General features: G+C 35.3%; 55 protein-coding genes and 2 riboswitches (1 of these 57 running past the window's edge). Of the genes, 23 read left to right on the forward strand and 32 right to left on the reverse strand.

Annotation, left to right across the window (positions count from 1 at the left end; translation table 11 throughout):
• Positions 1 to 362: 362 nt before the first annotated feature.
• Complete coding sequence (safA, locus tag DES36_RS05520) at positions 363 to 980, forward strand: SafA/ExsA family spore coat assembly protein (RefSeq protein WP_113920230.1); 618 nt, start codon at positions 363 to 365, stop codon at positions 978 to 980.
• Between the two features lie 123 nt (positions 981 to 1,103).
• On the opposite strand, the gene DES36_RS05525 is transcribed toward safA, so the two are convergent.
• The 6 genes from DES36_RS05525 to metA all read right to left on the reverse strand — a co-directional run bounded on the left by DES36_RS05525 (position 1,104) and on the right by metA (position 7,996).
• Entirely contained in the window at positions 1,104 to 2,237 is a 1,134-nt protein-coding gene (locus tag DES36_RS05525) for a GerAB/ArcD/ProY family transporter (protein WP_113920231.1), read from the reverse strand.
• Between the two features lie 74 nt (positions 2,238 to 2,311).
• Positions 2,312 to 2,503 carry a hypothetical protein gene (locus DES36_RS05530; RefSeq protein ID WP_113920232.1) on the reverse strand — a complete coding sequence of 64 codons (192 nt, stop codon included), beginning with the start codon at positions 2,501 to 2,503 and terminating at the stop codon, positions 2,312 to 2,314.
• Positions 2,504 to 3,739: a Ger(x)C family spore germination protein gene (locus DES36_RS05535; protein ID WP_113920233.1), complete on the reverse strand. Its 1,236-nt coding sequence runs from the start codon at positions 3,737 to 3,739 to the stop codon at positions 2,504 to 2,506.
• A 13-nt stretch (positions 3,740 to 3,752) separates the two neighbouring features.
• Entirely contained in the window at positions 3,753 to 5,252 is a 1,500-nt protein-coding gene (locus DES36_RS05540) for a spore germination protein (protein WP_113920234.1), read from the reverse strand.
• A 422-nt stretch (positions 5,253 to 5,674) separates the two neighbouring features.
• A complete protein-coding gene (locus DES36_RS05545; protein WP_113920235.1) occupies positions 5,675 to 6,958 on the reverse strand; it encodes an O-acetylhomoserine aminocarboxypropyltransferase/cysteine synthase family protein in 1,284 nt (427 codons plus the stop codon).
• Positions 6,959 to 7,075: 117 nt separating this feature from the next.
• Positions 7,076 to 7,996 carry a homoserine O-acetyltransferase MetA gene (gene metA / locus DES36_RS05550; RefSeq protein WP_113920236.1) on the reverse strand — a complete coding sequence of 307 codons (921 nt, stop codon included), beginning with the start codon at positions 7,994 to 7,996 and terminating at the stop codon, positions 7,076 to 7,078.
• A 159-nt stretch (positions 7,997 to 8,155) separates the two neighbouring features.
• Here metA and grxC point away from each other — a divergent pair, with 159 nt between their 5' ends.
• From grxC to DES36_RS05615, 13 genes are all read left to right on the forward strand, one after another.
• On the forward strand, positions 8,156 to 8,401 hold the full coding sequence (gene grxC / locus DES36_RS05555) for a glutaredoxin 3 (protein ID WP_113920237.1): 246 nt from the start codon (positions 8,156 to 8,158) through the stop codon (positions 8,399 to 8,401).
• A gap of 96 nt (positions 8,402 to 8,497) precedes the next feature.
• Positions 8,498 to 8,917: a Fur family transcriptional regulator gene (locus DES36_RS05560; protein WP_113920238.1), complete on the forward strand. Its 420-nt coding sequence runs from the start codon at positions 8,498 to 8,500 to the stop codon at positions 8,915 to 8,917.
• 48 nt (positions 8,918 to 8,965) lie between these two features.
• Positions 8,966 to 9,511: a rubrerythrin gene (gene rbr / locus DES36_RS05565; RefSeq protein ID WP_113920239.1), complete on the forward strand. Its 546-nt coding sequence runs from the start codon at positions 8,966 to 8,968 to the stop codon at positions 9,509 to 9,511.
• A 404-nt stretch (positions 9,512 to 9,915) separates the two neighbouring features.
• Positions 9,916 to 10,341, forward strand: a complete 426-nt coding sequence (locus DES36_RS05570) for a DUF3842 family protein (RefSeq protein ID WP_113920240.1) — start codon at positions 9,916 to 9,918, stop codon at positions 10,339 to 10,341.
• Positions 10,334 to 10,522, forward strand: a complete 189-nt coding sequence (locus tag DES36_RS05575) for a CooT family nickel-binding protein (protein WP_113920241.1) — start codon at positions 10,334 to 10,336, stop codon at positions 10,520 to 10,522. Before DES36_RS05570 ends, DES36_RS05575 begins: the two co-directional genes overlap by 8 nt.
• A 66-nt stretch (positions 10,523 to 10,588) precedes the next feature.
• A riboswitch (FMN riboswitch) is annotated at positions 10,589 to 10,704 on the forward strand.
• A 273-nt stretch (positions 10,705 to 10,977) separates the two neighbouring features.
• Positions 10,978 to 12,072 carry a bifunctional diaminohydroxyphosphoribosylaminopyrimidine deaminase/5-amino-6-(5-phosphoribosylamino)uracil reductase RibD gene (gene ribD / locus DES36_RS05580; protein ID WP_113920382.1) on the forward strand — a complete coding sequence of 365 codons (1,095 nt, stop codon included), beginning with the start codon at positions 10,978 to 10,980 and terminating at the stop codon, positions 12,070 to 12,072.
• Positions 12,073 to 12,077: 5 nt separating this feature from the next.
• Positions 12,078 to 12,716 (forward strand): riboflavin synthase, encoded by a 639-nt coding sequence (locus tag DES36_RS05585; protein ID WP_113920242.1) that lies wholly within the window; start codon positions 12,078 to 12,080, stop codon positions 12,714 to 12,716.
• 225 nt (positions 12,717 to 12,941) lie between these two features.
• Positions 12,942 to 14,141, forward strand: a complete 1,200-nt coding sequence (locus DES36_RS05590; RefSeq protein WP_113920243.1) for a bifunctional 3,4-dihydroxy-2-butanone-4-phosphate synthase/GTP cyclohydrolase II — start codon at positions 12,942 to 12,944, stop codon at positions 14,139 to 14,141.
• A 17-nt stretch (positions 14,142 to 14,158) separates the two neighbouring features.
• Entirely contained in the window at positions 14,159 to 14,632 is a 474-nt protein-coding gene (gene ribH / locus DES36_RS05595) for a 6,7-dimethyl-8-ribityllumazine synthase (RefSeq protein WP_113920244.1), read from the forward strand.
• Between the two features lie 163 nt (positions 14,633 to 14,795).
• Positions 14,796 to 15,839 (forward strand): endolytic transglycosylase MltG, encoded by a 1,044-nt coding sequence (gene mltG / locus DES36_RS05600; protein ID WP_170128192.1) that lies wholly within the window; start codon positions 14,796 to 14,798, stop codon positions 15,837 to 15,839.
• 139 nt (positions 15,840 to 15,978) lie between these two features.
• Positions 15,979 to 16,692 (forward strand): ATP-binding protein, encoded by a 714-nt coding sequence (locus tag DES36_RS05605; protein WP_113920246.1) that lies wholly within the window; start codon positions 15,979 to 15,981, stop codon positions 16,690 to 16,692.
• A 370-nt stretch (positions 16,693 to 17,062) separates the two neighbouring features.
• Positions 17,063 to 19,291 carry an ATP-binding protein gene (locus tag DES36_RS05610; RefSeq protein ID WP_113920247.1) on the forward strand — a complete coding sequence of 743 codons (2,229 nt, stop codon included), beginning with the start codon at positions 17,063 to 17,065 and terminating at the stop codon, positions 19,289 to 19,291.
• A 245-nt stretch (positions 19,292 to 19,536) separates the two neighbouring features.
• On the forward strand, positions 19,537 to 19,968 hold the full coding sequence (locus tag DES36_RS05615; RefSeq protein WP_113920248.1) for a Fur family transcriptional regulator: 432 nt from the start codon (positions 19,537 to 19,539) through the stop codon (positions 19,966 to 19,968).
• A 287-nt stretch (positions 19,969 to 20,255) separates the two neighbouring features.
• Here DES36_RS05615 and DES36_RS05620 read toward each other — a convergent pair whose 3' ends face one another.
• The 3 genes from DES36_RS05620 to DES36_RS05630 all read right to left on the reverse strand — a co-directional run bounded on the left by DES36_RS05620 (position 20,256) and on the right by DES36_RS05630 (position 22,945).
• Positions 20,256 to 20,489 (reverse strand): alpha/beta-type small acid-soluble spore protein, encoded by a 234-nt coding sequence (locus DES36_RS05620; RefSeq protein WP_113920249.1) that lies wholly within the window; start codon positions 20,487 to 20,489, stop codon positions 20,256 to 20,258.
• Positions 20,490 to 20,849: 360 nt separating this feature from the next.
• Positions 20,850 to 21,992, reverse strand: a complete 1,143-nt coding sequence (locus tag DES36_RS05625; protein ID WP_113920250.1) for an O-antigen ligase family protein — start codon at positions 21,990 to 21,992, stop codon at positions 20,850 to 20,852.
• 374 nt (positions 21,993 to 22,366) lie between these two features.
• Positions 22,367 to 22,945, reverse strand: a complete 579-nt coding sequence (locus tag DES36_RS05630; protein ID WP_170128194.1) for a DUF3793 family protein — start codon at positions 22,943 to 22,945, stop codon at positions 22,367 to 22,369.
• A gap of 124 nt (positions 22,946 to 23,069) precedes the next feature.
• Between DES36_RS05630 and DES36_RS05635 the strand changes: the two genes are divergently transcribed.
• Positions 23,070 to 23,495 (forward strand): putative ABC transporter permease, encoded by a 426-nt coding sequence (locus tag DES36_RS05635; protein WP_113920252.1) that lies wholly within the window; start codon positions 23,070 to 23,072, stop codon positions 23,493 to 23,495.
• Positions 23,496 to 23,712: 217 nt separating this feature from the next.
• Here the strand turns inward: DES36_RS05635 and DES36_RS05640 are convergent, their stop codons facing one another.
• The 3 genes from DES36_RS05640 to moaA form a co-directional block, all read right to left on the reverse strand.
• Positions 23,713 to 24,156 carry an MOSC domain-containing protein gene (locus DES36_RS05640; RefSeq protein ID WP_113920253.1) on the reverse strand — a complete coding sequence of 148 codons (444 nt, stop codon included), beginning with the start codon at positions 24,154 to 24,156 and terminating at the stop codon, positions 23,713 to 23,715.
• Positions 24,157 to 24,357: 201 nt separating this feature from the next.
• Positions 24,358 to 24,834: a cyclic pyranopterin monophosphate synthase MoaC gene (moaC, locus tag DES36_RS05645; protein ID WP_170128206.1), complete on the reverse strand. Its 477-nt coding sequence runs from the start codon at positions 24,832 to 24,834 to the stop codon at positions 24,358 to 24,360.
• Positions 24,831 to 25,793: a GTP 3',8-cyclase MoaA gene (moaA, locus tag DES36_RS05650; protein ID WP_113920255.1), complete on the reverse strand. Its 963-nt coding sequence runs from the start codon at positions 25,791 to 25,793 to the stop codon at positions 24,831 to 24,833. The genes moaC and moaA overlap by 4 nt, the downstream gene beginning before the upstream one ends.
• A 182-nt stretch (positions 25,794 to 25,975) precedes the next feature.
• A riboswitch (molybdenum cofactor riboswitch) is annotated at positions 25,976 to 26,124 on the reverse strand.
• A gap of 140 nt (positions 26,125 to 26,264) precedes the next feature.
• Here moaA and DES36_RS05655 point away from each other — a divergent pair.
• Positions 26,265 to 26,756 (forward strand): MogA/MoaB family molybdenum cofactor biosynthesis protein, encoded by a 492-nt coding sequence (locus tag DES36_RS05655; RefSeq protein WP_113920256.1) that lies wholly within the window; start codon positions 26,265 to 26,267, stop codon positions 26,754 to 26,756.
• Between the two features lie 247 nt (positions 26,757 to 27,003).
• Here DES36_RS05655 and DES36_RS05660 read toward each other — a convergent pair whose 3' ends face one another.
• The 10 genes from DES36_RS05660 to DES36_RS05705 all read right to left on the reverse strand — a co-directional run bounded on the left by DES36_RS05660 (position 27,004) and on the right by DES36_RS05705 (position 38,072).
• Positions 27,004 to 27,801, reverse strand: a complete 798-nt coding sequence (locus tag DES36_RS05660) for a DUF975 family protein (RefSeq protein WP_113920257.1) — start codon at positions 27,799 to 27,801, stop codon at positions 27,004 to 27,006.
• A 256-nt stretch (positions 27,802 to 28,057) separates the two neighbouring features.
• On the reverse strand, positions 28,058 to 30,118 hold the full coding sequence (locus tag DES36_RS05665) for a sensor histidine kinase (protein WP_113920258.1): 2,061 nt from the start codon (positions 30,116 to 30,118) through the stop codon (positions 28,058 to 28,060).
• Entirely contained in the window at positions 30,093 to 30,788 is a 696-nt protein-coding gene (locus DES36_RS05670; protein ID WP_113920259.1) for a response regulator transcription factor, read from the reverse strand. The genes DES36_RS05665 and DES36_RS05670 overlap by 26 nt, the downstream gene beginning before the upstream one ends.
• 154 nt (positions 30,789 to 30,942) lie before the next feature.
• The gene (locus DES36_RS05675) at positions 30,943 to 32,295 is read right to left on the reverse strand and encodes a sensor histidine kinase (protein ID WP_170128195.1); all 1,353 of its coding nucleotides are present in this window, start codon (positions 32,293 to 32,295) and stop codon (positions 30,943 to 30,945) included.
• Positions 32,285 to 32,977 carry a response regulator transcription factor gene (locus tag DES36_RS05680; protein ID WP_113920261.1) on the reverse strand — a complete coding sequence of 231 codons (693 nt, stop codon included), beginning with the start codon at positions 32,975 to 32,977 and terminating at the stop codon, positions 32,285 to 32,287. Before DES36_RS05680 ends, DES36_RS05675 begins: the two co-directional genes overlap by 11 nt.
• Before the next feature lie 219 nt (positions 32,978 to 33,196).
• Positions 33,197 to 33,409 carry a hypothetical protein gene (locus DES36_RS05685; protein WP_113920262.1) on the reverse strand — a complete coding sequence of 71 codons (213 nt, stop codon included), beginning with the start codon at positions 33,407 to 33,409 and terminating at the stop codon, positions 33,197 to 33,199.
• Positions 33,410 to 33,419: 10 nt separating this feature from the next.
• The gene (locus DES36_RS05690; protein WP_146953612.1) at positions 33,420 to 33,710 is read right to left on the reverse strand and encodes an SHOCT domain-containing protein; all 291 of its coding nucleotides are present in this window, start codon (positions 33,708 to 33,710) and stop codon (positions 33,420 to 33,422) included.
• A 374-nt stretch (positions 33,711 to 34,084) separates the two neighbouring features.
• Positions 34,085 to 35,380, reverse strand: a complete 1,296-nt coding sequence (locus DES36_RS05695) for a glutamate-5-semialdehyde dehydrogenase (protein ID WP_113920264.1) — start codon at positions 35,378 to 35,380, stop codon at positions 34,085 to 34,087.
• Between the two features lie 173 nt (positions 35,381 to 35,553).
• The gene (locus tag DES36_RS05700; protein ID WP_113920265.1) at positions 35,554 to 36,663 is read right to left on the reverse strand and encodes a Ger(x)C family spore germination protein; all 1,110 of its coding nucleotides are present in this window, start codon (positions 36,661 to 36,663) and stop codon (positions 35,554 to 35,556) included.
• On the reverse strand, positions 36,660 to 38,072 hold the full coding sequence (locus DES36_RS05705; protein ID WP_113920266.1) for a spore germination protein: 1,413 nt from the start codon (positions 38,070 to 38,072) through the stop codon (positions 36,660 to 36,662). The genes DES36_RS05700 and DES36_RS05705 overlap by 4 nt, the downstream gene beginning before the upstream one ends.
• 174 nt (positions 38,073 to 38,246) lie before the next feature.
• On the opposite strand from DES36_RS05705, the gene DES36_RS05710 reads away from it, so the two are divergent.
• Positions 38,247 to 39,353 (forward strand): endospore germination permease, encoded by a 1,107-nt coding sequence (locus DES36_RS05710; RefSeq protein WP_113920267.1) that lies wholly within the window; start codon positions 38,247 to 38,249, stop codon positions 39,351 to 39,353.
• Between the two features lie 52 nt (positions 39,354 to 39,405).
• Positions 39,406 to 41,580, forward strand: coding sequence for a DNA topoisomerase III (locus DES36_RS05715; protein WP_113920268.1), 2,175 nt, complete (start codon positions 39,406 to 39,408; stop codon positions 41,578 to 41,580).
• 257 nt (positions 41,581 to 41,837) lie between these two features.
• Here DES36_RS05715 and DES36_RS05720 read toward each other — a convergent pair whose 3' ends face one another.
• The 7 genes from DES36_RS05720 to DES36_RS05745 all read right to left on the reverse strand — a co-directional run bounded on the left by DES36_RS05720 (position 41,838) and on the right by DES36_RS05745 (position 48,312).
• A complete protein-coding gene (locus DES36_RS05720) occupies positions 41,838 to 43,187 on the reverse strand; it encodes a CCA tRNA nucleotidyltransferase (RefSeq protein WP_113920269.1) in 1,350 nt (449 codons plus the stop codon).
• A gap of 302 nt (positions 43,188 to 43,489) precedes the next feature.
• Complete coding sequence (locus DES36_RS15285) at positions 43,490 to 43,624, reverse strand: hypothetical protein (protein WP_278278694.1); 135 nt, start codon at positions 43,622 to 43,624, stop codon at positions 43,490 to 43,492.
• Positions 43,625 to 43,789: 165 nt separating this feature from the next.
• Complete coding sequence (gene mscL / locus DES36_RS05725; protein WP_113920270.1) at positions 43,790 to 44,227, reverse strand: large conductance mechanosensitive channel protein MscL; 438 nt, start codon at positions 44,225 to 44,227, stop codon at positions 43,790 to 43,792.
• A 399-nt stretch (positions 44,228 to 44,626) separates the two neighbouring features.
• A complete protein-coding gene (gene gshAB / locus DES36_RS05730) occupies positions 44,627 to 45,616 on the reverse strand; it encodes a bifunctional glutamate--cysteine ligase GshA/glutathione synthetase GshB (RefSeq protein WP_113920271.1) in 990 nt (329 codons plus the stop codon).
• Between the two features lie 318 nt (positions 45,617 to 45,934).
• Entirely contained in the window at positions 45,935 to 46,132 is a 198-nt protein-coding gene (locus tag DES36_RS05735) for a cold shock domain-containing protein (RefSeq protein WP_113920272.1), read from the reverse strand.
• A 255-nt stretch (positions 46,133 to 46,387) separates the two neighbouring features.
• Entirely contained in the window at positions 46,388 to 46,885 is a 498-nt protein-coding gene (locus DES36_RS05740; RefSeq protein ID WP_113920273.1) for an FMN-binding protein, read from the reverse strand.
• Between the two features lie 86 nt (positions 46,886 to 46,971).
• A complete protein-coding gene (locus tag DES36_RS05745) occupies positions 46,972 to 48,312 on the reverse strand; it encodes an APC family permease (protein ID WP_242981708.1) in 1,341 nt (446 codons plus the stop codon).
• A gap of 254 nt (positions 48,313 to 48,566) precedes the next feature.
• Between DES36_RS05745 and DES36_RS05750 the strand changes: the two genes are divergently transcribed.
• The 4 genes from DES36_RS05750 to DES36_RS05765 all read left to right on the forward strand — a co-directional run bounded on the left by DES36_RS05750 (position 48,567) and on the right by DES36_RS05765 (position 53,477).
• Positions 48,567 to 50,051 carry a catalase gene (locus tag DES36_RS05750; protein ID WP_113920384.1) on the forward strand — a complete coding sequence of 495 codons (1,485 nt, stop codon included), beginning with the start codon at positions 48,567 to 48,569 and terminating at the stop codon, positions 50,049 to 50,051.
• 330 nt (positions 50,052 to 50,381) lie between these two features.
• Positions 50,382 to 51,185: a pyrroline-5-carboxylate reductase gene (gene proC, locus DES36_RS05755; RefSeq protein WP_113920274.1), complete on the forward strand. Its 804-nt coding sequence runs from the start codon at positions 50,382 to 50,384 to the stop codon at positions 51,183 to 51,185.
• A gap of 142 nt (positions 51,186 to 51,327) precedes the next feature.
• A complete protein-coding gene (locus tag DES36_RS05760) occupies positions 51,328 to 52,815 on the forward strand; it encodes a DUF1538 domain-containing protein (RefSeq protein ID WP_113920385.1) in 1,488 nt (495 codons plus the stop codon).
• Entirely contained in the window at positions 52,815 to 53,477 is a 663-nt protein-coding gene (locus tag DES36_RS05765) for a P-II family nitrogen regulator (protein ID WP_242981709.1), read from the forward strand. Before DES36_RS05760 ends, DES36_RS05765 begins: the two co-directional genes overlap by 1 nt.
• A 164-nt stretch (positions 53,478 to 53,641) precedes the next feature.
• On the opposite strand, the gene DES36_RS05770 is transcribed toward DES36_RS05765, so the two are convergent.
• Together DES36_RS05770 and DES36_RS05775 are read right to left on the reverse strand one after the other, a co-directional pair.
• Entirely contained in the window at positions 53,642 to 54,202 is a 561-nt protein-coding gene (locus DES36_RS05770; protein WP_113920276.1) for a Fe-S-containing hydro-lyase, read from the reverse strand.
• 218 nt (positions 54,203 to 54,420) lie between these two features.
• Entirely contained in the window at positions 54,421 to 55,263 is an 843-nt protein-coding gene (locus DES36_RS05775; protein ID WP_113920277.1) for a fumarate hydratase, read from the reverse strand.
• Positions 55,264 to 55,566: 303 nt separating this feature from the next.
• On the opposite strand from DES36_RS05775, the gene ftsH reads away from it, so the two are divergent.
• Positions 55,567 to 57,402 carry an ATP-dependent zinc metalloprotease FtsH gene (gene ftsH / locus DES36_RS05780; RefSeq protein WP_113920278.1) on the forward strand — a complete coding sequence of 612 codons (1,836 nt, stop codon included), beginning with the start codon at positions 55,567 to 55,569 and terminating at the stop codon, positions 57,400 to 57,402.
• A gap of 221 nt (positions 57,403 to 57,623) precedes the next feature.
• On the opposite strand, the gene DES36_RS05785 is transcribed toward ftsH, so the two are convergent.
• On the reverse strand, positions 57,624 to 57,671 hold the 3' portion of the coding sequence (locus DES36_RS05785) for a uroporphyrinogen decarboxylase family protein (protein ID WP_113920279.1). Its footprint extends 840 nt past the window's final position; only the last 48 of its 888 coding nucleotides appear in the window; its start codon lies off the right edge, out of view — the gene reads right to left on this strand; the stop codon is at positions 57,624 to 57,626.

The raw sequence follows: 57,671 nt of genomic DNA on the forward strand, positions 1-57,671 counted from the left end.
AAACAACCTAAAATGCTGTGCATAACACTTTATTTTTAGGTGAAAGTATTATGTTGCAATGGATTTATGCCATTTATGATGTGCGAAGTTTGAGTTATAACCTCATATCAAATCTTTGAATGCCAGTATTTTAGGCATTCTTTTTTTGTAACAGTAAGCTCCTACTTTAGATCCTAGCTCCTGCCAGTCATCCTGAGCGTAAGAGAAGGATCTTGATCCAAAAGGAATACCCCAATACTAGCGACTAAAGTGCTGAAGGCTCTTTCCTTCCACAACTTGGTTTTGTTTCCAAAATGTAATCATTGTGTTACAGAAATTTTACAAGTATAATAAATTTCACAAAGACTAAGGAGGTTGACGAAATGAAAAAATTATCTACTTTCGTTCTAACACTAATGTTGCTATTTACGTTTATGCCAGCTGCTAATGCAGCAAATAATGATACCTATACTGTAAAAGTTGGGGATACTATGTGGAAAATTGCACTTAGATATAAGGTAGGGGTACCTGAGATTATCAATGCCAATTCTCAGATTAAAAATCCAAATATGATTTACCCAGGACAAAAAGTAAATATTCCTCTTGAAGGACAAGCCAGCTCTATTGAAATGCAAGTTGCAGAATTGACAAATCAAGAGAGGGCAAAACAGGGTCTTAAACCTCTTACTTTTAACTGGGAATTGGGCAGAGTGGCTAGAGATAAATCGGAAGACATGATTGCAAAAAATTATTTTAGCCACACATCCCCTACATATGGCTCTCCATTTGATATGATGAAAGCTTACGGCATTAGCTATCGAACTGCAGGTGAAAATATCGCCAGTGGACAAAGAACTGCTCAAGCTGTAGTTACTGCATGGATGAATTCTGAAGGACATCGTAAAAATATTTTAAATCCTAATTTCACTGAAATAGGCGTAGGTTATGCAACGAAATCAAACGGAACTCCTTACTGGACACAAATGTTCATTGGAAGATAAAAAAGCTATCAGCGATGGGACACCAGCATTTAGCATATTACATTCCTTTCGGGTCATTTGACTATCAGAGGTAGCACTTGAATAAATAATATAAGTTACAAAGTATAATGCAAAAAAACAGGCTTATGCCTGTTTTTTTGCATTATTGCTCTTCATTAGAGCTTTTACTGCTCTTGTACGTATTTTGTATATCCATGATATTAATATAGGAATAAAAACAAATAAAACAATGAAAACATATGTTGCAATATTATTTGAAAAATTTCCCAATTCATAAGAGTTTTCTGCTAGCCCTATAGCAGAATAATAACATAAAACTGTAAAAACATAAGTATAAATACTAGCATCTTTTATATTAAAAATATATTTAATCAATTTTAAACAAATTAAAATCAAAAAGGAAATTAGAGCCACATCTGAAAAAATCCAAAGAAAAGCTAAAATTGCATCAAAGCCCTGCAACGAATTGAGCAATTGAATTTGTTCTACTACTAATAAATAGGGAAAGCTAGAACGAGATAGGATGGTGCTGCCTGCTATTCCATATAATGTAGCTAAAATGATAGTAGTAGTCACTGCTATATAGGCAATAGCCGTCAAACCTCGCTTTTTAAAATACCTCAGCCCTATAATATCATCACTATAAATAAAGATAGGCGTAATATAGGACCAACAGGACAGTGCGATAGCGCTACCCTTTATCATTGGGATTACATCTAAGTAAGTGATAGGAAGTAAATTTTCAACATTCACCATAGGAAGCATGAGCGTAGTTAACAAGGCGGATCCTACGATTGTTATCCCAGCCAAAACAATATACACTCTAGATGCAATTATTAAACCTGGTTTTACAAGAAATAAAGCTATAACAAATAGTAGAATAACTATAAACAGCTCTTCTACTACATTAGGGTATAATACTGCTGATATTCTATGGGAATAAGATCTTAAATTTAAACCTATGCTAATAGTAAGCCAAGTTAAATATACAAAGGCTATGATTTTAGCCAAAATTTTTCCTATAATCTTTTCATAAATTTCTAATAGCGATAAACCAGGATGTTGAACGAGCAAAGTATTTAATTTTAATATGAAATATATATATATAACACCCGCTACTATAGGGCTAAGCCAACCAGCTTGTTTTGCCGCATTTGATGTAAAAGATCCAAATGTTCTTACAGTTGGCGAAAATACGATTACTATAAAACCGATTAAAGCAGTGTTTACGCCAATTTTTCCTTTTTTAATTTCCATCTATTATTCCCCTCTTTTCATATGACAGGCTTATTCTAGATTATGCTCATATTACATATTCTGTATGATTCATCTTATGGCTTGGATATATTAGATATAAACTCCATTAGAGATATTTGTTTTGTACTTTGATCATATAAACCTAATCCTAAAACGATTAAATGCAAAATGATATAAATCACAAATTCTCTTTTATGCTCCTTTATAGAGAAATCTTTTAAATCCACAAAAGCAATGATGATAAGCACTAAAATTAATTTCCACATTTACTTTTCCTCTTTCATAATAGAGTCATTAAGTATAGCCCCTCTATTAATATTAGGCTCTACAATTATATTGATTTCTGTGTTTGGATAAAGTTCTTCCCATTGATCTTTGTACTTCTTTCTCCATTTTATAGGGTGTTTGAGATTGAATTTATTTCCTATACCCAAAATATCAATCTCATATTTTTGAGTAGTTTCTATAACTTCTTTCACTTCTTTTTCTACTACTTTTTTTAATTGATTATTGAGCTTATCAATTCTCTCGTCATCAACCTTTATACCTTGTTGATCTATTTCTGTAATACTTGTCTGTACTTTTATTACAATATCCGTTTTAAGATGATCGCCTTCAATCTTAGGTTCTATTTTGGAACTACCACCAATAATCTCCAAATTGTACTTTGTGCCTTGATTTTCAAGAACAATTACTCCTGAACGAATTTCATTCGTAATCCAGTTTAACCCCCTTGCTTGTTCATGAGAGATATGCTGTACTACTTTACCATCTTTTATCAATGCATATCCAGGTATATGCATAACGACATCACCCTTAGAGGGGCCTTCTGTTTGGATTTTATCGTATTGTCCTTTTTCTACTTTTTCACTGCCCTGCTCCATTTCAAGGTTTATATTTTCTTCTTCTAATATAATATAAGGCAAGTAACCGTCTCCACTTTCTATAGACATATTATAATATTCTAGTAAATTAATGGAGCGATAGTACGAATTTAGTCCTGCATTGTTCATGATATTGTCTAGGCTTTCTGATATGTTAATATTTTGTTCATATAGGCGATTAATGACCTCTTTACTAGAGTAACCTTTTACAATAATTGGTACAACCGTAACCCTGGGCTCATTGTCCCTAATAAAAAAATCTAAATATTTATTAATATCATCTCTTGCTGCCTCTTCTCCAATTAAGAGATATTTAGTATGCCCCCAAAAAATGTCATTTTCAGCATACATACCAATCATTCTATTCGCTTCAAATACTGTCTCTCCTGAAGCACTCATTATATTATTAGGCTTTTCTGCCTGCTCTTCTGTAGTAGGTGATACCGTAGTAATTTGATAAGGTTTTTCTAGACTATGATTTTTATCCAGCCCTCCTAGAATAATAGGGTATAAATTTTCAATTTCCGTTCTCCCTATGATGGATTCATCAAATTCGGTAGAGAGAAACAGAATTGTCAGTATTATAAGTGATATTAAAATTGCACTTTGGTTCTTCATTTTTCTCTCCTAATTACTTTATTCTTTGAACATAGTCTGGACTTTCTTTTTTATCTAAACGTGGCCTAATAAAGGTGTCTTTAAAGCCTTTAAATCTATTCGTATCTAAAAACGGAGACATGTATGGGACACCTAATACTTCAATAGAACATAAAGTAGCAATCATAAGGACTAATCCTATGGCAAGACCAAATATTCCAATAAAAGTAGAAAACATTAATAGCACTAATTCCCACATCCATAATGCATTGGCAAAATCTCGATTAGGAATGGCATAGTTTGAAATGGCAGTTATTGCCACAACTACTACTGCTGCAGGACTAACAAACTTTGCCCCTATAGCTGCATCTCCTACTACAAGCGCTCCTACCAAAGAAATCATACTTCCTATACTGCTGTATATACGAGTACCTGCCTCGATTAAGACTTGAAAGGCTAAAACTAGAATCAACACTTCAAAAAATATAGGAAAAGGAACACCTTCACGTGAGGTAATAATGGATACGGTTAATCTTGAAGGCAATAACTGTTGGTGAAATGTAGTGACAGCTATAAAGAATCCAGGTAGTACCAATGAAATGCTAGCAAGAAAATATCTGATTTTTCTAATAGATGATGTAAAAAATTGATTGATCGTATAATCATCTGTAGTTTGAAACATATCTATTAAAGCTATAGGCATAATCATAGAAAAAGGTATACCGTCAATAAGCAAACCAATTTTTCCATCTGCTATTGAAATGCAAAACTTATCAGGTTTTTCTGTGTAGTCTACCTGTGGAAAAGTAGTATGCTTTTCATCAATAATGCTTTCTTCAATGATGCCTGCAAATAACACTTCTTCTGCATCAACCTTCTTTAAACGTTCTTTTAGTTCTTTCAACATGATCTTATTGACCATATTTTCCATATATACAACAGACACCATAGTATTGCTCATAGACCCAATAGTCATATCTTCTATTCGCAAATTAGAAGACTTGATTTTTCTACGAATTGTTGCCGTGTTTACTCGTATGGTCTCTACAAAAGTGTCTTTAGAGCCTCGTATCGAAGTCTCTTCTGTAGGTGTGGTAATAGACCTCATTTGGAAGCCCTTCGTGTCAAATCCGATGGCCTTGTTTAACCCATCAAAAATCAACACAGTATTTGCACTCAGTACTGCATCAACAAGGGTACCCATTTCTGTAAAGGACTTTTGATCTGTAAAGTATATTAATCCTTGTTCAATGTATTCAAACAAAGTATTTTCATCTTCTACAGTAGCTAATCTCACGTCATTTACCAATGGTTTTAAAATATAATCGCTAATATACTGGTGATTGATCAAACCATCAATACAAGCCATATGAACTTTGACATTGTGTTTGCTGTTAACTGTAATCTCTCTTGTAACATAATCTGCACTATCTCCTAGCACTTTCTTTACGTTTTCACTATTTAATTCTAAATTCTCCACCCATTTGTCTATAAATGAGTTCTTTATAGGTGGTTCTTGTATTTTTTTCTTCATATTAAGCTCCTATTATTCCCATGACATTATCTAGTATTGTGTTCGTAGGAGGGGCGAATTATTCATGCGGATGAAAAAAATTGTCGGTTGTACGGGAAAAACTTGAGAGCGAAAGGCGGAAAGCAGAAAGCTGAAAAATACACTCGCCTATAGGCGGGATAATGTAAGATCCTTCGCTTCGCTCGAGGATGACTCCTGCAGGAGTTCGGGACAAATGTACCTACGCACACAAAAAGACGCGCAAAGCTGTTCTCCTGGTCATTTTTTATCAAGTCTTTTGTATTATTCATTATTCATTGTTCCATGTTCATCGTTCACTGCGACGTAAGTCGCATATTTGACCACCTGACCACCTTTTTCAACACGTAAAAAAGTGAAGCAACAAAAATCGCTCCACTTTTCTTCATTTAAATAGTATTCAATTATACTTGCTCAAACGCTTGTTCTAAATCGTATATTAAATCTTCTGGATCTTCAATTCCTATGGACAATCGAATCATGTCTGGTGATACTCCTGCAGATATGAGCTCTTCTTCCGAAAGTTGTGAATGGGTAGTGCTTGCCGGGTGAATCACTAGGGATTTTGCATCTGCTACATTGGCAAGAAGTGAGAAAATCTCTAGGCTATTGATGAATTTTTTACCTGCTTCAATGCCACCTTTGATTCCAAAGGTAAAGATCGACCCACTGCCCTTTGGCAAGTATTTCTTAGCAAGCTCATGGTATTTATTATCCTCTAAGTCTGGATAATTTACCCAGGATACCTTAGGATGATTTATTAAAAATGCTACGATTTTCTTTGTATTTGAAAGATGTTTTTCTACTCGAAGAGAAAGGGTCTCTAAACCTTGTATTAACATAAAAGAGTTAAATGGGCTTAGAACTGCACCAGTATCTCTTAAAAGTTGAACTCTAATTCTCATAATATAAGCCATGGCACCTAAATCTTGAGCATATCTCAGTCCATGATAGCTTTCATCAGGTTCTGTCAGCATGGGAAATTTGTCACTAGCAGCCCAGTCGAATTTGCCACTGTCTACAATGATTCCTCCCATTGTAGAACCATGTCCACCTATGAATTTTGTTGCAGAGTGGACTACGATGTCTGCACCATGTTCTATTGGTCTAATTAAATAAGGCGTCCCAAAGGTATTGTCTACGATTAAAGGAATGTTATTTTCATGGGCAATCTTTGCTACCTTCTCTATATCAATTAAATTAATGCCAGGATTTCCTATGGTTTCAATATAAAGTGCTTTTGTATTTTCATTGATTGCATTTCTAAAGTTTTCTGGGTCATCAGGGCTTACAAATGTAGTCTTTATACCTAGTCTAGGTAGTGTAGCATTAAATAGATTAAAAGTACCACCATATAAGGTGCTAGCTGCTACGATTTCATCACCTGTGCCTGCAATATTTAAGATGGCATAAGTGATGGCAGCAGAACCTGATCCCACAGCTAAGGCTCCAACACCACCTTCAAGAGCTGCCATTCTCTTTTCTAAAACATCTGTAGTTGGATTCATAAGCCTTGTATAAATATTTCCGGATTCCTTTAATGCAAATAAATTTGCTGCATGATCTGCATCGTGAAACACGTATGAAGTCGTTTGATAAATTGGAACTGCTCTAGAGCCTGTAGTAGGGTCTGGAACTTGTCCAGCATGAACTTGTAGTGTATCAAATTTTAATTCTCTCTTTGACATGAATGACACTCCTTTATAAATAATACGGATATTTTTGCTGAAAGCGGAAAGCTGACAGCTGAAACTTAGGTCGCCTGGGGGGAACCCACTTTAAAAGTTCCGCTGTCCGCATTCTGCTTACCTTCCAAGACTCTCTAAATCATATGGTGTTTCTTGATATACATAGTAATTTAACCAATTCGAAAACAATAAATTGGCGTGGGATCTCCATCTTACAATGGGTTCCTTTTGAGGATTATCCTCTGGATAGTAATTTTGTGGTACATTAATATTTAAACCCTTCTCTATATCTCGATCATATTCAGCCTTTAGTGTTAAGGGATCGTATTCCGAATGTCCCATGACAAAGACAAATTTATGGTCTTTGGATTTAATGATGTAAAGCCCTGCTTGATCAGATATCGACACAATATCTAAATCCCCTACTTCTTCTACCTCTTCTTCCTTTACATAAGTAAATCTAGAATGTGGAGCGTAAAACTCATCGTCAAAACCTCTAAGAAGCATGGTGTTTTTCTTAGTGACCCTGTGTTTATACACGCCAAATACTTTCTCTTCTACAGGGTATTTTTTTATTCCATAATGATAGTATAATCCTGCCTGAGCTCCCCAACATATATGCATGGTAGAATAAACATTTGTCTTACTCCACTCCATGATTTCCGTCAGTTCATCCCAATAATCGACCTCTTCAAAGCTCATTGTTTCAACAGGTGCTCCCGTAATCACTAGTCCATCAAATTTTTGATTTCTAATTTCATCAAAGGTCTGATAGAAGTTAATCAAGTGGTCTTCTGGAGTATTTTTCGCCTTATGGCTTTTGGGATGTATGAGCACAGCTTCCACTTGTATAGGTGTGTTACTTAAAAGCCTCATTAATTGTGCCTCTGTAACAATTTTTGTCGGCATTAAATTGAGTATGACAATTTTTAAAGGTCGGATATCTTGAGATATGGCTCTCGTCTCATGCATGACAAAGATGCTCTCTTTAGCTAATATGCCCTCAGCTGGCAAACCATCTGGTATTTTAATAGGCACTGTGTCCACATCCTCTCGTAAAATGTTTGGTGATTGTAGATAATTGTTTGTATTATAGCATTTTAAATAGAATTTTTAAATAGTTTTAATATATTGATTAATTAAAGGAAAAAATGAGAATATATAGATATGTACAAAAATAATAATTGGAGGTCACTCATGGCAAAAGTACAATTATATACATGGAGTTATTGTCCTTACTGTAAAAGGGCAAAAGAGATATTAGATGATAAAAATATTCCTTATTCTGAAACCATAATAGATGGCGATGGCCAAAAGAAACGAGAACTATACCAAAAAACTGGGCAGAACACTGTCCCCTATATCTTTATTGATGAAAATTTTATTGGAGGTTGTTCACATCTTGAAGAGTTAAATAAATCAGAAAAACTAAATAAATTATAGCTTGACAAATCCCCATAATTACATTAACATATAAATTGTAATCATTACAAATATGAATTAATTACATGTTTGTAGGGGGTGAAAGGTATCAATTCTATGGACTTAAAAAATTACTTAGGTTCTAAAAATATAAAACCTTCATATCCTCGTATCAGAATCTACGAGTATCTTTCTAAACATCACACTCATCCTACTGTAGATGAAATTTACCTATCTCTTTTACAGGAAATGCCTACTCTATCAAAGACTACGATCTATAATACTTTGAAGATTTTTATAGAAAAGGGCCTGGTAAAATTAGTCACTATCGAAGATAATGAAACGAGATATGATGTAGATACAAACAATCATGGTCATTTTAAATGTGAAAATTGTAGAAAGATTTATGATTTTCCTGTAAACTTAGAATACGATCTTAGAGATGAGTTAAATGGTTTTCAAATCAAAGAAAGAAGTATTTATTTTAAAGGTATTTGTGGAGCTTGTAATAATGAACTTGATAAAGTAAAAGAATAGAATCACTTTATCAAGTTACTTATAAAAAACAATTCAGGAGGTTTTTTAATGAAAGAGTATAATTTAAAGGGAACAAAAACAGAACAAAATTTAAGAGATGCCTTCTCTGGTGAAGCGCAAGCCTATACTAAATACAGCTATTTTGCTAGTGCTGCAAAAAAAGAAGGCTATGAACAAATCATGGGCATTTTTGAAGAGACCGCTAAAAATGAAAAAGAGCACGCAAAATTATGGTTTAAATATTTAAAAGGTATTGGTACAACTGCAGAAAACTTAGTTAGCGCAGCAGAAGGTGAACACTACGAGTGGACTGATATGTACGAAAGAATGGCAAAAGAAGCTAGAGAAGAAGGCTTTGATGAAATCGCTGATAAAATGGAAGGCGTTTTAAAAATCGAAAAAGAACATGAAGAAAGATACAAAGCTCTCTTGGATAGAGTAGAATCGGCAACCGTATTTATTGGCGACGAAGAATATACAGTATGGAAGTGTAGAAATTGCGGACACATCCATATTGGAAAAGAAGCACCAGAAATTTGCCCTGTATGTGATCACGCAAGAGCACATTTTGAAAGAAGATTAATCAACTACTAAAAAACAGGCTTACGCCTGTTTTTTTGGTTAGTCGGTTGGTTCGTTGGACGGTTGGGAGGGAAAACGCCTAAGCTGAAAGCTCAAGGCTGAATGCGGAAAGCTATAAGTTCGAATGTTAGAAAACCCAGATGGTTAGTTGGTTTGTTCGTTAGGAAAGGCAATACTCGCCTTCAGCGAGCTATGCTTTTGCTTACCACCTTACCACCTTACCACCTTACCACCTTAATTTTTCTATTGACTGATATTCTCTTAACGTGCTATATTATAAGTAGCGAATCATGAAGATTCTACTAAATTACAAAGAAGAAACAGACTCATGAAGGGACTGGCTAGTTGCTGTGCCCAAAAATGAGTTTTTTTATTTTATGGCAACTTTTGCCACTGTGGAAGGGAGAACAATTAGCATGAAAATTGCTGTTATAGACGGACAAGGTGGCGGTATTGGACGAGTAATCATCGACAAAATGCGCAACACCCTACCCCGGGACATTCATATCATCGCATTAGGAACCAATTCTCTGGCTACTGCTGCTATGTTAAAAGCAGGGGCAAACGAAGGAGCGACTGGAGAAAATCCTATTGTAGTTAATGTTTGTGAAGTTGATATAGTGGTTGGCAGTATCGCTATTTTAGCAGCTGACGGATTAACGGGAGAAGTAACAGATAAAATGGCTAATGCCATCGCTCGAAGCAAAGCAGCTAAAGTATTCATTCCGTTAAATAAATATAATATCCATGTAGCCGGCGTAGTAAACGAGCCATTGCCACATTATATTGAAGATGCTATAAAAATCATAAAAGAAATATTAGGAGGATCTAAAAATGTGTGAAGCAAATGTGTATTTATTAGAAGACGATGGTGTAAAAACTCTACTTTTAGAATCTGTTGATCGAATTATTCCTCAAGGAGAGAATCTCTACCTTGAAAATATATTTGGTGAACGAAAGACCATTAAAGCACAAATTGCTGAAATGGCACTTGTTGATCATAAAATCATTCTCAAACCATAATAAGCGCGAAGCGCATAATTCCTATTGACATAAATTTATCCATATGTTATATTGTACTCAACTTAATAAATACTTCAGGGCAGGGTGCAATTCCCGACCGGCGGTAAAGTCCGCGAACCTATTTAGGTTGACTTGGTGAGATTCCAAGACCGACAGTAAAGTCTGGATGGAAGAAGTAGTAAACACGGCGTACACAATAGATGTCTTTTATTTGTGATTACTAGCTATTTTAAGCTCTGGAATATTTATTCCAGAGCTTTTTTGCGTGAACCAGTGAGCCAGGCGACTGCCAAGATGCAGAATGAGTGAAAACGTCCTTAACAAGCAACAATAAGGATATCTCAAAATTACATGAAAAACCCAAAAATGTATAAGCTATCTAAAGCAGTGTTACTTTTTTATCTCAAATGTAATTTTTATACATATTTTAAATTATTTTGAAGAAGGTGATTTCAATAGATACTGTGTATATGCAACGAGCACTTGAATTATCTAAGAAGGGTATAGGCTATACAAACCCGAACCCCCTAGTTGGTGCTGTAATCGTAAAAGAAGGGCGAATTATAGGAGAAGGTTATCATAAGTATCTTGGGGGACCACATGCTGAAATTGATGCTTTTCAAAATGCTATAGAGGATGTATCAGGCTCTACTATGTACGTGACTCTAGAACCTTGTTCTCATTATGGACGCACTCCCCCTTGTGCTGAGACCATTGTAAAAAACAAAATATCCAAAGTAGTCGTGGCCACAACAGATCCCAATCCTTTAGTAGCAGGAAGGGGAATTCAAGTGTTAAGAGAACATGGCATAGAAGTTATTACAGATATACTAAAAGATGAAGCCATGAAGATCAATGAAATATTTATTAAGTATATAAGCACAAAAAAGCCTTTTTGCATTATGAAGACAGCAATGACTTTAGACGGAAAAATTGCCACAGCAAGTGGCCAATCAAAATGGATTACAGGAGAAGCTTCTAGAACCGTCGTTCATCAACTTCGCCATCGGGTATCTGGTATTATGGTGGGCATTGGAACCATTTTAAAAGACGACCCCTCTCTGACCACTCGGTTAGATGCAATAGAAGGAATGGACCCTATACGAGTTATCGTTGACAGCAAGGCTCGCATACCGTTAAATGCAAAGGTTCTTAATCTTAAGTCTAATGCTAAGACCATCATTGTTACTACAGAGCTTGCAGATTCTAAAAAACTAAAGGCATTAAAAGAGAAAAACGCCAAAATTATCATTACTCCCCTAAAGAACGATAGAGTGGATCTGCCTTATTTAATGAAGCAACTAGGAGAAATGGGTATGGACAGCATCTTATTAGAAGGTGGGTCTGAATTGAATTTTAGCGCTATAGAGTCCTCTATCGTAGATAAGGTAATTGCTTTTGTAGCACCTAAAATTGTGGGCGGCAAACTTTCAAAAACACCTGTAGGTGGCCTAGGGATAGAGCATTTATCTGAAGCTTATGTTTTAGATGATTTAAAGGTATCCATAGTAAGCGAAGACATTATGATAGAAGGATATCCTAGGAGGTAATATACATGTTTACAGGATTAGTAGAAGAAATTGGCATCGTTAAAAACATACAAAAAACAAGTCAATCAGCCAGGATTACTATAGAGGCTAGTATTGTTTTAGAAGACGTAAAACTAGGCGATAGCATTTGTACAAATGGAGTGTGCTTGACCGTAACAAATCTTCAGAACAATCGTTTTTCCGTAGATGTAATGCCAGAAACCGTTCGCGCTAGCAGCCTGAAATCTCTACGCTCTGGCAGTAGCGTAAATTTAGAAAGGGCTTTAAAGGCTAGCGACCGTCTTGGAGGTCATATTGTCTCTGGTCATATTGATGGCGTAGGCATTATTCAACATTTTAAAGAAGAAGAAAACGCTACGTGGATTACCATTGCAACGCAGCAAAGCATTCTTAAATACATCGTAGAAAGAGGGTCTATCGCTATTGATGGTACAAGTTTAACCGTTGCATATGTAGACGATAGAGTATTTAAAGTGTCCATCATCCCCCATACAAAAGAAAAGACTATCCTTCTAAGGAAAAGAATAGGTGATGAAGTAAATCTTGAATGTGATGTAATAGGAAAATACGTGGAAAAGCTTACAAGATACAGCAACGATAGCACTATAAATATGGATTTCCTAGCAAGCAATGGATTTATTTGATGCCGGCAATTAGCGACCAGCCACCAGCATTCAGCTATCAGCACTTTAGGGCTAAGCTTCGCGGGTCCAAAAATCCTTCACTGGCGCTCAGGATGACAATGCAGGAGTTTGGGTCATTGCTCTGGCTCGGAGACGAGTTTCCGCTTTCAGCTTTCCGCCATGTACTTCAATAAGCAAGAAAAGACTAGATAATAAAAACAAAGAAGAAAAAAGGAGTTGTATAGATTGTACAAATTTAACACTATTGAAGAATCATTAGAAGATATCAAAGAGGGTAAAGTCATCGTAATCGTCGACGACGAAGGTCGAGAAAATGAAGGGGATTTATATGTCGCTGCTGAGAAAGCAACTCCAGAAAGCATTAACTTCATGGCAAAATACGGCAGAGGCCTTATTTGCACTCCTATGAAAAAACAAAGATTAGAAGAATTGAAAATTCCTCAAATGTCACATATCAATACAGACCCAAAATGTACTGCCTTTACTGTTTCAGTAGACGCTAAAGAGGTCGCTACAGGAATTTCTGCTTATGAAAGATCGAAAACCATTATAAAGCTAACACAATCAGATGCTAGCAATCAAAGCTTCACTAGCCCAGGACATGTATTTCCTTTAGCAGCGGTAGATGGAGGAGTTCTAAAGAGAGATGGTCATACAGAGGCAGCTGTAGATTTAGCTGAATTAGCTGGACTTTATCCTGCTGGTGTAATCTGCGAAATCATGAACGATGATGGAACTATGGCAAGAGTTCCTGAATTAATGGAGTACGTAAAGATTCACAACTTAAAGATTATTACGATTGCAGACTTAATAGAGTATAAAAAAAAACAAGAAAAGATCGTTGAAAACTGTGCTAGAGCTCAGATGCCTACAAAATACGGGGAATTTGAAATCGTCGCTTTTAGAGAAAAACACTCAAATTTAGAACATGTAGCTTTAATCAAAGGAGATATTTCTAATAGCAAACCTGTACTTGTACGAGTTCATTCTCAATGCTTAACAGGGGATGTTTTTCATTCATTAAAATGTGATTGTGGTCAGCAATTAGAGCAAGCTATTAAAAATATAGAAAAAGAAGGTCGTGGAGTACTCTTATATTTGAATCAAGAAGGTAGAGGGATCGGACTTGTAAATAAAATTAAAGCTTATACTCTGCAAGATCAAGGTATGGACACCATTGAAGCAAATCTTGCACTAGGATTTCCTGAAGATTTGAGAGACTATCAGGTTGGCGCTCAAATTCTACAAGACTTAGGCATTAAGAAAATAAAGCTTATGACTAATAATCCACAAAAGATTTACGACCTCTCTTTGTACGGTATGGACATCGTAGAAAGAGTGCCGATACAAATAGAAGCAAATATCAAGAACGAAGCTTATCTCATGACAAAACAAGAAAAAATGGGCCATATTACCCATTATTAAAATAGGAGGAATGAAAAATGAAAGTATATGAAGGAAAATTGATTTCAAAAGGAAAAAAGTATGGTATTATCGTGGGTCGATTTAATGAATTTATCGGAAGCAAATTGCTCTCAGGAGCTATAGACGGATTAAAAAGGCATGGTGTACAAGAGGATGAAATTGAGATTGCATGGGTGCCTGGCGCCTTTGAAATCCCTTTAGTAGCTAAAAAAATGGCTGCAACAAAAAAATACGATGCAGTGATTTGTTTAGGTGCGGTCATTAGGGGGTCCACTTCTCACTACGATTTAGTTGCAGGTGAGGCTACAAAGGGAATTGCTCATACGTCTCTAGAAATAGGCTTACCCATTATTTTTGGCATCCTAACAACAGAAAATATTGAGCAAGCCATAGAAAGAGCAGGTACAAAGTCAGGAAACAAAGGCTATGATGCCGCTACTACGGCAATTGAAATGGTCAACTTATGTGAGCAATGGCCGAACAATGGGTGACGGTAGTTAAACGATAGTTGAACAATTCTTCATTGCATCTGTTTAATTATTTAAAAAGTTCCGCTTTCCACATTCAGCTTTCCGCTATTATGTTTTTTCTTCTCAACTGGTATATTTCCATGTTGTTATAGAGATAATAGGAGTAATAATGGGGTGCGAGAAGATGATTTTAAGAAAAAGAATATTATTTATTATTGCTATTCTCTTGTTTATTGAGCTGTTAGTGCTTACCTATGTTTTTCTCCTCTCCCCTACTAATCATGCAGTAGGGGATTCTTTCTTTGAAGTAAAATCTGGAACAAATATGGATAAAATTGCGCGCAATCTAAAAGAGCAAGATTATATTCGAAGTGTGTTGGCCTTTAAACTCCACCTTCGATTAAATCATATAGATAATTTTAAAGCAGGCAATTACAATCTAAAAACTACTATGAATGCTAAAAACATTGCACACAAATTGTCAATTGGAGATTCTGATCAAAGAGATATTAAAGTAACTTTTCCAGAGGGCAAAACATTAGTAGAAATGGCAGAGATCTTATCTCATCATACAGACTTTACGAAGGAACAGATTATTCAAGCATGGAACGAACCTGACTTTATAGACCAAATTATTAATGAATTTGATTTTATAACGGAAGAGATTAAAAATCCTGGTATATCCTATCCACTAAATGGATACTTATTTCCGGATACTTATTATATAAAAGATAAGAATACTCCTCCTCAAGATATTGCATTAAAACTAATTCAAAGAATGGAGCAAATGATTTTACCTTATTCAGATCATATAGATGCTCAAAACTCTTCTGTACATGAAATACTCACTTTGGCTTCTATTGTTGAATATGAGGCTAAGTGGGACGAAGATCGCCCACTTATTGCAGGTGTCTTTCATAATCGACTAAAAAACAATATGAGATTAGAAAGCTGCGCTACACTTGAAATGGCTTTAGGTGTGCACAAGGAAGTATACACTCATAATGATATTCGCGTAGACTCTCCCTATAATACTTATCAGATTACAGGGATTCCTATAGGCCCGGGTAACAATCCTGGACATAAGTCTATTGAAGCTTGCCTTTTTCCCAAAGAACACAGTTACTTCTATTTTTTATCCGATATATATGGTGACGGTAAGACGTATTATTCTAAAACTTTAACAGAGCACAATGCTTTAAAGGCTAAGTATTTATCTTCAAGCTAGCATAAAAGCTCTTTATATATATTTCTACTTTTGATAGAATAATTAAAAAGATTATTTGTAACTATAGTTACCTACTATTTATAAGAATTCATTTAGAATATAGTTATAGAAATCAAAAAAATTATTCGGAGGAGTATATATGATTAGAGATATTATTATTATAGATGAAGAAAAATGCAATGGCTGTGGACTATGTGTAAACGCCTGTCACGAAGGTGCACTGAAAATGGTTGACGGAAAAGCTAAGTTGATCTCTGAATCTTACTGTGATGGATTTGGCGATTGTCTTCCTGCTTGCCCAACAGATGCAATTACCATTGAAAAAAAAGAAGTAGCTGCCTACGACGAAGAAGCGGTAAAAATAAATATGGCTAAAAGAGCCGCAGAAAAATCCAGCGTGCCAACAGGTTGTCCTGGAAGCATGGCTAGCAAAATTGAGCGTAAGGAAGTACCTACTACACAAAGCCAAGAGACACCACAAATTCAATCACAGCTTGGTCAGTGGCCATGCCAAATCAAATTAGTGAGACCTGATGCGCCTTATTTTAAAGATGCTCATCTGCTCATTGCAGCTGATTGTACCGCTTTTGCTTATGCTAATATTCATAATGACTTTATGAAAGACAAGATCACCATTATTGGATGTCCAAAATTAGATAGTGGCGATTATAGCGAAAAACTTACAGAAATTTTAGCCCATAATGATATCAAAAGCGTAAAAGTACTAAAAATGCAAGTTCCTTGTTGTACTGGTATTGCTAATGCTACAATAAAAGCTTTACAAGATTGTGGAAAGATGATTCCATGGAGTGTTACAACCGTATCCACAGGTGGAGAAATCATCGAAAATTAAATGACAGTACCCTTTCAAAGATTCCTTACATTAAGGAATCTTTTTTATTATCGTTGAATCTTCTATTTCTAGTTTAGTAACTGTTTAAAACTTGTGGATAAGTTTAAGTTATTGGTGGATATTGTCGCAATTTGTGTTAATAATATATTCTTATTCATAAATTACCTGTATCAGCTACCTTTCATTGAATTTTCAATTTATTTTATTTCAACCTGTTAATAACTTGTGCACATAGTGGAGAATTTAGGGGATAATAGTTGGTTCTTTGTTTATATCATGTAAATAAGTCGATATTTATTTGTAGACAAGCTGTTTACAAAATGTTAAAATTAGACAGTACCACTATAGAAATAATTGAAGGTGATTTAATATGGCATGTAATAATAAAAGAGTATTAATTCCTACAGTTTTAGATGGTCAACTGATAAATCATTTTTTTATACTATATTTCAACTTTTTTATTGCTTCTTTAGCTTTATCTACTTTCATCTGGCCTAATTCCTCCGCAACTTTACATATTGGATTTGAGATTATTTATGCTATGATCACTATCTGCATTTTTAGTGTTATTTGGGTCGCTATAGATTTTGAAGACCTTTCACCCATGTACCGTGTCATAGGATTTGGCTTATTAACTGTAACTGTACTGAGTCTATTTCATATTGCTGAGTTTATAAACGTATACAAGGACAGGACCCTCTCTCTCTTTGAAATGCATACTCCCTATTGGCTCACTGCTCGGATTGTCGAGGCTATTATCATTGTTCATTCTGCAATGGTACATGGAACAAATAAAAAACATACTAAGATTTTTCTCCTAATAAAAACGGTTTCAATTATTATGGCCATTATATTATTCATTCACTTTGCCCGCAGTTACCTACGTCCATATGCCAAATGGGTTTATCAAGGTGAAATAAGTTTGATACTTTTTTCTACCATGCTTGTGTACATAATAATTTTGGGACAAATAATAAGAGGTTCTAAGTACGATTTTACAAAAGACAGACATGTGATTAGAGCTATATTTTGTTTCATCGGTGCCGCAATTTGTCCTTTACTCTTGAACATAAATGTGCAGTTAAAATTTTTAATTATTTTAGGTTATCTCTTTAAATTAGGTGCCTACTTTGCCTTATTACAAGGTGTTTATCTACAAGCTATTATACTTCCTTATAAAGCATTAGGACGTTCTAAAGAACAGTTAAATAAAACCTTAAATAGCTTACCTTTAGGCGTAATGGAATTTAAACCAAACAAAGGTATTACTTATGCAAATCAATACCTTTTAGATTTATTAGAATGTACTCCCTCTGACTTATATCAGATGACAATAAGTGAATTCTACACCGCTTTTGAAGCAGAGCTACAATCAGAACAATATGAGGTATTTGAATTAAAAACGTTAAAAGGCCATCATATTATTACTCAATTAAAGAAATTTGAAAATGAAAACAGTACCCTCATTGCTCTTACAGATACTAGAGCAGAACAAAAACTAAATACACTGCACCTTCAGACAGAGATGATTTTTAATTCAATAGCTTCTATGATAATACTCTTTGACGAAAATCACACCATTATATATGCAAACAAAAGCAATGAGCAATGTGTGGAACTAGATGCAAATTCGATAATAGGCCTTAGTGTTTATGAATACAATAAGATGCTAGATCTTAAGCGCAACAATGAAGATTACTTAAAATATGATGGTATTAGGCATCAAAATGCCCGATACACTTTAATCACTCCTAGCGGAAAGAAAAAAACCATAATAAGTCAATATAAAGAAATCAAAGATGCATATGATAATATTGTTGGTTATGTGTCCATCGCTAGCGATATCACTGATATGATTAGAGAACAAGAAAAGATCCAGCAGCAAGAGAGGTTGGCATTAATCGGTCAAATGGGAAATGGTATTGTCCACGAAACAAAAAATTATTTAGCTTCTATTAAAGGCTACTGCGATCTTCTTACTCTTAATTCAGAAGATATGACCATAAAAAACTATGCATCAAAAATTGAGACTATAGCTAATGACATGAATGCTTTGGTATCAAAATACTTAGAATTATCACGACCTTCAGAGGCAATTTTAGATATCCTCTCCATAAATGAATTAATCGAATCTGTTCTTTACATAATAAAAAGTCCTTCATTTTTGGATAATACCCTACTAAAACTAGACCTTTGCAAAGGTGATATGGAGATTTTAGCAGATGACAATCTCATTAAACACGTTATTATTAATTTAGCTAAGAATGGAGTAGAGGCTATGACAAATGTAGAAAATGCTCTCTTAATTATATCCACTAAAGTAAAGGGTCATTTTATGGAAATTTCAGTAAAGGATAATGGTTGTGGTATTTCAAAAGAAAATATTAAAAAACTGGGTACACCTTTCTTTACCACAAAACAATGTGGTACTGGCTTAGGATTAGCTAACTGTTTTAAAATCATAAGTGAAAGTGGTGGCCAAATAAATGTAGACAGTAAATTAGGAGAAGGAACAACTTTCTATATTGAATTGCCAATATTTGAGGACGATGTATATAACGGAAAAGATCCAAAGAAGAATTTTTCTACAATAGCGTAAAGCAATTTAGCTATCAGCAATCAGTCGTCAGTCATCAGCGTATTGCATTCCTTTTGGGTCATTTCATTACTAGAGATAGTATACGGACTAGGATTTTTGTACTTAAAAGCAATTAAGTAGAATAGGCTTTACTTAATTGCTTTTTCATTTGCTTTCTTAAGTGTATTTTTCTTTATAATATGATAAGATAAAGTAAGCAAAAATCTTATAATAAAAGCTAATTATTCCTTCTTAGGAGGATTTATATGAATTATGAAGATATCCTTAAAGTATTAAGAAAAAGTGATTATAAAATAACCCCTCAAAGAAAATCTATTATCCAGGTATTGATTGAAAATAATACAAGTTTAATTTCTATAGAGACCCTATTTATGAGAACGAAAGAACTCTATGGCAAAACGAATATTTCAACAATCTATAGAAATTTAGAAATACTAGAAAACTTAAATTTAATATACAAGGTGATTGATGGGGGTACCTCTTTATACAAACTCAATTGCAGCCATATAGGTCACCATCACCATCTTATCTGCAAAAATTGTGGAAAAACAGAGACAATCGACTTCTGCCCAATGGAGACCCTACAACAATTATCTAAAGAAAAAGAATTTAATCTAGAAGACCACAAGCTAGAATTATATGGAACCTGTAAGAAATGCCAAGTAAAAGAGTTGTAAGTTCTACGTTCTAAGTTGTAAGTAAAAGACTTTTAAGTATTCCTCTCAAGGTGATAGCCATCAGCGACCAGCGTTGGCCATCCGTATTTTTGCTACCTACGGTAGCATTGGTATCAAAAATTAATGATTAGTAGGTATTTTTATTCTAAGCTCAGCTCCTAAACTATGCCATTCTTAAAACATCAGAATAAACATTTTATAAATCAAATAAATAGCCAAAGGCGATATTTACGCTCTGGCTATTATCTTGTTGTTTTCCTTTCAACATTCAGCTTTCCGCTTTCTGCTTATTCGATTGTATTTTCAAATCTTTGTCTTTCCGCTTCAATCATTCTCTTGACCATTTGTCCACCAATAGGACCGCCTTCCATTCCGTTTTGTTTTGCCGGTAAGTCTCCCTTATAATGATCATTGTTTTCTTTGCAGTACTGTAAATGTCCAATTTCTTCAGCACATTCTAATTTGAATTTTGTCATGGCTGTTCTTGCTTCAGGTACTAGTGTTTTCTTTGGTTTTGACATATCTTCACCTTCTCTATCTAATTGAACTTTATATTTTATTTATTACATACTATTATTATGTCGAACTTTAGATTTTTTATTACGAAAATTCTTGTCAAATTAAGGAAAATACAAAAAGTTATCAACATATCACCAAGTTATCAACATATACACAATGATTAATTGCCTTTATTTTCATAGAATATCTATTCTATTTATGTATACTAGTCGATTTACTAACAAGGTAATTTTAATTATCCACAAGTTGTTAACCTTTTAAACAAATTTGTGCATAACTTGTACACATATTATATTAAATGCATTTATTTCTATTTTTATTCTTAAATAAAAAAAGTTCTAAATTCAAATAGAACTTAGAACTTAAGCTTTTCTATTTATATATCCTATTTCTTTAAATACGAGCTCCGGATATGTTTGAGTCTGGTATTGTTTTGCTAGACTTAAAATAATAGACGAACACACAAAGAAGAGAATTCCCCCTTGAGGAGCCATAATAATAAAATCCACAATGCCATGTCCCACAATCATCCCTTGAATGGAAGCCAATAAAGGAAACGCAGGATTATTATTTTTGCCGAGTAAAAACAATAATCTAATAATGTAACTTTTCACCCATAAATATAATGTTAAACCTACAGCGCCGTATAAAGCAAGCATACTTATCCATATATTATGAGCATGAGTCTTCTTTATATTCTGCCATATTCCAAAAGTTCCCCAACCAGTAATAGGTTTATCTAAAAACAAATGTATGGATTTTTCCCATATAATATTTCTGCTCTTAGCTGGATGATTGATTTCTGGAGACAATAGTGCGAAGACAAGAACTGCAACAAAGATGGCTATTAATGTAATCCTCGCCACTTTATTCTTATTACACAATCCATATACTAGTATTCCAAGTAGCAAACCTACAGTAGCCCCCCTAGAACCTGTTGCTATTAAAGCTAGGGCAAAGACCCCCATACTAAGCAAATACCATCCTTTTTTGTCTTCTTTTTTTCGTCCATACAAGTAAAATGCCAATAACACCATAGCTGCAAACCAAGCTCCGGCAATATTGGGATTTCCAAAAGTGCTATAAATTCTATAATTTTCTACAGTAGGTTTATAAGGTCCTTTAAAATATAGATCAGATGTCCAGGTCATATCTACAAAATAGGAAGCTAGTTTTTCAATTAAACCTAAAATACCTGCCATAAAAGAACATGTCCAAACCTTATGCAAGAATTTATCAATCGTCTCCTGATTTTTCAAATAATCCTGTAAATAAATATTTAAGCTTATATATAACAATAAAAGAAATGATGCTAGCGCTGATAAAAGCGATTTATTGGCTATTCCTGATATAATAGACCAAATAAAGAGTAAAAACAAACCTACATTGATAGGATGTAGGATAATGGGTATTTTCTTTTTATATATTAAAAAAGCCATTATAATAGGAGGCACCACACTTAGGTAAGGACTAAGTACTGTGGCCAATATTCCAATATTCAACATAAATTACACCTGTTTTTCTTTATATATGTCTTTAATTTTATCACATATTATGGAAAAAGTTATGAATATATTGTAAATATTACATTAAGCTTTCATAAAGCATCTACAACACTTTAGTTCTAAGTCTTACGTTGTAAGTTCTAATTAAAACCTTTTAGATTACAATGATGAACGAGATAGAGCGTTAATGCAAGAAAGTGCCTTTGGCACTTTAGCCATCAACAATCAGCTGCAAGCTATCAGTGCTAGGGTCGAGTCTCACAGGTCAAAGATTCAACTACACATAAAGATGGCTTATATAATAGTTAAATTCAAAAGTAGAACTTTCCTAATACACTAGATTAATTTTTCTATTACAAAATATAAGATAATTTTTAGCTGATATAGCTTAATATCGTATCTAATGTATGAACTCTAGCATCATCATATTCTTGAAATATCTGAATAGCATAATTTACATCATTATACACTTTCCAATATCCATTTAATAAATAGTTTTTTCCGCCATTTAAAACAAAGCCCCTTACATCTTCAGAGGGGATTCCTAAAAAAAGTCCAATTTCATGAGGAAATTCTTTTATATAATTTTCTTTTAATTTCTCTAGCTGGCTATTTAGATCTCCAGTATAACCTTTACTTGTGAGAATTTGTCTAATATCATTTCTTTGTAAATGACTTTTCAAATTCTCCTCCTTATAAAATAAAAAAGTTGAGCTACTAGTACCTTCTCTAAGGCAAAAGACCTGCAACCCAAAAAAATCGGCTATATCATCCTGATTTTTCATCCATAAATCTAACCGATTTTGACGCGAATTTAGAGTCAATAAAGAAGACGGCTTAATGGATTGTATTGTCGGAGCAACTCCAAAACCAATGGTTGCAATTAATTGATCAAGCCCTCTTAGTCTATTTAGTTTGCGAATACAGTTCCATTGTATTTGATGATCTCTCACAATAAAAGCACCTCCATGCTCTTATTGTTTCCTGTTTTTATATTAAATTTGCTTGTTAAATTTGGTATTTTATTTACCAAAAGTTTATAAGTATAGCTTGATTTCTTAGAACAATAATAAAGATATGGAAAAAAATATGTTTATACACAGATATATTATTTACGGCCTAATTGGTATATGCTTAGAGATTTTTTGGACAGGATTAGAGTCTTTACTAAACAATAATTATACAATGGAGGCGAAAACTTCAGTTTGGATGTTTTTTATCTATGGTTTGGCTGTATTCTTTGAACCAATCCACCATAAAATGAAAAGAATAAACCCTATGTTTAGAGGTCTGATTTATATGATTCTCATATACACAGTAGAGTTTTTAACTGGAGGTATACTTAAGGTTTTACTAGGCGCATGTCCGTGGAATTACACGGATTGGGGATCCTTTTATGGATTGATTACCCTATCCTTTATGCCTGTTTGGTCTGCATTAGGATTTATATTTGAAGGAATACACCATGGACTCGATACTATTGATATGAGATTAAGAGTGTAGTATAAAGCGGAAAGTGGAAAGGCTATAGCTACCGATGGTAGCTATAGCCTTTTTTAGTGCCGAGGCACATTTTCTTTACTCTGCCTATTATAATAGATTATCTTAATACTTAGTTGGTAGAGATCCTTCGCTTCGCTCAGGATGACTGAGGCAGGGGCTAGGGTCCTTTTCTCGCCTCTAGGCGAGTTAAGATTTTGCTGACCACCTTACCACCTGACTACCTTACCACCTTAGTTACTACAATTTCATCTCCAGGTCGAATAACGCCACCTTTTAACACTTTCGTAAAAATCCCTTCTGTAGGCATAATGCATTTTCCTACTTGTTGCTTTATAGCGCAACCAGTATGGCATTCTTTTCCTATTTGGGTGACTTCCATAAGCACATCGTTTATTTGTAATTTTGTGCCAACGGGTAAAGTATGTAATTCTAAACCTTCAGTAGTCAAGTTCTCAGCAAATTTACCAGCATCAAGATTTTCTACACCTAGTGCAATCATCTTATCTATACTCTCTTGGGCTAATAGACTTACTTGTCTATGCCATTTTCCACCATGGGCATCGTCCTTTAAACCAAAATCTTCAATAAAAACGCCTTCAGGTATAGGTGTCTTTATAACACCTTTTTTTTCACTTATATTAATAGCAGTTACTTTAGCCATGCCTTACCTCCAATTTGATTTTTATTTCATGTCCATATAGCAGGGTCCTTCTTTTAACAATAGTTGAACCATTGTTGAACGATCGTTAAACCATAGCTAAACAATTGTTAGTAAATATTCATCAACCACAACGGTAAGAGCATCATTCTCTACATTACTTCGCCTTTAGGCGAAATGTGGTTTTGCTGACCACCTGACCACCTATTTCTCAAACGTTCCCGACTTCCCACCAGTCTTTTTCACCAGTGTAATATCACCTATTACCATTCCCCGATCTACAGCTTTACACATATCATATATGGTTAATGCTGCAATGGAAACAGCAGTTAATGCTTCTACTTCAATTCCCGTTTTATAGGTGCATTTTGCTATAGCCGTAATTTCTATGGCTTTTTCCGCTCTATTTGGTTTTAATTCAACTTTGACAGAATCTATAGGAATATTGTGACACATGGGGATTAATTCATAGGTTTTCTTTGCCCCCATAATGCCTGCTATTCGAGCAGTAGCTAGTACATCACCTTTTGGGGTGTTCCCTTCTATAATCATATCCAAAGTCTCTAATTTCATTGATATTTTACCTACGGCGATGGCTTCTCTTTTAGTCATTTGTTTTTCCGAAACATCTACCATCTTTGCATTTCCTTTTTCGTCTATATGTGTAAGACTCATAGCTATCCTCCAATTTTATTCATACTTCTCACAGATGAGAAGTCCTTTCCAAAATTATGTCCCTGTGGCTTGTTATAAATTGTATCTTGTATTAAATGATCTAGTTTATCAGGATATTTTCGAATCGTCTCTATTAAATCAATTTCTCCATTATTTCCCAAACAAGGTTTTAGCTTACCATCGCTAGTTAATCGGATCCTATTACAAGTTGAACAAAATTTATGGCTCATAGGGCTAATAAATCCGACCTTTCCCTTGTAACCATCTATTGTATAATAGGTAGCAGGTTGACCTTTATTGCTTTTATAATCAAATACCAATTGAGGGCGAGCTTCGATGATTTCTTCATTTGGAATAATTTTATCTGAATTAGCCTCTCCAAAAGGTCCAATGGGCATAAGCTCTATAAATCGAACTTGTAAGGGCATATCCTTTGTCAACTCTATAAAAGAATCGATTTCATCGTCATTTACTCCCTTTACTAGAACAGTATTGATTTTTACAGGTTGCAAACCTATGGCCAAAGATTTTTCGATACCAGCTAGAGTATCTTTTAATTTTCCCCCTCCAGTTATATAAGAAAACTTGTCTTCTTTTAAGGAGTCCAAGCTTATGTTTAACCGAGTCAAACCAGCTTTCTTTAAGGTTTCTGCCATCTTATTTAACATAACTCCATTAGTAGTCAATGAAATATCTTCAACACCTGAAATTTTAGCAATTCTTTCAATGATTTCGCATGCATCTTTTCGAATGAGTGGCTCTCCTCCTGTAATTCGAACCTTTGAAATTCCAATTTGAGCCATAGAGCGGACTACTGATTCAATTTCCTCTGCTGTAAGGTGTTTTTCTCGTTCCTCTGCACATTGTTCTCCCTCTGAAGGAGAGCAATAAATACACTTTAAATTGCATTTTTCTGTAATTGAAATTCTCAAATATTTTATTTCTCTATTAAATCGATCCTTCATTCTTTCACATCCATTTAAGGATTTCTCCTGTATTTTGTTTTGCTTTACTTTTACATACTTAATTAAAATATACAGATTGCTTGTTGTAATTGTTTACAATTTGCATAAAGAACCAGAGATTTTTCACAAAGGAATAGAAGAAAAGGATATGAATTAATATGTAAAAAAGAGTACAAAAATTAATCATAACAATATCTTCTCCTTTTCAAATCCTCAAGAAATACCTTTCATTTCTCTCGGTCATTCGGAAGGCAAGGTCGTTTCCAAACTTACCCACGGTCAATCAACCATAGTATCCCTTAGGTTGAGCAACTCGGAGTTATTATATTTATAGTTTAATTCACGTAGACAAGGATGTCAAGTACATGAACGATAGTTTAATAATTATTTAACGATTATTCGTGTAAGGCCATGGCAAGCGACACTTCTTTATGTTACAATACAGTTAAAATACGCAAAGGAGTGTTTCTAATGATAAAGGTTGGAATCTTAACTGCCAGCGATAAAGGTCACAAAGGGGAAAGAGAAGATAAAAGCGGTAAAGTCATACAGGAAAGAGTAGCTGAAATAGATGGAGAAGTAGTTGAATACCTAGTCCTTCCCGATGAAAGAGAAGTCATTAGTAGTGCATTGATTCGAATGGCAGATGAACTACATTTAGATTTAGTTCTCACAACAGGTGGCACCGGTTTCTCTCCACGAGATATTACGCCAGAGGCTACAAAAGATATTATTGAAAGAGAAACGCCAGGCATCCCCGAAGCAATAAGAGCAGAAAGCATGAAAATCACAAACCGAGCTATGCTGTCAAGAGCTGCTGCGGGCATTCGAGGTAAGACATTAATCATCAATATGCCAGGAAGTCCAAAAGCCGTAAATGAAGCTTTAGATATAATCTTACCAGCTCTAGGTCATGGCATTGAAATCCTAAAAGGACAAAGCGGAGAGTGCGCCAGGAAATGAGAAGTTGGAAGTGAGAGTTAGAGGTGAGAGCTTGGGTAGGCTCTGGGGTCTAAGATCCTTCGCTGTCGCTCAGGATGACTAAAACAGGATCCTAAGCTAGCTTTGGGATCCTGTTGTGTCAAAGATACCGTTTTGTGTCGAAGGTATCCTTTCACCATAGCTGCTGCATTGTCATCCTGAGGCTTTAGCTGAAGGATCTTACTTTTTCTCGCCTCTAGGCGAGATTGTACCTTTCCGCTTTCAGCATTCAGCTTTCCACTAAATCGTGCGCCGATATCAGTCCTGATTCAATGGCTTCTTTTCTAAGTTCTATGTAAAGTTCTGCTTTTGTAGCGTTTTCGTAAGGGAGTACGAATAGAATTCCTATTCCTAGTGCAATCATTCCTAGTATATACCATCCAATAAAAGACAGATCCAAGACCCACATATTAAACTTATGTCCTTTTGTCATGTTCATGCTCATCTGAATGGCTACATCCGTTTCCATTTGAGGATTATCTGCTAAAATATAAGGTACCATACTATAGGAGTAAGATTTTATAATACCTGGTATAATTAGCAATAAACTCCAGAAGAAGATATAAAGATCTCGAAAGAACATGGTCTTTACAATATTTAAATAGTTGCCCTTCGTAAATCCGTATCCTAAATAGTTTAAATCTGCGCCGTATCTAGAAGATTGCACAAAGAACTTTCGCCCACCCATTTCTAAAGGATACCCTAGAAAAATACGTAAAGCAATTCCTACAAGGAGAGCAATTAGAGCAATGATACCAAAGACAGCTAAGAGATATGCTAACATCTCCCCATCCATAATGGAGTCGAAAGGGATCTCATTGCCGAAACCATTGAAATCACCATTACTGTAATTATACTCGTCTAAAAAATTCGCACCAGTCTCATTTCCCATCCGCGCTCTCATGGAAGACGAACCACCGCCAGAGCCTCCTACAATAGCTAAAATAATACTGACTAAGAAAGATTTCCAGTAGGTAACTTTCAACACGCTTTTCGCTCTCGTTTTCAATTCTGCACGAGTCCACATCATTCATCACACCTTTTCATAATATTGAATACCTTTATTATATTATATGATTCTTTATTATGATATAGATATTTTAAGATGCTTATTAATTATGCTACTGCATTTTTCATCTGAAGGAGCTTGCAACGAAGGATTTCTCAAAATAATATTAACAGGTATAAATATCAGAATAGTTGGGGTCTAATACAAGAAGTTTCATTTTAATTATCTATTACTTGCTCTTCGTCGTTCATTTGTAGAGATCCTTCGCTGGCGCTCAGGATGACTGACTCAGGGGCATCTCTATTGTTACTTTAAACAAATCCCCGTCTATATTGATGCTAAATTTGCCTCCTTGAATAGCAGTTAAACTTTGTGCTATAGACAATCCCAGTCCTGAACCTTCTGTAGTCCTAGATTCCTCGCCTCGCACAAATCTTTGTGTTAGTTCTTCTGGACTTATATCTAAGGCTTGAGCAGATACGTTTTTCATGATAATTCTTCCATAGCCATCTTCTACATCTGTTTCAATATACACTCTCGTATAGGGCATGGTGTATTTAATAACATTAGTAAATAAGTTTTCTGCTATTCGCCACATATGCTTGCCATCTGCTTGTATGAGTATATCTTCTATGATGGCATTTGCTCTGATTTCGATATTCTTCTCCTGCAATTTTTCCTCGTATTCTCCAATGGATTGTTGTACTAATTCATTAAGATCTAAAGTTTGCAATTCTACATTTAAATTGCCACTTGATGCCTTGCTCGCCTCTAATAAATCATCAATTAATTGTTTTAGTCGATTTGACTTTTCCTCTAGTATACTTACGTATTCCCTTGTATTTTCACCTTGCAAATCTTCCCGCTTCAAAAGGTCCACATAATTGATAATAGATGTAAGAGGTGTCTTTAAGTCGTGAGATACATTAGTAATGAGCTCTGTCTTTAGCCGCTCTCCTTTTATGGCATTATTTACAGCCTCTTTCATTCCATCTTTGATTCTCACAATATCTTCATAAAAACCTCTAAAAGGAACGACGATATCTTCTTCGTTGTATTTTTCTGTATAATTACCATATGCGTATTCTTTTGTTATACTCATAATCTTTTCTAGTGAACTAAGGGTTTTTTGTACATATAAAAAGGCGTATATATTAAAAGCTACAAACCCTAAAAAGGCTGCAAGACTAATAATACCATTGCCGCTTGCAAACATGAGGATTACAATAATGCCATTAGCTATTACATATATTATGAAAGATATTAAAATTCCTATGAAGAACTTCGTTCGAAAACATACTTTAAACAAATTATGACTTATCGTATTGGTCAATAAGCTTTTGTTCTTTAGCTGCCTTAGAAACGATAAACCTAGCAATAAAAACACATTCATATATGAGGCTAATAAAACTTCGCTTCTATAATCACGTGTAAAAATATCTCCTAAGCCCGTGGCAAATATAAACTCTACGGAAGATCTCAAAATTACAATAGCAAACAGCGCTATTATAATTTGTATTTCATTGTATATCTTCATAGATTTTCTAGGAATTATATTTCCATTGCTATTTCTCCCTATAATTCGCACTAGGATTCCTAGGCTTAGAATAAAAGTAATTACAGCAGCAATAAATATGGATCTCACTTTTGGATAAATACTCAAATTCCTATTAAATTCTGTACCTTCAACAAAGAATTCATCTCCCATACGGAGGGATTTATAAACAGCAGTATGAACTTTGTAATCTGTTCCCTTTAACATCTCCATGATATTGCTATTATAATTATAATATCCTTTATTATCTGCTCGATATTGATCGAAATACGCATAATTTGTTTGATTTTTTAAAAACTCTATAGGGTTATTATCTTCTATATTCGTATAAACTTCCTCTGTATTAAAATTTTCTATATAGTATAGAAAATTTACATTGTTAGAAAGATTTTGCTCAATTCTATAAAGACGATCAAATTTGTTTTGTATCTCTGAGTCTACCTGCTCTTTTACAAAGGGTTCATCAATAACGATCCCCTCAGTACTAGCAGATTCCTCTAAAACACCGTAGTGATCTCTTATCTTATCTTTTCGCAAATTCTCTTCCATGGATTTAATATTCTCTTCTGATTTTAATTCTACATAATATTCAGTAATATTGTGTATTAAATCATTATATCTCTCTTGAAATTCATCAGATTCACTATACCTTTTGGCGGTCCCTAAATCTCTTAAATAACTTCCTGCTGGATGCAGTACAAAGACACTAGCTATCATAATGATTACAAGTATAAACTTAAGTAAACCATATAAACTAAAGCTTTTCGATCTTGTATCCAATACCCCACACCACCTTTAAATATTTTGGTTCCTTTGGATTGATTTCTATTTTCTCTCGAATTCTTCGAATATGAACAGATACTGTGTTTTCCACACCATAGGAGATTTCGTTCCAGACTCTCTCATAAATTTGATTGGAAGAAAATACTCTACCCATATTTTCCATAAGGTATTCTAAGATACCGTATTCCGTAGCCGTCAGTTTAACTGCTTCTCCATCTACAGTCAGCTCCTTTGCCTCTGTATCTAGTTCTAATCCTCCTGTTCGAAGTACACTAGCTTTAGGGGCAATGCTCCCTAAGCGAGTATACCTTCGCATCTGAGATTTTACCCTAGCCATTAATTCTAAGGAATTAAAAGGTTTTGTCACATAATCATCTGCACCCATATTAAGTCCTACTATTTTATCCGTATCTTCTGATTTTGCAGATAATAGAATAATAGGTACATTTTCATTCTTTCGAATTCTGATCATGGCAGAAAGTCCATCGAGCTTTGGCATCATAATATCTAATATAATCAAATGAATTTCATTTTCCTCTAATATAGTCAGAGCTTCTATGCCATTTGTTGCCCTAAAGACAGTATAATTTTCTTGTTTTAAAAAAATCTCTATAGCATCCAATATGGCTACATCATCATCACATACTAAAACCTTTAAATCATCCATACTTTTCCCCCTAAAATTTCATCATCACTACTTCACTTTTATTCTAACAGAGTACTATTACAAATAATCTACATAATTCTTAAGAATTTCTTAAACTCCATGCTAACCATGACTAAACAAGAAAAGCTATCCTATTAAAAAGATAGCTTAATCATTATTCGTCTTGTATTGTACTAGGAATATTTACAACAAAAGTCGTTCCTTTCCCTTCTACTGAGGAAACGTCAACTCTTCCACCAACTCGTTCTATATTGTTCTTTACTACGAACAGTCCTAATCCTTGACCTGTTATCTTTCCAACATTAGAACCACGTACGTAAGGATTAAATACAGTCAAAAGGTTATCCTTAGGAATTCCAATACCTGTATCTATTATTTTTAATTCAATTCGATCTCCCACTTTTTTTATGTCTAGTTGAACTTTTCCACCCTTAGGAGTGAATTTATAAGCATTGGTTAAAATATTATAGATCCCTTGAGTCAGAAGGTATCTATCTGTAGTCCCAACAATCCCCTTCTCTCCTAGAAATGCTAATCTTACTCCCTTGTCTTCAAATTGCAGTTTAAATCCCTTTATTATTTTGTTGATTTCTTCTGTTAGATCAAAAGTTTCAATCTTTAAGGGATCTTTTGCTTGTTCTATTTCAAATATCTCCTTTAGATTCCCTATTACATCTGTTAATGTGTCCACCTGATTTATCAAACTCTCTAGTCGGTTTTCATCCATTGTCACAATACCATCTACAGCCCCTTCTAATTGAGATTTCATGATAGTTAAGGGTGTTCTTCCTTGATGAACTACCGTGTCGAGCTTTTGCTTTCTCGCCTTTTCCTTCATCCTCAGTTTTGTAGCTAATAGAACCAAGCTGTTTTGAATTTCTGTAATCTCTGTAATATGAGATAGTGGAAGCTCCTCTTCTAAATTTAAATCTAAACCCTTGGCATAATTAGCCGTGTTCATTAAGTCCTTGGCAGTTTTTCTGCTGATGAGAATACTTACCACCAAAGCCATGAGTAAGACAATTCCACCTGATATTAAGCTCGTATTCAACAATTCCTTTTTAAATAATATAGAAGTAACCGAATCCTCAATGGATCCCTGCCTAGTGATAATGAGTTTTCCAATACTATTTTGGCCATCTTCTAAATTGTATTCATCTCTTACTTCTGAGTTCTCTCGTCCCATCATCTGTCTATGCATTCTACCCATACCCATTTTCTTAGCAGAGAGGATGATTTGCCCGGTTGAATCGTAAATGGATATCTCAGTTATGGGATCATCTAAATACTTCTGCATTTCCATTTGCATTTGTTTTTTAGTTATGAGCTCATTGTGTAAAATAAACTCAGCATACTCTTGAATTTCTTTCATTTGTTTTTCGTAATTTTGTCCAATATAACGGACAAAATATTTGTCAATTAGTATGCTGTAAAGTGCGGAATTGGTGATAATTGCTATCGTGGCTATGAGGATTAGTGTAATTAACCATTGCTTTTTAATGCTCATGTTCATTTCCTTCGAATACATAACCTGCACCATACCTAGTCTTTAGATACTGAGGATTTTTAGAATCCTCTTCTATCTTATGGCGTATTCTCTTAATATACGTATCAATGCTTCTATCATACCCCTCATAATCATTTCCGAGAGCTTTTTCAATAAGTTGATCTCTAGATAAAACCATGCCCACATTATGAAAAAATACATATAGTAAATTAAATTCCATGGAAGTAATTGGTATTTCCATTTTACCTTTAAATAATTTATGGCTGTCCACATGTAATTCAAAAGGATGGATATGAAGAATATGCTCACGCTCTTTATGGGAGTACACCCGCTTAATAAGCACATGAACTCTCTTCATCAATTCCCTCGGGCTAAATGGCTTTATAACATAGTCATCTGCCCCAAGATCAAAACCCTGAAGCCGATCTACCTCTTCCTGCTTTGCCGTCAGCATAATAATAGGAATTTGAGATACCTTTCTGATCTCTTCTAAAACCTCAAATCCATCTATACCTGGCATCATAATATCTAGAATCACGATATCTATTCTTTGATCATAAAAAATAGCTAAAGCATTGATTCCATCGTCAGCAGAGTAAACATGATATCCTTCACGAGTTAGGTATTTACTAATAATCTCTTGTATCTCCTTTTCATCTTCTACCACAAGGACATTGTACATAAAAAGCTCCTCTCACTGTATTAGATTATATCTTAATTTTAAGTTTAACTCTATAACTAGAAAAGGACAACCTTTAAGGTTGCCTTTTTTAAAGCGCCATGAGGCGCTTTAGTTCTAAGTTGTACGTTGTAAGTTCTATGTTAAAACAATTGTTTTCACTTCCAACATTACAACTTATAAGGTTTTTCGTAAGCGACTAATTAACTTTGTACTTTTTAGTTAATTATAATAGGGGCAGTCTTCATTATTTCTAAAGTATTGCATTCCCATACCTTGCCTTCCTCTTCCTGTACCCCCACTTACTTCATATTCTTCATTTTCGGTTGATTGAACCATATCTTCTAAGGAATTTTGAATTAGTACGCTTCCCACAATTCCTGTAGCCATGAACAAGAAACCCACAATAATCAATAAAACAATTCCTTTTTTCAATCCAATCCACTCACTTTCTTTTTAATACTTCTTTTTTCTTTAGATATTCTTCTTCTGTAATCTCTCCTAAAACAAACTTCATTTTTAATTCCTCTATCATTTGATGATCCTTTGATGTAAATCTTTTTACAGCCCAGATGGCCAATGCAGCTGTTAGCAAAAATAAGCCTAACATCATAAGTGAGCCCCATAAGCCTCCACCAGCAAAACAAGCTCCACTTCCGTAAAATCCTCTACCCATCATATTATCACTCCTCGTATTTGTTAAGAACCTTTTTCGTTCTTGGATACGTCTTTTCATCTATCTTCTCATTTACATATCGGTTTATGATTACTCTAATCATCCTTTCTATTTCTTTCTTTGAGATGATTATAGTCAAAGATTGTGGCAGAAATATGACAGGAAAGTGCCCTTGGCACTTTCAGTCATTAGTCTCTAGTCACCAGCTTTGGAGTATTCCTTTTGAGTCGGTTTAGAGGTGAAGATTCTTCGCTGCGCTCAAGAATGACTGAGTAGTTAGCTAATGTTTGATTCGTGCGTCTGTTTAAGTGCCGAAGGCACATTGTTGACCGAAAAGGAATACCCGATCCTGATAGCTGATCGCTCGCCGCTCGCCGCTAAAAAAAGTTATCTCATTTTTAATGAGATAACTTTTTTTATATAGTCTATTTTGTTTAGAGCTTAAATTCTTTATCTAATTTTGTATGCTTGTAGGTCCTTTTATGGCTTTCATAATCTCCTACAATATTACCATGTCCAATCATCTTATATTTGTAAATTAAAAGACCTTCTAAGCCTACAGGTCCCCTAGCGTGGATTTTATTGGTGCTAATACCTACTTCTGCGCCAAATCCATAGCGGAATCCATCACTAAATCTAGTGGAGCAATTCCAAAAGACATTACCAGAGTCTACTAAATTCATAAAGGTTTCTACCCGTTCCTTGTCCTCTGTAATAATAGCTTCCGTATGACCGGAACTATAGGTGTTAATGTGTTCAATCGCTTCTAACAAACTGTCTACAATTTTTATAGACAACTTATAATCTAAATACTCCGTCTCCCAATCTTCTTCCGTAGCTACACCTACAGGGATAAACTCTCGCACTCTTTCGTCCCCTACTAGCTCTACGTTTTTTGCTTCCATCCCTTTTTTAAGAAGTGGCAAAAATCTTTTAGCAATATTAGCGTGGACAAGTAATGTCTCTGTTGCATTGCATACGGCTACGTATTGGGTCTTTGAGTCTAAGACTACATTTACAGCCATATCTAAATCTGCGTTTTCATCTACATAAGCGTGGCAAATACCATCTGCATGACCTAATACAGGGATATTGGAGTTTTCCATAATCCATTTTACGAACTCATTGGACCCTCTTGGTATAATCAAATCAATATAGTCATCTAACTTTAACATAGCATTCACGTCTTCTCGCGTTTCAATAAGCTGAATCCATCCTTTTGGCAGACCAGCTCTTTCTGTAGCTGTTTTAATGATTTCCCATAAAATTCGGTTCGTATTGTGGGCTTCGCTCCCCCCCTTTAAGATAACCGCATTTCCACTTTTTAAACAAAGAGTAGAAATTTGAACTAACGCATCTGGTCTTGATTCAAAAATAACCCCAATAACCCCAATAGGGCAACTAACTTTATATAATTCTAAATCCGTATCTAAGGCAGTAGACGCAAGAGTCTTTCCAACAGGCTCTGGCAGTTTTCTCAAACTTTCAATACCAGCAATAACGTCCATAATCTTGCTTTCATCAAATTTTAACCTCTTTAGAAGTGGTGCAGGCAAGTTCTCTTTTTCACTTCTTTCCAGATCCTCTGCATTTGCCTGTAAAACATCTTTCATCCTGCTTTTGAGTTCACTTGCTATTTCAAGCAAAGCTTTATCTTTGCAATCCGTATCACATGCTGCTAAATCTATTGATGCCCTTTTGGCTTTACTTGCCGCTTCATATGTACTCATATTTAACACCTACCAATCCTTAATTTTTCACTCATTACTATAGAGTAAGGCTCCTACTTTAAGACTTAAAGCAGGAGCTTGCCCTCATGTATAAACTGATTAGTATAATAATACTATAGGGGTATTTTTTATGCAAGAGAAAAGCCATTCGCTGTATTTCACTATTTTATGAATTATCGCTGAAAATCTGTAATATTCTGACTAGATTCTATTTTGACTCGCACATCTAATTCAATTTCTGCATTTTCTAAAATATTTGGCACATGAACATTTGGGTATTTTCGACTAAGATCCGTCCCTATGTGAAAGAGGTCAATATTTTGTTCTTGGAACTTATAAAACAACTCCTTTCCTCTCTTTTCCACTTCCTTAGACGCTGCCTCAACAATTTCTTTTTCCTTATCCATTATTTTAGTATTACCTTCTATCCCCATAATAGATGTGAGCAAGTCTATCTGCATTTTTAAGATGACCTTTTCTCCATCGTACTCAATATCTTGTTTTGCCTTATTTTTTAAAATTAGAAGTGAGATCAAATGACCGCGATCTTCTGGATTTTCTATGGTGAGATTGCTTTCTTTAATATTATTGATCATGGACTGGTAAACTGCTAGCTCTTTAGTATCTAATTTTCCCACCATTTTATCCTCCTTTAGTATAGCTGCTCCTGTCGTAGTAATTCTCTTTTCTTCTGGTTCCTGACATAGTGCAACGGTAGGAATGAGGCTTATTCTTCCAGATTGTATCCTCTCATTATAAAACTCATTGAGGCGTATGGGCAAAATCTCTTGCTGATCCTTCTGCATGACCATCATATCTTCTAAAAATATCCCGATAAACTCTTCATCTTGAAGACGAGTACTTAAAAATTCTACAGGATCTCCTTCTAATATAAAGGCAAATATTTTTATTGTAGGCCTTTGATTTCGAAGTATCGTATCTAAATGATCTGTAAGACCATGCTTCGCTAGTCTCTCTGTAAATATAAGGGCCTTCATTACATCGTAGGCCATGGGATAAGTGGACGACCTTTGCATAGTATAGAACGCTTGATTTATAGTAGCTCCTCTTCCTTCAAGGACTATTCGCTTGCTTGTAGCTCCTTGGGTAGTAGCCCCTCTATCCCCAGAAAACACCTCACTATAAAGGATTACATTACCCGATTCATCTTCGTCAATTAATCCTGAGGCGACAAAATTTACCTTATTCATGTCTTTATAGCCATAGCATCCACTGAAAACAAGAGAAAAGGTGAGCATAATATATAATAACCTTTTCTTCATTCGTTCTCACTCCCCTTATCAAGAAATATGGGATTCCCTATTTCATTTAAAGTCCCCCTATAAATAAGATCTTGGTACTTAAGCACGCTCCTAGTTGCTATTGGATTAGCATAAGGGTATCCAACTGTATTTAAATCTGCCATATGGGCAATGAGCATGACAAAGCCTGTATAGAAACCTGGCAATCCTAAGAGGGCGGATAAAATTACTATGAGCGTATTCCAGTAAAAAATTGCAATATACAGCTTCGGCACAAGATAAGAGCATATAGATGTAATTCCTACAACTACAACGGTAATTTGGGAGGCTAAGCCCGACGCCACTGCCGCATCTCCTAATATTAAGGCACCGATAATACTTAAAGTAGAACCCATAGGTTGAGGTAATCGCACAGCAGCTTCTCGAAGGATCTGAAAAAATCCTATCATAATTATGAGCTCTATAATGGTGGGTACAGGCACTACAGCGCGGTACATTGCCAGTTTAAACAAGAGGATCGTTGGTATTAATCGAAAATGATGGGTGACCAAAGCAATATAAATTCCTGGTGCTAATGTAGCTGCCCAAAAGGAGATAAATCGCAGGAATCTAGCAGTATTTGCCATATATTTATTCATAGTATAATCATCTGTAACCTGAAAAGAATCGTTAAAAAAATAAGGAACGATAGCTGCATTAGAACTTCCATCTACTAGCATGATGATCCGACCTTCGCTGATCTTTTGTGCGCAGATGTCTGGCTTCTCAGAATAGCCTACTGTATCAAATGCCGTACCCTTCGCCTTGAGAGATTCCTCTATATTATTAGAGTAAAAGATATAATCTCTACTAATGGCAACGTCTTCAATCTTTTCTCGCACGTATTTTACCACTTCCGCTGGTGCAGTTCCTTCTATATAAAGCATATAGCAGGATGTTAGAGACTTCTTTCCCAATTTAAATTTTTCTGCCTTTATGTCTGATGTCTTTAATCTTCGGCGAATAAGGGAGAGATTATCTTGAATATCTTCTGAAAAGCCTTCTCGAGGCCCTTTTACAGTAGCCTCTGATGTAGGAATATCTATTGATCTTTTGGCAAAACCAGCTACATTGCAATGGATGACCTCCGTATAAGAAGTAAAAAACAAGAGTACACACCCACTAGAGAGGTGCTCAAAAGCTTCTTCTATAGAACTTACTTCCGACGCTGGGTTAGCGAGTATAGATTCCCTGCACAAGGTTTCTACATCAGAGATTGGTTTATTATAATTTAACAAGGGCTCGATAATGTACTGACTGAGTTTTGTGCCATCTATCATATTTTCTATTCCCACTATCGTAATCAACTCGTCTTGACAATAAATCTTGCGGTAGATTACATCTGAACTATTGTTCAGTTTCTGTTGCAATACTTCTAAACTCAAATCCATCTAATCACCTCATTCCATACACTTTTTAGTTTTTGAAGATATTCTTTTTTTATTCGATAAAACGAAAAATAGTAGTATGATTCAAGCTTACCATGGCAATAATCTCCTTAGGGCACAGCTGATGCATTTTAATTACACAATAAGTAGCTCAATATTAAATAAGAGGTATCAATTATGGATCGATTTAATCCTTATCACTTGATGTTTCTCATATGGTCTGTCAGCATTATTTCTTTAAAAACCTATCCTAGGATATTCTTAGTAGATGGTTGGAGGGACACCTGGGTAGCGGTCATCGTCTCTTCAATACTTATCTTAATAATTGGGCTATACTTTATGAAAATTTGGAAATCCTCTGAAGAAAAAAATATAGTCAAAATATATCGAATAGCATTTGGCGAAACCCTAGGAAATGTTTTCATAGGATTATTTATACTGACGTCGTTTTTAATTTTAATCGAAAGCGCTGGCGTAGAAGCAGATGCTATGCACAATCATATGAGCATTGAAACACCTAAATGGTATTACGGGGTATTTTTTGTCCTGCCAGCCATGTACGTAGTAAATAAAAAAATATCCGCTATAATAACCATTTCTATCGTGGGAATTATCCTCATCTCAATTGCAGGAATTAATTTAGGTGCCTTGACTACCGCAGATAAGAAAGTAGAGCTTTTATTTCCTATTTTTGAAAACGGCATTACAAAAGGCTTTCTCATCTGCATATTAGAGACATTAGGATTATATGGGCACCTTTCTATCGTATTTCCTTATTTAAGCTATATACAAGATAAGAGAAACAAAATGACTATAGCCGTAGTGAGCGCTCTCATCTATCTCATTCAGATGGAAATCGTTGCGTCAATGGGCATACTCATGACCTTTACTCCAGAACGAGCAATTACCATGAATTATCCTAAATTACTGCAGACCCAACTAGTGAGCTTTTATCAATTTTTTGACTTTGGAGAGCTATACGTTATGCTTCAAACTGTAGGGGGCTGGATTCTAAAATACTGTATCACTTTTTACGGAATTTTACTCATTCTTAAGACATACGGTATAACACAAAAACAAAGAAAATATGTTATTTACATTCTTTCTGCTCTTGTATTTGTCTGTACTCATTTTGCTGGTAGAGATTCCTTGCTCTTCTTTAGGCTATTAAATGCTTTACAATATATTACCCTTGTAAATTTCGTAATCATTCCATTAATCGCATTTTCCTTGCTTCAGATCAAGATAAAATTGCAATTAGCGCAGAAGGACATCAATAATTAACAATCTAATTGTGGTATACTAAGCTATAGAATGAAGTCGAAAGGAAACTACAATGAGTAAAAAATTAGTATTAGCAGAAAAACCTTCTGTAGGTCGTGATATCGCAAGAGTACTAAAATGCAATAAAAAGGGTGAAGGATTTATAGAAGGAAATGAGTACATCGTGACTTGGGCCTTAGGACATCTGGTAGAATTAGCATCTCCTGAAAGATATGATGAAAAATATAAATCATGGAATATAGAAGACTTGCCTATGATGCCTTCTCCGTTTAAATTAGACGTCATAAAAAAATCCAACAAACAATTTCACGCTGTTAAAAAGCAACTAAACCGAAAGGATGTTACAGAAATCATTATAGCCACAGATGCTGGTCGAGAAGGAGAACTGGTGGCTAGGTGGATTACTGAAAAAGCACACTGCCAAAAGCCTATGAAACGTTTGTGGATCTCCTCTGTTACAGATAAGGCCATAAAAGATGGATTTAATCACTTAAAGGATGGTAGAAATTACGACAATTTATATTATTCTGCCTTAGCTAGAGCAGAAGCAGATTGGATTGTAGGAATAAATGCTACAAGGGCCTTAACGTGTAAATATAACGCACAACTTTCCTGTGGCCGGGTACAGACTCCAACCCTTAATTTAATCGCCACACGAGAAAAGGAAATAAAGGATTTTGTTCCTAAGAATTACTGGGAAGTTGAGCTTAGCGCAAACAGCAACTCTTTTTTATGGAAAAACCAAAAGACAAATGAAAGTCGAATCTTTGACGAGAATAAACTTCAAAATCTCCTAGGGAAATTTCAAGGTCAAGTTCAGGCAAAAGTGATAAAAGTAGATACAAAGGAGAAATCTTCTTATTCACCTCTCCTCTATGATCTAACGGAATTACAAAGAGATGCCAATAGATTATTTGATTTTTCTGCTAAGGAAACCCTATCTATCGCCCAGCGACTATATGAAAATCACAAGGTACTAACCTACCCTAGAACAGATTCTAGATATTTGACTACAGATATGGTCTCTACATTGTCGGAGCGTCTAGACGCCGTAAGAGTACAATCTTATTCCTCCTTTATAAGACAGATCCACATGCCAATTAAAGGAAGCAAACACTTTGTAGACAATAGCAAAGTAAGCGATCACCACGCCATTATCCCTACGGAAGAAAAGGTAATATTGTCAAGCCTTTCTGATGCTGAAAGAAAGATATTTGATTTGGTTGTAAAGCGCTTTCTCTCTGTATTATTTCCTCCTTACAAATACGAACAGCTTCGCATTGAACTTGAAGTATGTAGTGAAATCTTTGTAGCTACAGGAAATCATCCTATTCAATTAGGTTGGAAAGAGGTGTACTCTAAAGATCAGAATCTACAAGAAAACAAAGAGGTATCTTTACGCCCTCTAGAAGAAAATTCTTTTATTGACATTAAGAGTATCCATAAAGTACAAGGTCAGACATCACCTCCTCCCCTTTTTAACGAGGCAACACTTCTATCTGCCATGGAAAACCCTGCAAAGTACATGGACCAAAAAAACAGCAAAATTGCAAAGGTATTAGGCGAGACAGGAGGCCTTGGTACAGTAGCTACTCGGGCGGATATTATTGAGAAGATCTTTCATAAATTCTACGTAGAAAAAAAGGGAAAAGATATTATTACCACTAGTAAAGGGCGCCAGCTCTTAGATTTGGCACCGGAAGATTTAAAATCTCCAGACCTAACGGGTACTTGGGAACTTAAATTAGATGCTATAAAAAACGGAAAATTGGCAAAGAAGAAATTTATAGAGGACATAAAAGTTTATACTAAAGACATGATACAGGAAATTAAAACAGATACTGGTAAGTTTGTCCACGACAATATTACTGGTGAAAAGTGTCCTAACTGTGGAAAACACATGTTAGAACAAAAAGATAAATTTGGCACAATCCTAGTGTGTATTGATCGGGAATGCGGAACTCGCAAACGAGTAAGCAAGACTACAAATGCAAGATGCCCTCAGTGTCAAAAGAGATTGATACTACAAGGTCAAGGGGAAGGACAGATTTTTACTTGTAAATGTGGCTACAGGGAAAAATTAAGTTCCTTTAACAAGCGCAAGAATTCAGAGAAGAAGACTATTACAAAGAAAGAAGCACAAAAATATCTAAAGAAGAATAATCAAGATCAGCCTGAGGTTAATACGGCTTTAGCGGATGCGTTGGCGAAGTTGAAGTTGAAATAAGGTGGTCTAGGTGGTCAGGTGGTCAGGTGGTCAGCAAAATCATTACTCGCCTTCGGGCGAGATAAAGACCCAAGCTCCTGCTATTGTCATCCTGGAGCGAAGCGAAGGATCCCTACAAACGAACTATAGCGTATAAACTACATAATGAGCGATCACTTAGAACCGAATACAAAACCTTCAATGAACAATGAAAAATGAACATTGAACACGGAACATCACAAATATGCGACTCACGAAATCCTTATATTGCTCATTATTCATTGTTCACTACGATGTAAGTCGCATATTTGCTGACCACCTTCTCCATACATATGCTTCGCTAAATGAAGCAAGTCTTTCTTGTTATTATCCACTTTTTCCTCAATAACCTCTTCCAAAATCTTCTGTAGTATTTCACCTATTAATTTACCTTGTGGGATTCCTGCTTTTATTAGATCTTGTCCATTAATTGCTAAGCCTTTTATAGAATAACAGCTTTTACTCGCAATAATCTCATCTATCAAATAGTTAATTGTACTAATTTTACCTAATTCCTTATCATCTTTAGAATTTTGAGAGAGGGACTTTGCCCTTCTTAGTTGTAATAGTTCTTTTAGGACTTTAGGTGTTAGTTTATTCATCCACTTTTTTATATAGGGTTTATCTTCAATTAAATCTAAATCATAATAGAAAATTAGAGTATAGACTCTATTAGTGGTTTCCTTATCAAAGCGCATATCTTGAAGTATTTTCTTTACTATAAAGGCACTTTTTTCTGAAGAATGATTATTATCTATATTTTCCTCTTTTTCATAAGACAATATCGCTTGCTTACTTATACTGTGAAGTAGAGTTGCCATTCGTAGATACAAGATAGGTGGTGTATTAACAAGAGTTTTTACGGAAAGTTTGTATGCAGGATCATCCTTTGATTGTATCGATAATTCAGGGATGATTACGTCTATTATATCCCAGAATTCTAGAAGAACTTCTTCTACATATTGACCACAAATCATCTTAGAAAACTCTGAAGTAATCCGCTCTATTGAAATGTATTTCAGTTTATCTTTATAAGTATGTATGCTCTTTTTCGTATCCTCCTCAATTTGAAACCCTAATACAGCAGAAAAACGTAATGCCCTCATGATCCTGAGTCCATCTTCTGTAAATCTCTCATCTGGACTCCCTACAGTCCGAATGATTTTATTATATATATCTTCCTTACCATTGAAATAATCGATTATACCTGTTTTGGGGTTATAAGCTAGGGCATTCATAGTAAAGTCTCTTCGCTTTAAGTCTTCCATTAAGCTCTTTGTAAAAAGGACTCCATCTGGACGACGATGATCTGTATAGGTGCCATCAATTCGATAAGTCGTAATTTCTATTGGCATATGATTGATGACTACAGTAAGGGTACCATGTTTTATACCTGTTTCAAGCACTGTAAAAGAAGAAAATAATTGAAGAATTTGTGAGGGTAATGCATTAGTAGTAATATCAAAATCGTGAACTTCTCTCCCAATAAAAATATCACGAACACATCCACCAACGATAAAGGCCTCAAAGCCTGCCTGCTGGATTGTTTCTAGTGCATATGTAATTTCTTTTGGCAATAGGATATTCATTAAAAAACCTCATTTTAAGTGGAAGGTGGAAGAAAAACAAGCCTCGCCTATAGGCGAGAAAATGTAAGATCCTTCGTCGCAAGCTCCTCAGGATGACATACTCTGAGGTTCGGTGCACATACACTGGAGTTCGGTGTACATACACTGGAGTTCGGTGTACATACACTGGAGTTCGGTGTACATATACTGGAGTCTGGTGCGCATATACCTGTCATCCTGAGCGAAGCGAAGGATCTTAAGACCCTAGAAGCTTGACCCAGATTCCAACTTCCAACTTCCGTCCTGAGCTTTAACTTAGGACATTATACATCATTATTTTCGATAGATTGTTTTTTAGCATTTGGATTGTGATTTTGAGCTTCTTGAGTAATTGGAGTTTGCCCATTTGCCTTTTCTTTTCTTACCTTTTTTTTATCTGGTTGGCTATCTTTCGTCATACTAACATCTCCTTTAAATCATTTGATATTAGTATGTCCACATTCATAGGTGAATATTTTATTATTTGGAACAATAGTGGAGCAATCGTTGAACAATAGTCGAACAGTAGTTGAACAATTGTTTAACTATGGTTTAACGACCGTTCAACAATCGTTTAACTATTGTTAATTCAACTCGGATGTACAATGAGGACATCGCTTCGCATCTATATGTATCTCACTATAACAGTAATCACAGGCCTTTGTAGTGACAGCGACTTCTTCTTCAACTTCTTTTCGTTTAAATCGATTAAGCTGTTTTATAACGATAAAGATGGAAAAGGCAATAATTAAGAAATCAATAACATTATTTAAAAATAGTCCATAATTTAAAGTAGCCACACCTGCATCTTTGGCTTGTTTCATAGTTTTGAAGTTTCCTGGTCCTAAGGTTAAAAACAAATTAGATAAATCAACATTTCCTAATAATAATCCCACTAAGGGCGTAATGATATCAGTAACTAACGATGTTACTATTTTTCCAAAGGCACCACCAACAACGACACCCACAGCTAAATCAATCATATTTCCCTTTACAGCAAATTCTTTAAATTCTTTCCACATTTCGTTTCCTCCTTTTTTCGTATTTTCAACACGAGCCTCTAATGCTCATAGGGTATTTATACCATGTATTATCTCTTCCAAAACAGTTTTTAACAGCGGAAAGTGGAAATTTTGGTCACCAATGGTGACCGTAATCCACAATGACAAGGGCGTCATTCCCTACACTTTGAGAAGCTAGAAGCTATATTACCTCGCCTAAAGGCGAGTATCGTTTTTTCCGCCTTCAGCCTTCAGCTTTTGAGCTTTTGTTGACCACCTTACCACCTGAGAGTAATACCTGATTTATCTTGACCAGAGGGAAAGAGAAATCAAACGGTATTACCCCTGTCAAGGTTGGCGAGGTTTGTAGCGACTGTAAGGAGTTACAAGCCCGCAACCTACGACAGACCACCTGTTTTTCTAAAATCCCAACAAATCCAAAACCTTCTCCTCGACACGTCTATTCTTTCCTTCAAATGGAAAATCATGCATGTGAAGAGCTGGATTGAAGTTTAGTTCAATAATACAGTAATTATCTTCTGTGGGTGCTTCTTTACAATCTTTAAGAATAATATCGATGCCACATATCTTAGCATTTAGAGCTTTTGCAGCTTTTATAGCAATCTCTTTATAGCCTGGGTGCATTTCGTCTGTATAATCTATAGTATCTCCACCAGTACTGACATTTGAGTTTTCTCTCAAATAAACAGTCACATCTTTATCTAAAATAGATTTTTCCGTTAAATTTTGTTTGAGTAAAAAATCCTCTTCTACTACTCCTAGTTGAATTTTTTCTAAAGGTGTCACATATCCTTTGCCTCTAAGAGGGTTTCGATTTTTTATTTCTACTAATTCTTCAATCGTGTGTTTTCCATCGCCGACTACATTTGCAGGCACCCGGTGGACTACTGCCGCTAATTCATCTCCAATAACTAAAAATCGATATTCCTTACCTTTAAAAAATTCTTCAATTAAAACTGTACTATCTAATGCAAGAGCATAATCTACAGCTTTTTTAAAATCTTCTACCTTTCGATTTTCATCTAGTATGACTACTCCTTGTCCAAAGTTTGTGGAATTTGGCTTTACTACAATCTCTAGCCCTTCAAACTCATTATATGCCTGTACAGCCTCTTCTTGAGAATGAATCACTACACCATGGGGTACATTCATCTTTTGTTCTTTAAGGAGCAATTTTGTGACCTGTTTATTCTCCATAAGTAGTACAACAATATAGCTGTCTGCAGAAGTCTTCGTCGCCTGTTGAATATATTCTACTTTTCCTTCTTTTTCTAATCGAATGAGATTTTCTTTTTGATCTATAATTTCAACATGAATACCTCGCCTTAAAGATTCCTCAATCATAATTTGAGTAGATAGTTCTAATCCTTTTATATTCACTTCCATCATTTCGCCTCACTTGTTCTAATTTCAGTAACTTATCTTATTAATATACACGATTTAGTAGGATTTATCTAGAAAATATATAGCGGAAAGCGGAAGGTGGAAAGCAGAAAAATTACTCGCCTTTAGGTGAGAAAAAGTAAGGTCCTTCGTTTGCGCTCAGAATGACTGGCAGGAGCTAGAATCTAAAGCAGGAGTATCCTACTGAATAAAAAAGCCACCCTTAGGTAACTTCCCTTGGGTAGCTTAATTTCCGTTTTCTACTTTCCTCATTAGTTCACGCAAAAAAACCTGTAGATTTCTCTACAGGTTTCGGCTTCAAAATTATAGGCTTACTACGTTTTCTGCTTGTGGGCCTTTAGCGCCTTCAACTACGTCGAAAGAAACTCTTTCGCCTTCAGCTAAAGTTTTGTAACCATCTTTTTGAATTTGTGAATAATGTACAAACACATCATTTCCTTCTTCTGAAGTGATAAAACCAAATCCTTTGTCTCCGTTGAACCATTTTACTGTTCCGTTCATGTTAATACCTCCGAAAATTATAATCCCTTTTATCACTTGTAAAAAAACAAATTCATTAGAACAAAATGTGTATTCAATGCCAAATCTAAAAAGCTGTTATTCTAAATTCATTAATATAATTCTTTTACTAATAATGCAAGGTAAGATTAGTATATACCAATTCTTAAGTTTTATCAACTTTTTTAGCATTTTTTTAATAAAAATAATGGAAAAAGCCAAGGAACTCATCCACTTGGCTTTTTCTTATAATTTATTTTATTTTTCTACTGCTTTTCCTAATGCTTCTTGTGCTAATTTAACAAACTCACTGTAAGATTGGGTTGCTCCTGAAATGCTGTCTACTTCTGTAACATCTTGGGATTCTACTAAAGCTGCTTCATATTCTGGTAAGTATGTTTCTGGTTTTGTTCCTACTGCAGATTCCATGCTTGTGTTGTATTCCTCATCCTCTGATTTTAATGCATCCCCATTTTTGTAGTCAAAGTCTACAGTTGTAATTTTACCACCAGCAATTTCTAAAGTAACAAATGGAGTCCAACCATAATCATCAGCTTTACCTTCTGCTGTGTAAGTACCATCCGCTGCACTTTCTGGTGTAGTAACCCCATCTAATGCTGTCTCTTCTGTAGGCTCCTCCTTAGGTTGTTCTTGATTTGTATCTGGTTCAGTAGCTGGTTCTTCTTTCTCAGCACCACATCCAATAAATGTAATAACTAATAAACCTGCTAAAAATAAAACTAAAAACTTTTTCATTTGTAATCACCTCTGTAAAATAATTTAAACTTTGTCATTTTTGACTTAATCTATTGCATAGTGTGCGCAATATTGAAGTCAATTATTTATACATTTTGTTCCCCATAAAATAGCAATCCAAACAAAATAATGGTTATGGATATTATAAGATAAAAACCTATGCTGGGATTTGTAATTCCTCCATAGACAATGATACTAGAACCAAATATAGCTAATATAGGAATAATATATCTTCTAATAGGTTTTAAATCTCTAAAATGAATCATATACCAAATATGCAATAAAATATAAAAACCATATATGAGAACAATAGGTATTTCATCAATGGCAATATACCTTCCAAATAGATTATTGAGGCTACCGTACCAAATAAATAAATAGATACAAGACAAAGCAAAAGAATAAATTACTGAATAAGTCGGCATTTGCGTTCTTTTATTTACCTTTGAAAGCAATTTAGGCATAGGACCTTGTCCCCTTATAGCAAGAGAAAAAGGCATACGAATACAAGCTATGATCAAGCCGTTCAATGTACCTAAACAAGATATGACCACAAATAAAGATAATAATACGCCTGCAGGACCACCAAATAATGCCTTTGAAGCCACATTTACTGCATTGTCGCCTAAGTCAATAATAGTAGATGCCCCAAGCACTCCAACAATACCTAAAAAATAGCTGACATATACTATTAAAACAATGATTGCCCCTATAACAAGAGCTCTAGGTAAATTTTTCTTAGCATCTTTTATTTCATTGTTAATTGTAACTGCTGAAATCCATCCATCAAAAGCAAAAGCTGTAGATACAACAGCAGAAGATAAGGAACCCATATGATTACTAGCTTCTTCAGCACCTCCTATGAAACCTTCTAATAAAACTCCATTTCTTAATCCAAATATGGTTCCCACTATAGCGATTAAACCAAGAGGAATTAATTTTATTACAGTAGTAGTCACTTGAAGTTTCCCAGCTAAAACCGGTGCAAAATAATTCATAATGTAAATTATTGCTATATAAATAAATGCTATGACCCAAGTGGCATTTGAATTGTCTCCTTGTGGTACATTAAATAGAACTAATGTGTACGTGGCTGAAATCCATGCTAAAATAGCAGATAAAGGCGAGTAATATAAAATACCATTAAACCAGCCCATTAAATAACCCATTCGCTTTCCATATGCCCTCTCGTAATAATCTACGATTCCATTGGCTTTTTCTATTCTCTGAGCAAATTCTGAAACAACTAAAGCTCCAAAAACCATGGCCATAGCTCCTAGTATCCATGCAACTAAAGCTATATAAATATTTCCATTTGTCATTTTTAATACATCATCGGCTTTAAAAAAGACGCCTGAACCAATTACTACTCCAACAACCATAGAAGTAGCCGTCCAAAGTCCGTATTTTTTTTGTAGAGTTTCCACAATATTCCCCTTTCTAGATTTGTAATTGATTTTATTTCACTTATATTTTTCTATATTTTAGACACAAAATCAATCCTACAATAAAAAAATTCATTTTACAATAGCTTTGTCTCGAGTATTCCAATCTTAGTATGGTATTTTCATAAAAGAAATATAAAAAAACAACAGATTCATGTTTACATTTTAGGTATTAGGTGTAAATAAGATGTAAGTTCACTTTTTTGAAGGAGGATTATAATTTGGATAATAAAAATATGGAAGATAAGAAAAAACTCACTACCGTAGCAGGCGCTCCCGTCGCAGATAATCAAGATGTTATGACTGCTGGTCCTAGAGGTCCTATGTTTTTACAAGATGTGTGGTTTCTAGAAAAATTAGCTCATTTTGACCGAGAAGTAATCCCCGAGAGGAGAATGCATGCAAAGGGCTCTGGTGCTTTTGGTACTTTTACAGTTACAAATGATATTACTAACTATACTAGAGCAAGTATTTTCTCAGAAGTAGGAAAACAAACAGAGATGTTTGTGCGTTTCTCTACTGTTGCAGGAGAAAGAGGCGCTGCTGATGCAGAGCGAGACATTCGCGGCTTTGCAATGAAATTTTATACAGAAGAAGGAAATTGGGACTTAGTCGGCAACAATACCCCAGTTTTTTTCTTTAGAGATCCTTTAAAATTTCCTGACTTAAATCACGCTGTTAAAAGAGACCCTCGCACAAATATGCGAAGTGCTAACAACAATTGGGACTTTTGGTCATCCCTTCCTGAAGCTCTTCATCAGGTTACTATCACTATGAGTGATCGAGGAATTCCATATTCTTACCGACATATGCACGGATTTGGAAGTCATACATATAGCATGATTAATGCTGACAACGAAAGAGTATGGGTTAAATTTCATATGATATGTGAGCAAGGCATAAAGAACTTATCCGATGAAGAAGCTGCAGAAATTGTCGGAAAAGACCGAGAAAGTCATCAAAAGGACTTATTTGAGAACATAGAAAAGGGTAACTTCCCTCGCTGGACCATGAAAATACAAGTAATGACAGAAGAACAAGCAAATAACATGCCTTATAATCCATTTGATTTAACAAAGGTATGGTATAAAGGCGACTTCCCTCTAATTGAAGTAGGATTTATGGAATTAAATAAGAATCCAGATAACTACTTTAGAGACGTAGAACAAGCTGCTTTTAACCCTGCAAATGTTGTGCCAGGCATTAGTTTCTCACCTGACAGAATGTTGCAAGGTCGACTATTCTCCTATGGAGATGCACAAAGATATCGACTTGGTGTAAATCACCATCAAATACCTGTAAATTCACCTAGAGGTGCAAAATACGTAAACAGTTACCATAGGGATGGGCAAATGAGAGTAGATGACAATCAGGGTGGCAAATTACATTACGAGCCAAACACTTATGGGCAATGGCAGGAACAACCAGAATACAAAGAGCCTTTACTTAAATTATACGGTGATGCAGATCGATGGAATTTTAGAGAAGATGACGATGACTACTACACACAACCTGGTAAATTATTTAGATTAATGAGCCCAGAGCAACAACAAGTTTTATTTGAAAACACAGCAAGAAATATGGGCGATAGCGAAAAGCACATTAAAATTAGACATATAGAAAACTGTTACAAGGCAGATTCAGCTTACGGCGAAGGAGTCGCAAGAGAATTAGGTATTTCTATAAAAAAAGACCTTTCTCATTTAGGTGCAGCAGAATAGTTAAAGCGCTTTAGTCGCTAGTCATTCAATTAGTCACTAGCATCTGGGTATTCCTTTAGGGTCAAGATCCTTCGCCTTGCTCAGGATGACTGGCGTAGGAGCTAGTGTCAAAACCATACTTTTCCTATTTGATATAATACCACAACAAAAAAACCACAATTCATTGTGGTTTTTTTGTTGTTTATTGTTTCATGATACACAATCTGTAGATTGTATGCTAAAATAAATATATGGTATTTATCTTATTTGCTTTCTCTATCTTCTATCTTTCGTATCATTAAATATCACTCTTCAATCTAATATATAAAACACAATGAAAGGATCTTGCACATGAATAAAAAAATTGGCTTTATAGGCTGTGGTAATATGGCTAGAGCTATGATTAGCGGAATCGTACACTCAAAATTTATTGAACCATCTACTATTTATGCTTCTAACTCTTCCTCTGGGAAATTGAATCAAATTAGGGATGATTTTTGCATTTGTACTACAGACGACAATTTAAAAATTGCTAAGGAATGTGATGTAGTCGTTCTATCAGTAAAACCCCATCTATATGGGAAAGTCATTGATCAAATCAAAGATTTTATAAAAGAAGAAGCAATAGTAGTTATGATCGCTGCTGGACAAAAAATCGAGGACAATGAAAAACGATTTAATCGCAAAATAAAACTAGTAAGAGCTATGCCTAACACTCCTGCTCTTGTCAATGAAGGGATGACTGCTATCAGTGTAAATACTCTTGTTACAGATGAAGATAAAAGATTTATACAGTCTATGTTTGAATGCTTTGGAAAGATAGAGTTTGTAGAAGAAAGATTGATGGATGCTGTAACTGGAGTAAGTGGTTCTTCACCAGCTTATACCTATATGTTTATCGAAGCACTCGCCGATGGTGCAGTACTACATGGTATGCCTAGAAAACAAGCTTATACCTTTGCTGCTCAAGCTGTCCTTGGAGCTGCTAAGATGATATTAGAAACTGGTACACACCCAGGAGCATTAAAAGATGCAGTCAGTTCCCCAGGAGGTACAACCATCGAAGCCGTAGCCAGCCTAGAAAAAAGCGGCTTTCGCTCTGCGGTCATTGAGGCTGTAATTGCTTGTGTAGAAAAATCAAAAAACATGAATTAGCTGAAAGCTAACAGCGGACTGTTGAAATTTTTGACTATCTTTAGTGACTATTAGGCAGTCCCAGTTATGCGCCTTGTGAGGGTATGTTTCCCTTTCCGCATTCAATTTTCAGCCTTCAGCTAGAAAAAAGGAAGTGATGTCTATTAATATTTTATACGAAAAGTTTAAGGAAGTTTCTTTTACTGTTTTACCTGTCACTATATTAGTTGTTATTTTAAATTTTACTATTACACCCATTGATCACATATTAATGTATCGATTTTTATTAGGTGCTTTGCTTATCATCATTGGTATGTCTATTTTTTTAGTTGGTACGGATATCGGGATTTCCCCATTGGGTTCTCTTCTTGGTTCCACAGTAACTAAAACCAATAAGACTGCTATCGTCATTTTTTCAGGGATTTTGCTAGGGTTTATTATTTCCGTGGCAGAACCAGACTTACATATATTAGCAGGTCAAGTTCAGGATGCAACTGGAGGCGCAACCTCAAAAATAAATATAGTTATGATTGTATCCATTGGTGTTGCTCTATTGCTTTCAACAGGATTATTTCGAATTATTAGAAATCTCAAATTAAATAGATTGCTGACAATTATTTATGGAGTCATCTTTATCTTAACTTTATTTACCTCACCTGAATTCCTTGCCATATCTTTTGACGCTTCTGGAGCAACTACCGGTGCTCTAACAGTGCCCTTTATGTTAGCATTAGGCTTAGGGGTTTCTTCCTTAAAAGCTGGTAAGAACTCAGAAGATGATAGCTTTGGATTAGTTGGAGTCACTTCTACTGGAGCAATCTTGTCCGTTATGATTTTTCGTTTTTTTGCAAAATCAAAGGATTCTACCATTGAAGCCAGCACCATAGTAGCGAAGGAAATAAACAGTTCTATCTTTCGACCCTTTTTAGAGCAAATCCCACATATGGTGAAGGAGATGTTTATCGCCCTACTTCCATTAGTGATTATATTCCTTATATTCAATGCAATCTCTTTTAGATTATCTAAGAAGAAGTTTGGAAAAATAGTAAAAGGTTTTGCTTATACCTATATTGGACTAATATTATTCCAAACAGGCGTAAATGCAGGCTTTATGGAAGTTGGTAAAGTAGTAGGTCATTCTATTGCATCTCTTGACAACGACCTAATTGTAATTGCAATTGGATTTATTCTAGGTTTAGTAGTCATCTTAGCTGAGCCAGCTGTACACGTTCTTACGGAACAAATAGAAGATGTTACTAGTGGTTCTATTAAGAGAAAAGTTATACTATTTACATTATCTATTGGTGTAGCATTTGCCGTATCTCTATCCATGGTGAGAATTGTGGTGCCAGGCCTACAATTATGGCACTTTTTACTGCCTGGATACCTTATATCCATATTTTTATCTTATAAAGTACCTAGTTTATTCGTAGGTATTGCCTTTGACTCAGGGGGAGTAGCTTCTGGTCCTATGACTGCTACCTTTGTCTTAGCCTTTGCTCAAGGTGCTGCAGAGGCAATTGATGGAGCTAATGTTCTAGTAGATGGTTTTGGTGTTATTGCAATGGTTGCAATGACTCCTCTCATTGCATTACAAATATTAGGGTTAATTTATAAAATAAAATCAGTAAAGAAGGATGTGGACGGATAGTGATTTCTAGTAAATACAATTTATGTTGCGTAATCATAGATTACGGATTAGGCAGCAAAGTATTAAAGTTGGCTAAAGATCTAAGTGTTTCTGGTGGTACTATTTTTTTAGGAAAAGGCTCTGCAAAAAATCACTTATTGGAATGGTTTGATCTTACAGATATCCGAAAAGAAATTGTGCTTTTTCTCGCCGAAGAACATGTGGCTGAAAATGTACTGGATGCTATAAATAAAAAATTTAAATTTTGCAAACCTAATCATGGTATCGCTTTTTGTTCTCCTTTAGAAGACATTGTAGGTTCAAGGAGTTGCCATGTTGATAAAATTAAAGAAAGCAGAGGTTCTGATGATATTATGTATAAGGCTATTTTTACTATTGTAGATCGAGGCAATGCAGAATCCGTCATAGATGCAGCAGAGAAAGCGGGATCACAAGGGGGCACTATTATCAACGCAAGAGGTTCTGGCGTACACGAAAAAAGCACTTTATTTGCAATGACTGTCGAACCTGAAAAAGAAATTGTATTAATATTATCCGAAAAAGATAAGACAGAAGCTATCGTCGAATCCATAAAAAATGAGATCAAACTAGAAAACCCAGGAAATGGCATTCTCTTTATACTTGATACCATCTCTACATATGGAATCTTTAAAGACAACTGAAAGCGGAATGCGGAATTTTTAGCCACCTTTGGGTGGCTTTTGTATTAGATTCTTCCCTTCGCTCAGATGACCTATGTGCGCTTTGCGCACACCCCGTCAAACTGATAAAATTCCCAACATACCACGAGCCTAACTAAAGGGTTTCCGCTTTCAGCATTCGGCTTTCAGCTTCGGCTGTTTTCAAGATAAGCAGTTGGCCCCAATTCATACAGATTATTTCCGTAGCTATCAATGGCTACTACGACAGGTAAATCTTTTACTTCTAATCTTCTAATAGCCTCTGAACCTAAGTCTTCGTAGGCTACCAGCTCAGATTTAATAATCGATTTGGCCATTAAGGCTGCTGCTCCGCCAATTGCCGCAAAATACACGGCTTTGTTTTTTTTCATAGATTCTATTACTTCTTGAGAACGTATTCCCTTTCCAATCATACCCCTTAAACCTAAGTCTAGAAGTTTAGGAGCATAGGAATCCATCCTATAGCTGGTTGTTGGGCCTGCTGAGCCAATTGGTTTTTGTGGCTTAGCTGGTGTAGGTCCTACATAATAAATTATCGTATTTTTTAGCGGTATAGGAAGGTCTTCTCCTTTATCTATAAGTTCAACAAGCCTTTTATGTGCCGCATCCCTAGCAGTGTATAAAACTCCCGAAATCAGTACCTTATCCCCAGTTCTTAGTTCTTTTGCTCCTTCAGCAGTAAAAGGCACATTTATTCTCTTTTCCATATTGATCCCTTTCTTTTAACAATTGTCAATAGTTGTTTTAAAACTTTTTAGTATATAATGCATTTTTCAATAGTCTGTCTGTAGAGATTCCTCGGCGCAACTGAGAGGCAAGAAGTTAAACGCAAGATACTTTTTCACCTTTAGGAGAGTTTTCCGCTTTCAACTTTCACACATCCCAATTTAGCAAGTTCCGCTTTCACCTTTCCGCATTCTACGCTTTATAAAATAACACTTTTATGCCTCGTCACATGACAATTGATATTTACAGCTACAGGCAAACCTGCAATATGAGTTGGAAACACTTCCACACTTACTTTTAAGGCAGTTGTTTTCCCTCCAAAACCTTGTGGTCCAATACCTAATTTGTTAATTTCCTCTAGTAGATCTGCTTCTAATCCTTTATAAAATCCATCTGGATGATCTTCACTTAAAGGACGGAGAAGAGCCTTTTTAGCTAAATTAGCTGCCCTATCAAAGGTTCCACCTATTCCTATTCCTACTACAATAGGAGGGCAAGGATTGGGACCTGCTTCTCTTACTACCTGTAAGACAAAATCCTTAACCCCCTCTATGCCATCAGAAGGCTTTAACATCTTTATTTGGCTCATATTTTCCGAACCAAAGCCCTTAGGGGCCACTGTAATCTTCAGTTGATCCCCTTCAACAATATGATAGTATATAATTGCTGGGGTATTATCTTTTGTATTGATTCTATTTAGTGGATCTTTTACCACGGATTTTCTCAAGTATCCCTTGTTATACCCAAGCCTTACCCCTTCATTAATTGCATCTTCTAATAATCCGCCCACAATATGAACATCCTGTCCTAATTCTACAAAGACACAGGTCATACCAGTGTCTTGGCAAGCTGGCATGCTTTCTTCTCTTGCAATTTTGATGTTTTCTAAAATATGATCTAATATCTCCTTCGCCATAGGCCAAGGTTCACAAGATGCAGCTTCTTCGATTTTTTCTTTTACATCCAATGGAATATTATAATTTGCATCAATGCATAATTGTTTAACAGCTTCTGTTATATCCTCTACTTTAATATCCTTCAATCTTTATCACAATCCTTAAATAAGTTTAAAAGCACCCTCAGTGCTTGAGGCACCAGTGGTGGCTCAAAGATTTTGCTGACCACCTAACCACGTGACCTCCTACTTTTAATTATTTTATCATATCTTCTTACTTCTCCAAATATTTTGTCCTATCTTCATTATTTCTTTGTTTAATTAAGGAAAAGTTAAGAGTAATTAATGTATAATATAATTAAGCTAAATATTATTTTGTAGTAAGCACCCTGTATAGAAATCTAAGACAATCGTCTACTATAAAATGAATGAATATAAGGAGGTAATCTATTGCCAACAAATAAACCTAAAATACCAAAGAAGCCCATATTCTTTTACTATGGTATAGCTTTACTCATTATCATATTATTAAATTCCTTTGTATTCCCTAATATATTGGAACCACAAATAACAGAAGTGGATTATGGAACTTTTCTGAACCAAATTGAAGATGGACAAGTAAAAGAAGTAGAAATAGAGAATACTCAGATTAAATTTACTACAAAAGATGCCAAAAATAAGGGTGTAACTTATGTTACTGGCCGAGCAGATGACCCTGATTTAGTAGAGAGATTGCATAGCCAAGATGTAAAATTTGCTCAGATAATACCCGAAGAAATTTCTCCTCTTATGAGTCTATTTATCTCTTTAATATTACCAATGTTGTTTTTTATAGGCGTTGGACAATTACTTACTCGTAATTTACAAAAGAAAACAGGTGGTTCAAATGCCATGTCCTTTGGAAAGAGCAATGCAAAGGTCTATATAAAAGCAGAAACGGGTAAAACCTTTGCCGATGTAGCTGGGCAGGATGAAGCGAAAGAAGCTCTTACGGAAATTGTAGATTTTCTCCACGACCCCAAGAGGTATACAGAGATTGGTGCTCAACTACCTAAAGGTGCTCTATTAGTAGGGCCTCCTGGAACTGGAAAAACATTGCTTGCTCAAGCTGTAGCAGGTGAAGCCAATGTACCCTTTTTCTCTATCTCTGGATCTGAATTCGTGCAGATGTTTGTAGGTATGGGTGCTGCAAGAGTTCGTGATCTCTTTAAACAAGCACAAGAAAAAGCACCTTGTATTGTCTTTATAGACGAAATTGACGCTATCGGTAAAAAGCGTGACAGTTCAGGTATGACAGGTAATGATGAAAGAGAACAAACATTAAATCAATTGCTGACAGAAATGGATGGCTTTGATGGCAGTAAAGGAGTAGTAATCTTGGGTGCTACAAATAGGCCTGAAACTCTAGACAAAGCTTTGCTTCGTCCGGGTCGATTTGACAGGCGAATTCCAGTTGAACTTCCTGATTTAAGAGGTCGTGAAGAAATCTTAAAGGTACATGCAAAGAAAATCAAAGTAGATAACAATATTGATTATAATGCCATTGCTAGAGCTACAGCAGGGGCTTCTGGTGCTGAATTAGCTAATATTGCCAATGAAGCTGCTTTAAGAGCTGTCCGCATGGACCGAAAAGAAGTCAATCAATCTGATTTTGAAGAATCTGTAGAAACCATATTAGTTGGTTATCAGCGAAAAGGTGCAGTCATATCAACTAAAGAAAAGCTCATTATCGCTTACCATGAAATTGGTCACGCCTTAGTAGCAGCAAAGCAAACAGACTCTGCACCAGTACAAAAAATCACCATTATTCCTAGAACATCTGGTGCCCTAGGTTATACGATGCAAGTAGATGAAGGAGAAAAGGTCCTTTTATCAAAAGAAGAAGCATTTAACAAAATTGTCACCTTTACTGGTGGAAGATCTGCGGAAGAGGTCATCTTTAATTCCATCACTACAGGAGCGTCTAACGATATTGAACAGGCTACAAAATTAGCAAGAGCTATGGTCACTCGTTATGGTATGAGCGAAGACTTTGATATGATGGCATTAGAAACTGTAAACAACCCATATCTTGGTGGAGATTCTTCTCTAACTTGCTCTACAAATATGGCAGGCAAAGTAGACCAAGAAGTTCTAAACATCATCAAAGCCGCCCACTCCAAGGCAAGAGAAATACTAACAGAAAATATGGATAAACTTCATGAACTAGCGAAATATTTACTAGAAAAAGAAACGATAACTGGTGAAGAGTTTATGAGAATACTTAATGACAAAGAGGACGCATAAGCGTCCTCTTTGTCATTGGTGGAAAGTGGAATGCGGAAATACTCGCCTTCGGGCGAGATCGTGAAGAGCAAGATCCTTCGTCTAAAGCCTCAGGATGACAAGACAGTAGCCAAGGTTAAAAAATGCACCATATGCTAAAAGATATTAATTGCCAAAAGATTAAAATGAAAGCTACCCAAAGGTGGCAAATTTTCCACTTTCAACATTCCACTTTTCACTAATCATAGAACGAACTCGTCAACCTTATCATATATTCTTTTTAATCCATC

Source organism: Alkalibaculum bacchi (genome assembly GCF_003317055.1).
Classification (GTDB): Bacteria; Bacillota; Clostridia; order Eubacteriales; family Alkalibacteraceae; genus Alkalibaculum; species Alkalibaculum bacchi.

Excerpts from the sequence above, each read along its gene's own strand:
- rbr (WP_113920239.1), top strand. The coding sequence starts at position 8,966 with ATGAAAGAGTATAATTTAAAGGGAACAAAAACAGAACAAAATTTAAGA.
- DES36_RS05710 (WP_113920267.1), top strand. The coding sequence starts at position 38,247 with ATGGATCGATTTAATCCTTATCACTTGATGTTTCTCATATGGTCTGTC.
- DES36_RS05625 (WP_113920250.1), bottom strand. The coding sequence starts at position 21,992 with ATGTTGAATATTGGAATATTGGCCACAGTACTTAGTCCTTACCTAAGT.
- DES36_RS05620 (WP_113920249.1), bottom strand. The coding sequence starts at position 20,489 with ATGTCAAAACCAAAGAAAACACTAGTACCTGAAGCAAGAACAGCCATG.
- DES36_RS05570 (WP_113920240.1), top strand. The coding sequence starts at position 9,916 with ATGAAAATTGCTGTTATAGACGGACAAGGTGGCGGTATTGGACGAGTA.
- DES36_RS05535 (WP_113920233.1), bottom strand. The coding sequence starts at position 3,739 with ATGAAGAACCAAAGTGCAATTTTAATATCACTTATAATACTGACAATT.
- DES36_RS05545 (WP_113920235.1), bottom strand. The coding sequence starts at position 6,958 with ATGTCAAAGAGAGAATTAAAATTTGATACACTACAAGTTCATGCTGGA.
- gshAB (WP_113920271.1), bottom strand. The coding sequence starts at position 45,616 with ATGATGGAAGTGAATATAAAAGGATTAGAACTATCTACTCAAATTATG.
- DES36_RS05610 (WP_113920247.1), top strand. The coding sequence starts at position 17,063 with ATGGCATGTAATAATAAAAGAGTATTAATTCCTACAGTTTTAGATGGT.
- DES36_RS05770 (WP_113920276.1), bottom strand. The coding sequence starts at position 54,202 with ATGGAAAAGAGAATAAATGTGCCTTTTACTGCTGAAGGAGCAAAAGAA.
- DES36_RS05540 (WP_113920234.1), bottom strand. The coding sequence starts at position 5,252 with ATGAAGAAAAAAATACAAGAACCACCTATAAAGAACTCATTTATAGAC.
- DES36_RS05680 (WP_113920261.1), bottom strand. The coding sequence starts at position 32,977 with ATGTACAATGTCCTTGTGGTAGAAGATGAAAAGGAGATACAAGAGATT.
- DES36_RS05560 (WP_113920238.1), top strand. The coding sequence starts at position 8,498 with ATGGACTTAAAAAATTACTTAGGTTCTAAAAATATAAAACCTTCATAT.
- DES36_RS05705 (WP_113920266.1), bottom strand. The coding sequence starts at position 38,072 with ATGGATTTGAGTTTAGAAGTATTGCAACAGAAACTGAACAATAGTTCA.
- DES36_RS05675 (WP_170128195.1), bottom strand. The coding sequence starts at position 32,295 with ATGAGCATTAAAAAGCAATGGTTAATTACACTAATCCTCATAGCCACG.
- proC (WP_113920274.1), top strand. The coding sequence starts at position 50,382 with ATGAATAAAAAAATTGGCTTTATAGGCTGTGGTAATATGGCTAGAGCT.
- mltG (WP_170128192.1), top strand. The coding sequence starts at position 14,796 with ATGATTTTAAGAAAAAGAATATTATTTATTATTGCTATTCTCTTGTTT.
- safA (WP_113920230.1), top strand. The coding sequence starts at position 363 with ATGAAAAAATTATCTACTTTCGTTCTAACACTAATGTTGCTATTTACG.
- grxC (WP_113920237.1), top strand. The coding sequence starts at position 8,156 with ATGGCAAAAGTACAATTATATACATGGAGTTATTGTCCTTACTGTAAA.
- DES36_RS05740 (WP_113920273.1), bottom strand. The coding sequence starts at position 46,885 with ATGAAAAAGTTTTTAGTTTTATTTTTAGCAGGTTTATTAGTTATTACA.
- DES36_RS05655 (WP_113920256.1), top strand. The coding sequence starts at position 26,265 with ATGATAAAGGTTGGAATCTTAACTGCCAGCGATAAAGGTCACAAAGGG.
- DES36_RS15285 (WP_278278694.1), bottom strand. The coding sequence starts at position 43,624 with ATGACGAAAGATAGCCAACCAGATAAAAAAAAGGTAAGAAAAGAAAAG.
- DES36_RS05750 (WP_113920384.1), top strand. The coding sequence starts at position 48,567 with ATGGAAGATAAGAAAAAACTCACTACCGTAGCAGGCGCTCCCGTCGCA.
- DES36_RS05530 (WP_113920232.1), bottom strand. The coding sequence starts at position 2,503 with ATGTGGAAATTAATTTTAGTGCTTATCATCATTGCTTTTGTGGATTTA.
- DES36_RS05695 (WP_113920264.1), bottom strand. The coding sequence starts at position 35,380 with ATGAGTACATATGAAGCGGCAAGTAAAGCCAAAAGGGCATCAATAGAT.
- DES36_RS05585 (WP_113920242.1), top strand. The coding sequence starts at position 12,078 with ATGTTTACAGGATTAGTAGAAGAAATTGGCATCGTTAAAAACATACAA.
- mscL (WP_113920270.1), bottom strand. The coding sequence starts at position 44,227 with ATGTGGAAAGAATTTAAAGAATTTGCTGTAAAGGGAAATATGATTGAT.
- DES36_RS05640 (WP_113920253.1), bottom strand. The coding sequence starts at position 24,156 with ATGGCTAAAGTAACTGCTATTAATATAAGTGAAAAAAAAGGTGTTATA.
- DES36_RS05700 (WP_113920265.1), bottom strand. The coding sequence starts at position 36,663 with ATGAAGAAAAGGTTATTATATATTATGCTCACCTTTTCTCTTGTTTTC.
- DES36_RS05735 (WP_113920272.1), bottom strand. The coding sequence starts at position 46,132 with ATGAACGGAACAGTAAAATGGTTCAACGGAGACAAAGGATTTGGTTTT.
- DES36_RS05575 (WP_113920241.1), top strand. The coding sequence starts at position 10,334 with ATGTGTGAAGCAAATGTGTATTTATTAGAAGACGATGGTGTAAAAACT.
- DES36_RS05715 (WP_113920268.1), top strand. The coding sequence starts at position 39,406 with ATGAGTAAAAAATTAGTATTAGCAGAAAAACCTTCTGTAGGTCGTGAT.
- DES36_RS05635 (WP_113920252.1), top strand. The coding sequence starts at position 23,070 with ATGGAAAAAAATATGTTTATACACAGATATATTATTTACGGCCTAATT.
- DES36_RS05660 (WP_113920257.1), bottom strand. The coding sequence starts at position 27,801 with ATGTGGACTCGTGCAGAATTGAAAACGAGAGCGAAAAGCGTGTTGAAA.
- moaA (WP_113920255.1), bottom strand. The coding sequence starts at position 25,793 with ATGAAGGATCGATTTAATAGAGAAATAAAATATTTGAGAATTTCAATT.
- DES36_RS05605 (WP_113920246.1), top strand. The coding sequence starts at position 15,979 with ATGATTAGAGATATTATTATTATAGATGAAGAAAAATGCAATGGCTGT.
- DES36_RS05720 (WP_113920269.1), bottom strand. The coding sequence starts at position 43,187 with ATGAATATCCTATTGCCAAAAGAAATTACATATGCACTAGAAACAATC.
- DES36_RS05670 (WP_113920259.1), bottom strand. The coding sequence starts at position 30,788 with ATGGATGATTTAAAGGTTTTAGTATGTGATGATGATGTAGCCATATTG.
- DES36_RS05690 (WP_146953612.1), bottom strand. The coding sequence starts at position 33,710 with ATGAAAAGACGTATCCAAGAACGAAAAAGGTTCTTAACAAATACGAGG.
- DES36_RS05615 (WP_113920248.1), top strand. The coding sequence starts at position 19,537 with ATGAATTATGAAGATATCCTTAAAGTATTAAGAAAAAGTGATTATAAA.
- DES36_RS05525 (WP_113920231.1), bottom strand. The coding sequence starts at position 2,237 with ATGGAAATTAAAAAAGGAAAAATTGGCGTAAACACTGCTTTAATCGGT.
- ribH (WP_113920244.1), top strand. The coding sequence starts at position 14,159 with ATGAAAGTATATGAAGGAAAATTGATTTCAAAAGGAAAAAAGTATGGT.